57 protein-coding genes and 1 pseudogene (1 of these 58 cut by a window edge) are annotated in these 56,101 nt (G+C 71.6%); 16 read left to right on the top strand and 42 right to left on the bottom strand.

Features of this window, described 5'->3' with window-relative positions:
* Positions 1–2, bottom strand: partial view of a GNAT family N-acetyltransferase gene (locus tag FK530_RS19805; protein ID WP_205124227.1) — a 2-nt sliver only. Its footprint begins 556 nt before the window's first position; only 2 of the gene's 558 nt are visible here; only part of the start codon is in view: it crosses the left edge, with 2 bases visible at positions 1–2; its stop codon lies off the left edge, out of view.
* A 96-nt stretch (positions 3–98) separates the two neighbouring features.
* Positions 99–1,925, bottom strand: a complete 1,827-nt coding sequence (locus FK530_RS19800) for a penicillin-binding transpeptidase domain-containing protein (RefSeq protein WP_146488721.1) — start codon at positions 1,923–1,925, stop codon at positions 99–101.
* A 145-nt stretch (positions 1,926–2,070) separates the two neighbouring features.
* Here FK530_RS19800 and FK530_RS19795 point away from each other — a divergent pair, with 145 nt between their 5' ends.
* On the top strand, positions 2,071–3,363 hold the full coding sequence (locus FK530_RS19795) for an acetyl-CoA C-acyltransferase (protein WP_146488699.1): 1,293 nt from the start codon (positions 2,071–2,073) through the stop codon (positions 3,361–3,363).
* A gap of 34 nt (positions 3,364–3,397) precedes the next feature.
* Here the strand turns inward: FK530_RS19795 and FK530_RS19790 are convergent, their stop codons facing one another.
* The gene (locus FK530_RS19790) at positions 3,398–4,129 is read right to left on the bottom strand and encodes an SDR family NAD(P)-dependent oxidoreductase (RefSeq protein ID WP_146488698.1); all 732 of its coding nucleotides are present in this window, start codon (positions 4,127–4,129) and stop codon (positions 3,398–3,400) included.
* A gap of 39 nt (positions 4,130–4,168) precedes the next feature.
* Between FK530_RS19790 and FK530_RS19785 the strand changes: the two genes are divergently transcribed.
* A complete protein-coding gene (locus FK530_RS19785; protein ID WP_146488697.1) occupies positions 4,169–4,540 on the top strand; it encodes an ion channel in 372 nt (123 codons plus the stop codon).
* Here the strand turns inward: FK530_RS19785 and FK530_RS19780 are convergent.
* From FK530_RS19780 to dxr, 5 genes are read right to left on the bottom strand one after another with little or no spacing between them, the layout of a single operon-like run.
* Positions 4,537–5,013 (bottom strand): DUF456 domain-containing protein, encoded by a 477-nt coding sequence (locus FK530_RS19780; protein ID WP_146488696.1) that lies wholly within the window; start codon positions 5,011–5,013, stop codon positions 4,537–4,539. The genes FK530_RS19785 and FK530_RS19780 overlap by 4 nt on opposite strands.
* Before the next feature lie 6 nt (positions 5,014–5,019).
* Positions 5,020–5,853 (bottom strand): GNAT family N-acetyltransferase, encoded by an 834-nt coding sequence (locus tag FK530_RS19775; protein ID WP_146488695.1) that lies wholly within the window; start codon positions 5,851–5,853, stop codon positions 5,020–5,022.
* A 50-nt stretch (positions 5,854–5,903) separates the two neighbouring features.
* Positions 5,904–7,052 (bottom strand): flavodoxin-dependent (E)-4-hydroxy-3-methylbut-2-enyl-diphosphate synthase, encoded by a 1,149-nt coding sequence (ispG, locus tag FK530_RS19770; RefSeq protein ID WP_146488694.1) that lies wholly within the window; start codon positions 7,050–7,052, stop codon positions 5,904–5,906.
* Positions 7,053–7,069: 17 nt separating this feature from the next.
* The gene (locus FK530_RS19765; protein ID WP_146488693.1) at positions 7,070–8,314 is read right to left on the bottom strand and encodes a M50 family metallopeptidase; all 1,245 of its coding nucleotides are present in this window, start codon (positions 8,312–8,314) and stop codon (positions 7,070–7,072) included.
* 22 nt (positions 8,315–8,336) lie between these two features.
* Positions 8,337–9,479 (bottom strand): 1-deoxy-D-xylulose-5-phosphate reductoisomerase, encoded by a 1,143-nt coding sequence (dxr, locus tag FK530_RS19760; RefSeq protein WP_146488692.1) that lies wholly within the window; start codon positions 9,477–9,479, stop codon positions 8,337–8,339.
* A 105-nt stretch (positions 9,480–9,584) separates the two neighbouring features.
* On the opposite strand from dxr, the gene FK530_RS19755 reads away from it, so the two are divergent.
* Positions 9,585–11,414 carry a siderophore-interacting protein gene (locus tag FK530_RS19755; RefSeq protein ID WP_146488691.1) on the top strand — a complete coding sequence of 610 codons (1,830 nt, stop codon included), beginning with the start codon at positions 9,585–9,587 and terminating at the stop codon, positions 11,412–11,414.
* 37 nt (positions 11,415–11,451) lie between these two features.
* Here FK530_RS19755 and FK530_RS19750 read toward each other — a convergent pair whose 3' ends face one another.
* Entirely contained in the window at positions 11,452–11,769 is a 318-nt protein-coding gene (locus FK530_RS19750; protein WP_146488690.1) for a DUF952 domain-containing protein, read from the bottom strand.
* A 121-nt stretch (positions 11,770–11,890) separates the two neighbouring features.
* Here FK530_RS19750 and FK530_RS19745 point away from each other — a divergent pair, with 121 nt between their 5' ends.
* Positions 11,891–12,154 carry a DUF2631 domain-containing protein gene (locus FK530_RS19745; protein ID WP_146488689.1) on the top strand — a complete coding sequence of 88 codons (264 nt, stop codon included), beginning with the start codon at positions 11,891–11,893 and terminating at the stop codon, positions 12,152–12,154.
* Position 12,155: 1 nt separating this feature from the next.
* Here the strand turns inward: FK530_RS19745 and rlmN are convergent, their stop codons facing one another.
* On the bottom strand, positions 12,156–13,268 hold the full coding sequence (gene rlmN / locus FK530_RS19740; RefSeq protein WP_146488688.1) for a dual-specificity RNA methyltransferase RlmN: 1,113 nt from the start codon (positions 13,266–13,268) through the stop codon (positions 12,156–12,158).
* A gap of 103 nt (positions 13,269–13,371) precedes the next feature.
* Here rlmN and FK530_RS19735 point away from each other — a divergent pair, with 103 nt between their 5' ends.
* Together FK530_RS19735 and FK530_RS19730 are read left to right on the top strand one after the other, a co-directional pair.
* Positions 13,372–13,815 carry a LapA family protein gene (locus FK530_RS19735; RefSeq protein WP_146488687.1) on the top strand — a complete coding sequence of 148 codons (444 nt, stop codon included), beginning with the start codon at positions 13,372–13,374 and terminating at the stop codon, positions 13,813–13,815.
* A gap of 82 nt (positions 13,816–13,897) precedes the next feature.
* Positions 13,898–15,157 carry an MFS transporter gene (locus FK530_RS19730; RefSeq protein WP_146488686.1) on the top strand — a complete coding sequence of 420 codons (1,260 nt, stop codon included), beginning with the start codon at positions 13,898–13,900 and terminating at the stop codon, positions 15,155–15,157.
* A 14-nt stretch (positions 15,158–15,171) separates the two neighbouring features.
* Here the strand turns inward: FK530_RS19730 and FK530_RS19725 are convergent, their stop codons facing one another.
* From FK530_RS19725 to FK530_RS19680, 10 genes are all read right to left on the bottom strand, one after another.
* Complete coding sequence (locus tag FK530_RS19725) at positions 15,172–16,080, bottom strand: phosphatidate cytidylyltransferase (protein ID WP_191834126.1); 909 nt, start codon at positions 16,078–16,080, stop codon at positions 15,172–15,174.
* A 2-nt stretch (positions 16,081–16,082) separates the two neighbouring features.
* Positions 16,083–16,640: a ribosome recycling factor gene (gene frr / locus FK530_RS19720; RefSeq protein WP_126198995.1), complete on the bottom strand. Its 558-nt coding sequence runs from the start codon at positions 16,638–16,640 to the stop codon at positions 16,083–16,085.
* 46 nt (positions 16,641–16,686) lie between these two features.
* Complete coding sequence (gene pyrH / locus FK530_RS19715) at positions 16,687–17,457, bottom strand: UMP kinase (protein ID WP_146488685.1); 771 nt, start codon at positions 17,455–17,457, stop codon at positions 16,687–16,689.
* 1 nt (position 17,458) lies between these two features.
* Positions 17,459–18,382, bottom strand: a complete 924-nt coding sequence (locus FK530_RS19710) for an SGNH/GDSL hydrolase family protein (RefSeq protein ID WP_146488684.1) — start codon at positions 18,380–18,382, stop codon at positions 17,459–17,461.
* A 10-nt stretch (positions 18,383–18,392) separates the two neighbouring features.
* Positions 18,393–19,154: a helix-turn-helix domain-containing protein gene (locus FK530_RS19705; protein ID WP_231706719.1), complete on the bottom strand. Its 762-nt coding sequence runs from the start codon at positions 19,152–19,154 to the stop codon at positions 18,393–18,395.
* Positions 19,151–19,546, bottom strand: coding sequence for a VOC family protein (locus FK530_RS19700; RefSeq protein ID WP_146488682.1), 396 nt, complete (start codon positions 19,544–19,546; stop codon positions 19,151–19,153). The genes FK530_RS19705 and FK530_RS19700 overlap by 4 nt, the downstream gene beginning before the upstream one ends.
* A 118-nt stretch (positions 19,547–19,664) precedes the next feature.
* Positions 19,665–20,489 carry a translation elongation factor Ts gene (gene tsf, locus FK530_RS19695; protein ID WP_146488681.1) on the bottom strand — a complete coding sequence of 275 codons (825 nt, stop codon included), beginning with the start codon at positions 20,487–20,489 and terminating at the stop codon, positions 19,665–19,667.
* A 47-nt stretch (positions 20,490–20,536) separates the two neighbouring features.
* A complete protein-coding gene (rpsB, locus tag FK530_RS19690; RefSeq protein WP_146488680.1) occupies positions 20,537–21,382 on the bottom strand; it encodes a 30S ribosomal protein S2 in 846 nt (281 codons plus the stop codon).
* A 264-nt stretch (positions 21,383–21,646) separates the two neighbouring features.
* Positions 21,647–23,185 carry an alanine/glycine:cation symporter family protein gene (locus tag FK530_RS19685; protein ID WP_146488679.1) on the bottom strand — a complete coding sequence of 513 codons (1,539 nt, stop codon included), beginning with the start codon at positions 23,183–23,185 and terminating at the stop codon, positions 21,647–21,649.
* Between the two features lie 91 nt (positions 23,186–23,276).
* A complete protein-coding gene (locus FK530_RS19680) occupies positions 23,277–23,873 on the bottom strand; it encodes a TetR/AcrR family transcriptional regulator (RefSeq protein ID WP_146488678.1) in 597 nt (198 codons plus the stop codon).
* A 94-nt stretch (positions 23,874–23,967) separates the two neighbouring features.
* Between FK530_RS19680 and FK530_RS19675 the strand changes: the two genes are divergently transcribed.
* Positions 23,968–25,452, top strand: a complete 1,485-nt coding sequence (locus FK530_RS19675) for a carboxylesterase/lipase family protein (protein ID WP_146488677.1) — start codon at positions 23,968–23,970, stop codon at positions 25,450–25,452.
* Between the two features lie 18 nt (positions 25,453–25,470).
* A complete protein-coding gene (locus FK530_RS19670; RefSeq protein WP_205124226.1) occupies positions 25,471–25,737 on the top strand; it encodes a hypothetical protein in 267 nt (88 codons plus the stop codon).
* Here the strand turns inward: FK530_RS19670 and FK530_RS19665 are convergent.
* Positions 25,726–26,355 (bottom strand): TetR/AcrR family transcriptional regulator C-terminal domain-containing protein, encoded by a 630-nt coding sequence (locus FK530_RS19665; protein ID WP_146488676.1) that lies wholly within the window; start codon positions 26,353–26,355, stop codon positions 25,726–25,728. The two genes, FK530_RS19670 and FK530_RS19665, sit on opposite strands and share 12 nt — an antisense overlap.
* Positions 26,356–26,412: 57 nt before the next feature.
* Between FK530_RS19665 and FK530_RS19660 the strand changes: the two genes are divergently transcribed.
* A complete protein-coding gene (locus FK530_RS19660) occupies positions 26,413–27,318 on the top strand; it encodes a zinc-binding dehydrogenase (protein WP_146488675.1) in 906 nt (301 codons plus the stop codon).
* Here FK530_RS19660 and FK530_RS19655 read toward each other — a convergent pair.
* Complete coding sequence (locus tag FK530_RS19655; RefSeq protein ID WP_146488674.1) at positions 27,308–28,690, bottom strand: dicarboxylate/amino acid:cation symporter; 1,383 nt, start codon at positions 28,688–28,690, stop codon at positions 27,308–27,310. The genes FK530_RS19660 and FK530_RS19655 overlap by 11 nt on opposite strands.
* 225 nt (positions 28,691–28,915) lie before the next feature.
* Between FK530_RS19655 and FK530_RS19650 the strand changes: the two genes are divergently transcribed.
* The 6 genes from FK530_RS19650 (at position 28,916) to zwf (ending at position 35,777) form a co-directional block, all read left to right on the top strand.
* Positions 28,916–30,112: a multidrug effflux MFS transporter gene (locus FK530_RS19650; protein ID WP_231706718.1), complete on the top strand. Its 1,197-nt coding sequence runs from the start codon at positions 28,916–28,918 to the stop codon at positions 30,110–30,112.
* A 10-nt stretch (positions 30,113–30,122) separates the two neighbouring features.
* Positions 30,123–31,190 (top strand): M48 family metallopeptidase, encoded by a 1,068-nt coding sequence (locus tag FK530_RS19645; protein WP_146488672.1) that lies wholly within the window; start codon positions 30,123–30,125, stop codon positions 31,188–31,190.
* Positions 31,187–32,239, top strand: coding sequence for an SRPBCC family protein (locus FK530_RS19640; protein ID WP_146488671.1), 1,053 nt, complete (start codon positions 31,187–31,189; stop codon positions 32,237–32,239). The genes FK530_RS19645 and FK530_RS19640 overlap by 4 nt, the downstream gene beginning before the upstream one ends.
* A 1-nt stretch (position 32,240) precedes the next feature.
* Positions 32,241–33,548 carry a methyltransferase family protein gene (locus FK530_RS19635; RefSeq protein WP_146488670.1) on the top strand — a complete coding sequence of 436 codons (1,308 nt, stop codon included), beginning with the start codon at positions 32,241–32,243 and terminating at the stop codon, positions 33,546–33,548.
* Positions 33,549–33,650: 102 nt separating this feature from the next.
* Positions 33,651–34,157, top strand: a complete 507-nt coding sequence (locus tag FK530_RS19630; protein ID WP_146488669.1) for a M23 family metallopeptidase — start codon at positions 33,651–33,653, stop codon at positions 34,155–34,157.
* 60 nt (positions 34,158–34,217) lie between these two features.
* Positions 34,218–35,777, top strand: coding sequence for a glucose-6-phosphate dehydrogenase (gene zwf, locus FK530_RS19625; RefSeq protein ID WP_146488668.1), 1,560 nt, complete (start codon positions 34,218–34,220; stop codon positions 35,775–35,777).
* 4 nt (positions 35,778–35,781) lie between these two features.
* On the opposite strand, the gene FK530_RS19620 is transcribed toward zwf, so the two are convergent.
* The 5 genes from FK530_RS19620 to FK530_RS19600 all read right to left on the bottom strand — a co-directional run bounded on the left by FK530_RS19620 (position 35,782) and on the right by FK530_RS19600 (position 40,627).
* Positions 35,782–36,678: a tyrosine recombinase XerC gene (locus FK530_RS19620; protein ID WP_146488667.1), complete on the bottom strand. Its 897-nt coding sequence runs from the start codon at positions 36,676–36,678 to the stop codon at positions 35,782–35,784.
* Between the two features lie 74 nt (positions 36,679–36,752).
* Positions 36,753–38,039 (bottom strand): MFS transporter, encoded by a 1,287-nt coding sequence (locus tag FK530_RS19615; RefSeq protein ID WP_146488666.1) that lies wholly within the window; start codon positions 38,037–38,039, stop codon positions 36,753–36,755.
* Positions 38,032–38,718, bottom strand: coding sequence for a methionine ABC transporter permease (locus FK530_RS19610; RefSeq protein ID WP_146488665.1), 687 nt, complete (start codon positions 38,716–38,718; stop codon positions 38,032–38,034). The genes FK530_RS19615 and FK530_RS19610 overlap by 8 nt, the downstream gene beginning before the upstream one ends.
* Positions 38,715–39,761, bottom strand: a complete 1,047-nt coding sequence (locus FK530_RS19605; protein ID WP_146488664.1) for a methionine ABC transporter ATP-binding protein — start codon at positions 39,759–39,761, stop codon at positions 38,715–38,717. The genes FK530_RS19610 and FK530_RS19605 overlap by 4 nt, the downstream gene beginning before the upstream one ends.
* Entirely contained in the window at positions 39,758–40,627 is an 870-nt protein-coding gene (locus FK530_RS19600) for a MetQ/NlpA family ABC transporter substrate-binding protein (protein WP_223120396.1), read from the bottom strand. Before FK530_RS19600 ends, FK530_RS19605 begins: the two co-directional genes overlap by 4 nt.
* A gap of 285 nt (positions 40,628–40,912) precedes the next feature.
* Here FK530_RS19600 and FK530_RS19595 point away from each other — a divergent pair, with 285 nt between their 5' ends.
* Entirely contained in the window at positions 40,913–41,464 is a 552-nt protein-coding gene (locus tag FK530_RS19595; RefSeq protein WP_146488662.1) for a YdeI/OmpD-associated family protein, read from the top strand.
* 62 nt (positions 41,465–41,526) lie between these two features.
* On the opposite strand, the gene FK530_RS26970 is transcribed toward FK530_RS19595, so the two are convergent.
* From FK530_RS26970 to FK530_RS25950, 15 genes and pseudogenes are all read right to left on the bottom strand, one after another.
* Entirely contained in the window at positions 41,527–42,729 is a 1,203-nt protein-coding gene (locus FK530_RS26970; protein ID WP_146488661.1) for a mechanosensitive ion channel family protein, read from the bottom strand.
* A 293-nt stretch (positions 42,730–43,022) separates the two neighbouring features.
* On the bottom strand, positions 43,023–44,171 hold the full coding sequence (gene dprA, locus FK530_RS19585; protein ID WP_146488660.1) for a DNA-processing protein DprA: 1,149 nt from the start codon (positions 44,169–44,171) through the stop codon (positions 43,023–43,025).
* A 2-nt stretch (positions 44,172–44,173) separates the two neighbouring features.
* Positions 44,174–45,687: pseudogene (locus FK530_RS19580) on the bottom strand (YifB family Mg chelatase-like AAA ATPase).
* The gene (locus FK530_RS19575) at positions 45,687–46,055 is read right to left on the bottom strand and encodes a YraN family protein (protein WP_146488659.1); all 369 of its coding nucleotides are present in this window, start codon (positions 46,053–46,055) and stop codon (positions 45,687–45,689) included. Before FK530_RS19575 ends, FK530_RS19580 begins: the two are co-directional and overlap by 1 nt.
* Before the next feature lie 108 nt (positions 46,056–46,163).
* On the bottom strand, positions 46,164–46,736 hold the full coding sequence (locus FK530_RS19570; RefSeq protein ID WP_146488658.1) for a TetR/AcrR family transcriptional regulator: 573 nt from the start codon (positions 46,734–46,736) through the stop codon (positions 46,164–46,166).
* A gap of 52 nt (positions 46,737–46,788) precedes the next feature.
* Entirely contained in the window at positions 46,789–48,006 is a 1,218-nt protein-coding gene (locus tag FK530_RS19565) for an MFS transporter (protein ID WP_146488657.1), read from the bottom strand.
* 152 nt (positions 48,007–48,158) lie between these two features.
* The gene (locus FK530_RS19560; RefSeq protein WP_040768524.1) at positions 48,159–48,464 is read right to left on the bottom strand and encodes a DUF2469 domain-containing protein; all 306 of its coding nucleotides are present in this window, start codon (positions 48,462–48,464) and stop codon (positions 48,159–48,161) included.
* A 43-nt stretch (positions 48,465–48,507) separates the two neighbouring features.
* Positions 48,508–49,191, bottom strand: a complete 684-nt coding sequence (locus FK530_RS19555; protein WP_146488656.1) for a ribonuclease HII — start codon at positions 49,189–49,191, stop codon at positions 48,508–48,510.
* A gap of 6 nt (positions 49,192–49,197) precedes the next feature.
* Positions 49,198–50,115 carry a signal peptidase I gene (lepB, locus tag FK530_RS19550; protein WP_231706717.1) on the bottom strand — a complete coding sequence of 306 codons (918 nt, stop codon included), beginning with the start codon at positions 50,113–50,115 and terminating at the stop codon, positions 49,198–49,200.
* A 92-nt stretch (positions 50,116–50,207) separates the two neighbouring features.
* On the bottom strand, positions 50,208–50,831 hold the full coding sequence (locus FK530_RS26745; protein WP_231706716.1) for a hypothetical protein: 624 nt from the start codon (positions 50,829–50,831) through the stop codon (positions 50,208–50,210).
* Between the two features lie 133 nt (positions 50,832–50,964).
* Positions 50,965–51,306 carry a 50S ribosomal protein L19 gene (gene rplS, locus FK530_RS19545; RefSeq protein WP_146488654.1) on the bottom strand — a complete coding sequence of 114 codons (342 nt, stop codon included), beginning with the start codon at positions 51,304–51,306 and terminating at the stop codon, positions 50,965–50,967.
* Between the two features lie 61 nt (positions 51,307–51,367).
* Complete coding sequence (locus tag FK530_RS19540; protein ID WP_146488653.1) at positions 51,368–52,345, bottom strand: hypothetical protein; 978 nt, start codon at positions 52,343–52,345, stop codon at positions 51,368–51,370.
* A gap of 98 nt (positions 52,346–52,443) precedes the next feature.
* Positions 52,444–54,879: a Tex family protein gene (locus FK530_RS19535; RefSeq protein WP_146488652.1), complete on the bottom strand. Its 2,436-nt coding sequence runs from the start codon at positions 54,877–54,879 to the stop codon at positions 52,444–52,446.
* Between the two features lie 9 nt (positions 54,880–54,888).
* Positions 54,889–55,308, bottom strand: a complete 420-nt coding sequence (locus FK530_RS19530; protein ID WP_146488651.1) for a hypothetical protein — start codon at positions 55,306–55,308, stop codon at positions 54,889–54,891.
* Positions 55,292–56,101, bottom strand: an 810-nt coding sequence (locus FK530_RS25950) for a hypothetical protein (protein ID WP_158645154.1), incomplete at its 5' end; no start/stop codon positions are given. The genes FK530_RS19530 and FK530_RS25950, both read right to left, overlap by 17 nt.

Here is a 56,101-nt window from a genome sequence, read left to right as displayed (position 1 = left end):
ATGCGAACGAGGGTCCCGCGGGCTCACCTGCTCCGCAAACGAATTACCGACTCGCGTTTCGCCGTCCGTGTTCCCGCGGCCAACGCGGGCCGTCGGTCTCAGTTCGGGGTGGCCGAGACGGGCGCGTCGAAGCGGTCGAAGAACTCCTTGGTGACCGCGACGGCGTTGTCGGAGCTGCCACCCAGGACCACGAGGGTCGCGAAGGCCAGGTCACCGCGGTAGCCGACGAACCAGGCGTGCGAGCCACCGTCGACCTCCGCCTCACCGGTCTTGCCGAGGATGTCCCCGGAGCCCCGGATCAGCTCGGCCGTACCGGACGCGACCACCTCGCGCATCATGGCGCGCACCCCGTCGGCGGCCTTGGGGTCGAGCGAGGGCCGCTCCCCGTCGACCTTGGTGGGCTTGCCGAGGAGCAGCTGCGGCGTGACCGCCCCGCCGTGCGCGACGGAGGCGACGGCGAGCGCCATGGCGAACGGGCTCACCAGCACCTCGCCCTGGCCGAAGCTGTCCTCTACCTGGTTGACCATGGCCTTGGGCAGCGGGTACTGGCCGGACGAGACGGGCAACCCGGCGATCGCGTAGTCGGGCCCGATGCCGAGCTCGGCGGCGGCGGTGTTGAGCGCCTCGGGTTTCAACTTGGCGCCGAGGAAGGCGAAGCTGGTGTTGCAGGAGCGGGCGAAGGCGCGCTGCATGGTGACATCGCCCAGGGCGAAGCGGTTGTAGTTCGGTACCTCGCGCTCGCCGATCGTGAGCGTGCCGGGGCAGGGCACGATGGTCTCCGGCGTGGCGATTCCGGCCGAGATGGCCGCGGTCGCGGTGACGATCTTGCCGGTGGATCCCGGCGGATAGAGGCCGGAGGTGGCGAGCGAGCCGAGCTTGTCGGCCTCGGGATTCTGCGCGACGGCGAGCACGTTGCCCGTGGACGGCTGGATCACGACCATCATCGACTGCCGGTCGCGCCGGGTGTTCACGGCGGCCTGGGCCGCTGCCTGCGCGATCGGCGAGATGCTCACAGAGGCGGCCGGTGCCGTCTGCGGTGCGGTGGACGAGAGCGTGGAGACGCGGGCGCCGGTGTCGGCCTGCGCGATCACCTCCCAGCCGTCCTTGCCCGCCAGGTCGCCGGTGACGTTCTGCTTGATCGAGGACATGAGCGCCGGCGCGAAGGTCCGGTCGGTGGGTACCAGATCGGCCTGCTCGACGAGCGTGACACCCGGTAGCGAGGTCACGTCGCCCGCGAGCTTGCGCAGGTCGCCCTGGTTGACCGAGGCCACGGTGTACGGGGCACGCAGCGAGGTGGCCTGTTCGGTGATCTGCACCGGGTCGAGCGCGGGCAGGATCGGCTGCAGCGCGCGGGTCAGCTGGCCGGCGACGTCGAGCACCGTCGTGGGCGCCGCGACCTTGGCGGCCTCCAACCGGATCCGCGTGATCACGCCGGGCACGAGCACCGAACCGCCCGACGCCGAGTTCACCGGCGCCTTGTCCGCCGGGAGGGCGCGGAGCACCATCGTCTGGTTCGCGCCGAGCCGCGGGTGCAGCACCGACGGCGCCCACCGCACGCGCCACTGCCCGTTCTCCTGCACGCTGGTCAGCGCGCCCCGGTAGTCCCAGGAACGGTTGGAGCGGCCCTGCTCGGCGGGCAGGTCCCAGATGTACTCGTACTCCACCTCGCTGGTGGCGCCGACGGTCCGCACCTGCCCGACCTTGAGCTGCACGCCCCGGGCCTGCAGCCCGTCGAAGGCCGCCTGCAGCGCCTTCTTCGCGGTCTCGGGCGCCGTGGTGAGGGCGGCGGCGCCGTCGAGGTCCTTGTCGGCGAGCGCGGCGCCGAAGCGCACCGTGAGCGGCCCCGGGCCGTTGCTCTGGGCCGGCGCGCAGCCGCCGGTCGCGACCAGCGCCACGAGGGCGACGATCACGACGGCGCGGCGCATCGGCTTCTTCACCGGCCCAGCGTAGGACGGTGCGCCGACAGGTTCGGGTTGCCGCGCTGGGCTGTGACCGGTGAGGCGCAGGTGACGACTCCCGCGCCGTGACAGCGGCCACACCGCGAAACTGACTCGTGAGTAAGATCGCGACATGACCACTCCGCAGAGCCGCCGCGCCGTCATCGTCTCGGGCGCGCGCACACCCTTCGTCCGCGCCTTCGGCGATTACGTCCACCTCGACAGCATCGCGCTCGCCGACCAGGCCGTCCGCGGCCTGCTCGACCGGGTGCCCGAGGCGGCCGACCGCATCGAGGCCATCGTCTGGGGCGGGGTCATCCTGCCGGCGGGCGCGCCCAACATCGCCCGCGAGATCGCCCTCGACCTGGGCCTCGGGCACGGCGTCGAGGGCCACACCGTGACCCGCGCCTGCGCGTCCGGCCTGCAGGCCATCACCACCGCCGCCGCGGCGATCGAGCGCGGCGAGTACGACGTGATGATCGCGGGCGGCTCCGACTCCGTCTCCAACGCCGCGGTGAACCTGCCGCAGAAGCTGGTCCAGGCCGCCGCGCCCCTCGCCCTGGGCAAGCCCTCGCCCCGCGCCTACCTCGATGCGGCGATCGGCCTCGCGCCGTTCACCGGTCTCCTGCCGAGCCGCCCCCGGATCGAGGAGCGGACCACCGGCGAGGTGATGGGCAAATCGGCCGAGAAGATGGCGCGGATCCACGGCATCACCCGGGAGGCGCAGGACGAGTTCGCCGCCCGCTCGCACGCCCGCGCCGCCGCGGCGATCGCCTCGGGTCGGTTCGACCGCGAGGTCGTGCCGGTGACCACGCCCGACGGGACGACGGTGTCGCGCGACGGCCTCGTGCGCGAGGGCACCAGCGCCGAGAAGATGGCGGGCCTGAAGCCCGCCTTCGAGCGCGACGGCACGGTGACCGCGGGCAACGCGAGCCCGCTGACCGATGGGGCCGCCGCGGTCCTGCTCATGAGCGAGGAGAAGGCGCGGGAGCTGGGGCTGACGCCGCTCGCGGCGATCCGTTCGTGGAGCTACGTCAGCGTCGATCCGGCCGACGAGGTGCTCATCGGCCCGGCCGTCTCCATGCCGCGTGCGCTGGAGAAGGCGGGCCTGAAGCTGGAGGACGTCGACCTCGTCGACATCCACGAGGCCTTCGCCGCCCAGACGTTGTCCGTGCTCGACGCCCTCGCCAGCCCGGAGTGGGCCGCCGAGCGCCTCGGCCGCGACGAGGCCGTCGGCGAGGTGGACGTCGAGAAGCTCAACGTGCACGGCGGATCCGTGTCGATCGGGCACCCGTTCGGCGCCACCGGCGCCCGCATGGTGACCACGATGGCGAACGAACTGGCGCTCACGGGCAAGGACACCGCGCTTCTCGGCATCTGCGCCGCGGGCGGGCACGGCGCGAGCGTCGTGCTCGAGCGGGTGTAGTCGGAGAATCGGCCGATTCCTCCACGAAGCCGCGCTAGGTGACCGAGAGGCCACCGTCGACGCAGAGGTTCTGCCCCGTCACGAAGGCCGAGCCCGGCCCGGCCAGGAAGACGGCCGCGGCCGCGAAGTCCGACGGTGCGCCGAGCGTCCCGGTGTGCGCGCGGCGCCGGAAGTATTCGGCGCGTTCGGGATCGGCGAGCACGGCGGTGGTCATCGGGGTGGCGATGAGACCCGGGGTGAGCGAATTCGCGGTCACCCCGGACGGCGCCCACGCCTCGGACTGGGATCGGGTCAGGCCGGTGATGCCGGCCTTCGCCACGCCGTACGCGCCGCTGTCGCCGAAGGCGCGGTGGGCCTGCGTCGACGCGACGTTGATGATCCTGCCCCAGCCGCGGGCGGCCATCCGCGGCCCGTAGTGCTGCCCGAGCTGGAAGGGGGCGTCGAGGTTGACGGCGAGGATCTCACGGTAGAGCGCGTCGTCGATCTCGGCGAGCGGTGGTCGCGGGTTGGTGCCGGCGCAGTTGACCAGGATGTCGACGGTGTCGGTCCGGGCGTCGACCTGCTCGATCAGGTCGGCGGCTCCGCCGGCCAGGTCGGCGCTGATCCCGTCGGGCCCGAGCCGGTCGCGATCGCGCCCCGCTCGCAGCACGCGCGCCCCGGCGCCGTCGAGCGCCTCCGCGATCGCCGCCCCGATCCCCGAACTCGCACCGGTCACCAGCGCGGTGCGCCCGGTGAGGTCGAACAGTCCTGACACCGCGGATCGCATGGCGGCAACCCTACGCGGCGCCGCCGATAGGCTGGGGCCGTGTTGGGCCTGACACTGATGTTCAAGAGACTCGCCGACGCGATCCGCACGAGCTGGCGGGATCCTTCGATGCGCGGCGCGGTCCTCAGCCTCATCGTGATCGTCACCGCGGCGACGGTCTTCTACACCCTCACCGAGAGGTGGTCGGTGATCGATTCACTGTTCTACGCGGTCTCCGTGGGCCTGCCGATGGGCAACGGGGCGCTGAGCCCCACGCTCACGCTGTCGAAGATCTTCACCCTGGTGTACGCGATCCTCGTGGTCGGGCTGTTCGTGACCGTCGGCGGGTCGCTGGCGAGCTCGATCGTGCAGAACAACACCGACCGGGTGGCCCGGCTGGCGGAGAAGCGCGCCCGCGACGACGACCGCTAGGTCAGCACGGTCGCGAGCCAGATCGCGATGGCGCCGAGCGCGCCCGCCAGCTCGATGAGGATGAGCAGCCCCGCGGCCCTGGTGGCGGCGAGCGCGGCCCGCCAACCCGCTTGCGCGTCGCGCAGCCGGATCGCCTCGGCCGCGAAGGTGCCGCCGATGAAACCGATGACCAGGCCGATCACGGGAATGACGAAGAAGCCGATGATGCCGGCTATGCCGCCCACCACGAGGGACCACTTCCCCACCCCGGCCTTGGCCATCGTGCGCCCGCCGACGAGGTACTTGACGCCCCACGCGAGCACCATCACCGCCAGCGCGGCGGCGAACACCCACCAGGCGCTGCCGCCCGTGAAGATCGCCCAGATCAGGATGCCGAGCGCCACCAGCGACGATCCCGGCAGGACCGGGACGACGATCCCCAGCAGGCCGACCACCATCAGCGCGACGACGGCCGTGTACCCCCATGCGTTCATGAGGTACTAGGAAAGCAGAACCGTCGCGAAGGTCGCCACTTGGTGGAAGCCGACCCGCTCGTACGCGCGGCGGGCGGCGACGTTGAAGCTGTTGACGTACAGGCTCGGGAGCCGGCCCGAGCGGAGGACCGCGTTCGCGACCGCCGCGGTACCGGCGCCGCCGAGCCCCTGCCCGCGCAGATCGGGCCGGACCCACACGCCCTGGATCTGCCCGACGGTCCGCGACACCGCACCGACCTCCGCCTTGAAGGCGACCTCGATGCCGTCGAAAAGCACGTACGCGCGCCCCGCGAGGATGGTGTTGGCGACCCGGCGCCGGTAGGCGCGGCCTCCGTCGGCGCCCCGCGGGTCGATGCCGACCTCGGCGGTGAACATCGCGATCGCGGCGTCCAGGTAGCGATCCAGCTCCGCGAGCCGGGTCGGACGGACCCCGGCGTGCGCGAACCGGGAGGGCTCGGTCATCGTCATCAGCGGCTGCTCGGGACGGATCTCGCGGGCGGGGCCCCACGCGCCCTCGAGGCCCTCCCACAGCGGCAGGACCATCTCGGCGCGGCCGACCACCGACGCCGCGGCGCGGTGCGACCGGCCGGCCCGCCCCGCGAAGTAGCGCATGTCCTCCAGGTCGCCGCGCAGGGGCATCAGGTTCGCGCCGGAGAAGCACAGCGAGTCCGCGACGTCGCGGTGGGTCCACAGCTCGCCGCCGAGGCGGCCGGGCTCGGTACCGCATTCCTGGACCCGGCCGGCGATCATGCACGCTGCCACGGGGTCACCATCGAGGACGGACAGCACCTTCGGCAGGTCCCGCGGCGGGACCGGCCGTTCGTGCAGCATCCTCAGCACCAGCGGCTCCTCACCCCTGAATCGGTCCGCCGCACGCGACGGGCCGCGACCTACGACACCGTGACGACCGGTGTTCCGCTTTCACTATCCCCCGACTCCTCCGCGATGCGCAGGGCTTCCTCGATCAGCGTCTCGACGATCTTGGACTCCGGGACGGTCTTGATGACCTCACCCTTGACGAAGATCTGCCCCTTGCCGTTGCCCGAGGCCACGCCCAGGTCGGCCTCGCGGGCCTCACCGGGGCCGTTGACGACGCAGCCCATGACGGCGACGCGGAGCGGCACCTCCATGCCCTCGAGGCCGGCGGTGACCTCGTTGGCGAGCTTGTAGACGTCGACCTGCGCGCGGCCGCACGACGGGCAGGAGACGATCTCCAGCTTGCGGGGCCGCAGGTTCAGCGACTGCAGGATCGCGTCGCCCACCTTGATCTCCTCGGCCGGGGGCGCCGACAGGGAGACGCGGATGGTGTCGCCGATGCCGTCGGAGAGCAGCGAGCCGAAGGCCACCGCGCTCTTGATGGTGCCCTGGAACGACGGGCCGGCCTCGGTGACGCCGAGGTGCAGCGGGTAGTCGCACTGTGCGGCGAGCTGCCGGTAGGCCTCGACCATGATCACGGGGTCGTTGTGCTTGACGGAGATCTTGATGTCGCCGAAGCCGTGCTCCTCGAACAGCGACGCCTCCCAGAGCGCGGACTCGACCAGTGCCTCCGGGGTGGCCTTGCCGTACTTCTCCATGAGCCGCTTGTCGAGCGAGCCGGCGTTGACACCGATGCGGATCGGGATGCCCGCCGCGCCGGCCGCCCTCGCGACCTCGCCCACGCGGCCGTCGAACTCCTTGATGTTGCCGGGGTTCACGCGCACGGCGGCGCAGCCCGCATCGATCGCGGCGAAGATGTACTTCGGCTGGAAGTGGATGTCGGCGATGACCGGGATGTTCGCCTTCTTGGCGATGATCGGCAACGCGTCGGCGTCCTCCTGCCGGGGACAGGCGACCCGCACCATGTCGCAGCCCGAGGCAGTGAGCTCGGCGATCTGCTGCAGCGTGGCGTTCACGTCGTGCGTCTTGGTGGTGCACATGGACTGCACCGAAATGGGGCTGTCGCTGCCCACACCGACGCCGCCCACGTTGAGCTGGCGGGTCTTGCGGCGCGGGGCCAGAACGGGTGCCGGGGCTGCCGGCATTCCCAAACCTACGGACATGTGCTGCTTCTCCGGTTTCAGTTGAAGAGCTTGATCGGATTGACGATGTCGGCGGTGAGGACGAGCAACATGTACCCGCCCGCGAGCGCCAGCACCACGTACGTGAGCGGCGCGAGTTTCATGTAGTCGACGGGGCCGCCCTTGCGCCCGGTGACCAGGTCGCGGAGCTTCTCGAAGATCACCACCGCCATGTGACCGCCGTCGAAGGGCGGCACCGGCAGCAGGTTGATCAGGCCGAGCATGAGGTTGAGGCCGGCCAGGAGCAGGAAGAAGACGCTCCACATGTCGCGCTCGGCGACCTCGCCGCCGATCATCGACGCACCGACCAGCGACTGCGGGGTGTCGAGCCCGCGCTCCTCACCCTTGATCGCGTCGATGAGGGCGGGGATCTTCTGCGGCAGTTGCCCGATCGCGACGATCGTCTTGTGGCCGAGGTCCATCGTGAACGCGGCGGTGCCGCCGATCGCGGTGAAGGGGTTGTAATGCTCCGTCACGCCGAGGGTGCCGACGCTGATGCCGATCGTGGGGCCGGAGACCTCGACGAGATCCTTCCCGTCGGCCGATGGCCGCCACTTCTTGCTGGTCAGGGGGTCGACGGTGACCGTCCGTTGCTGCCCGTCCCGCTCGATTCCCAGCGCGATCGGGCCCGACGCGTTCTGCAGCGCGTCGAACACCGAGTCGGCGTCGACGGCCTTGCCGTTGACCGAGGCGATGACGTCGCCGCGCACCAGCCCCGCCGCGGCGGCCGGGCTCGGGCGGCACTCGCCGACGGGGCGGCTGGGCTGCTCCTTGGTGGGCTTGGTGGTCGCGTCGGCCACGCAGCCGGTGGCGGCGACGGCCGCGCGCGGCGTCGCGGTGGTCGACGGCAGGCCGGCGGTGACCGCGACGCCGTAGATCAGCAGCGCGCCGAGGACGAAGTTCATCCCGGGGCCGGCGAACAGCACGAACAGCCGCTTCCAGGCGGCCTGCTTGTACATCGCCTTCTGCTGCTCGACGGGCGTCTTGAGCTCGTCGAGCAGGGTCATCCCGGCGATGTCGCAGAAGCCGCCGAGTGGCAGCGCCTTGACGCCGTACTCGATGCCGTCGTCGCCCTCGGGCCCCTTCTGTCCCCGGGTCGACCACACGGTGGGTCCGAAGCCGACGAAGTACCGCCGGACCTTCATGCCCGTGGCCTGTGCCGCCCACATGTGCCCGCACTCGTGCCACGCGATCGACGCGAGGATGCACAGCGCGAACGCCGCGATACCCAGTGCGTACATCATGAGCTCCAGAATACCGGGCGGATCAGACCAGCCCCACCAGCTCGGACGCCCGGCGACGGGCCCACTCCTCCGCGGCGAGCACGTCCGCGACGTCGCGCGGCTCGGCCTGCCACTGCGCACCGTCGGCGACGACGCGCGCCACGGTGTCGACGATGGCGAGGAAGGACGTGCGGCCGTCGAGGAAGGCCTGCGCGACCACCTCGTTGGCGGCGTTGAAGACGGCGGTGAGGCTGCCGCCGCGGGTGCCGGCGTCTCTCGCGACGGCGATCGCGGGGAAGGCCTCGTCGTCGACGGGCGCGAAGGTCCAGGTGTGCGCCCGCGTGAAGTCGCAGGCAGTCGACGCGCCCGGGACGCGATCCGGCCAGCCCAGGGCCAGCGCGATCGGCAGCTTCATGGACGGCGGAGAAGCCTTGGCGATGGTCGCACCGTCAACGAAGGTGACCATCGAGTGCACGACGGACTGCCGGTGCACCGTGACGTCGATGCGGTCGTAGGGCACGCCGAACAGCAGGTGCGCCTCGATCACCTCCAGCGCCTTGTTGACCAGCGTCGCGGAGTTCAGCGTGATCATCGGCCCCATCGACCAGGTCGGGTGCTTGCCGGCCTGCTCGGGCGTGACTTCGGCGAGCTCGGCGCGGGTGCGCCCGAAGAAGGGGCCGCCCGAGGCGGTGAGGATCAGCCGGTCCACCTCGGCCGCCGTGCCGCCGCGCAGGCACTGGGCGATCGCGGAGTGCTCGGAGTCGACGGGGACGATCTGCCCCTCGGCCGCGCGCTTCAGCACGAGCGAACCGCCCGCGACCAGCGACTCCTTGTTCGCGAGCGCGAGCCGGGCACCGCTGTCGAGCGCGGCCAGGGTCGGGCCGAGGCCGAGGCTGCCGACCACGCCGTTGAGCACCACGTCGGCCTCGACGGTCTCGACGAGGCGGGTCATCGCTTCGGGGCCCGTGAGGGCGCCGTCGAAGCCCGCGGCGCGGGAGGGATCCGCGATGCCGATACGGGCACCGTCGACGCCCGTCGCGCGGGCCTGCTGCGCGAGGAGCTCGGGGTTGCCGCCGCCGGCGCCGAGGCCGACCACCTCGAACCGATCCGGGTTCTCGGCGATCACCTCCAGGGCCTGGGTGCCGATGGAGCCGGTGCTGCCGAGGATGAGGACACGGGTGGTCACGGGTTCAGACTATCGGCGCCCGTCCCCGTCCGACGGTCCGCCGTCGCCCTCCGCTCAGCAGGGCAGGCTAGCCTTGCACAGAAGCCGACGAAAGGGACGTCCACGATGGCCAGCACACTCCGCGACGGCGCGGTGTTCCCGATCTGCCTGCGCGAGTTCGACGTGCTGCGGGTGTCCGACGTGACGCCCGGGATGCGCCGGATCGTGGTCGGCGGCGACGCGATCGGGCCGCACGTCCGCGACGGTGTGGAACTCCCGCCCGTCCACAGCACCGGCTTCGACGACGACGTCAAGGTGCTGCTGCCGGACCTGCGGACCGGCGAGTTCCCCTTCGAGGTGCCGAAGAACACCGATCAGGGCCGGGTGGACTGGACCGACGGCTCCTTCGAGCACGCCCGCACCTACACCGTGCGCGAGTTCGACGCCGAGGCCGGCGAGATGACGCTCGACTTCGTGCTGCACGGCACGGGCCTCGCGGCCACCTGGGCGCGCCGCGTCGAGGTGGGCTCGAAGGTGCTCATCGCCGGACCCAAGCACTCGGCGGCGCTCCCCCGCGACGTCGACTGGCTGTTGCTGGCGGGAGACGAGACGGCACTGCCCGCGATCGGGCGCTGCGTCGAGATGCTGCCCGCGGGCTTCCGCGCGACCGCCGTGATCGAGGTCGCCGAGCCCGGCCACCACCAGGAGCTCGCGACCGAGGGCGACGTCGACTTCGTCTGGCTCTACCGCTCGGAGGCCGGCGGCGCCTCGCGGCTGGTCGAAGCCGTGCAGGGCGCCGCCTGGCGCGGCGAACGCCCGTTCCTGTGGGTGGCGGGCGAGACGCTGTCCATCAAGCCGCTGCGCCGCTGGGCGAAGAACGAGAAGGGCCTCGACAAGAACCGCGTCGAGATCACGGGCTACTGGCGCCACCGGGAGGTCGCGACCGTCGACGGCGACGCCGAGCTCGTCGACACGAGCCAGGACGAGAACGTCCTCTCCGAGATCCACGAGATGACGGAGCTGCTGCCGCCCTTCGCGGTGCGCGCCGCGGTCACGCTGGGCCTGTTCGCCGCCATCGACGACGGCGCGACGACCCCCGGCGCGATCGCGGAGGCGTGCGGCACCGACCCGCGCGCGACCGTGAAGCTGCTGCGGCACCTCGCGCTGATGGACTTCGTCGCGCTCGGCGAGAGCGGCGGCTACTCCCTCACCGCCCGGGGCGAACTGCTGACGGACCCCGACGAGCTGCTCGCCGGCAGCCTCCACCACGATCAGGTGCGCACCCGGCTCGACATGTCCTTCGTGCACCTCGTCGACGCCGTCCGGACGGGCACCGCGGTGGCCTTCGAGGGCTCGGACGTGCGCCGGGTCCGCGCCGACGACGAGAACCTGGCTGAGCAGTTGCACTCCGTCGCGAGCCGGTGGGCCACCTACCGCGCCCCCGCCCTGCCCGAGGCGGTGGACTTCGGTTCGGTCCGGTCCGTCGCGGTGTTCGGCGACGGCGCCGGCGTCTACGCCGACAACCTGACGCGCCTGCTGCCCGACGTGGCCGTCGCGATCGTGGGTATGCCCAGCACCGTCGAGCGGGAGATCGCGATCGTCGCGCCCGAACGGCGCGCGCGCGTGACGGCGGCTCCGGGCACGGTCTTCGCGCCCCTGCCGCAGCGCTACGACCTGGTCCTGGGCATCGACCTGCTACAGACCCTGCCGGACGCCGACGCCGAGCTCCTCGTCCGGTCCTTGCGCGGCAGCGCCGACCGCGTGGTCTTCGTCGGCAACGTCCTCGACCCCGCCACCACCGACGATCACGAGACCGAGGACGACCTCCGGCACCTGTGCCTGTACGGCGGCGGCCTGCGGACGGCCGACGAGCTCGCCGCGCTCGCGGGCGACGGCACGCACCGCATCGCCCCGCTCGGCTGGGGCACCTTCGTCGTCGAGTACGCCGGCGCCTGAGCGACCGCGCCTCGTCGATCGTCGGTCCGCCCCGAGATCACTGCGCTGACACGGCCTCGACGCCGACCACCGCGGAGACGGGAATCGGACCGTAGACGTGCGGGAACAGCTCCTCGACGCCAGGCGCGGGAGGCTCGTAGCGCACGTCCAGGCCCGCCGGGTCGACGGTCAGGAGGACGAGCTGCTCGACGGGGACGTCGGCGTAGAACCGCTCCCGCACGCCACGCCACTGCTCGGCCGTGGAGCAGTGGACGAAGCCGACGTCGGCGAGCGTCGCGCCGCGCGTCGACACCGCGTACTCCCCCGCCGCGCGGGCGGCGTCCCAGTCGGTCACGAGGGCCAGATGGAAGATCACCCGCGCCACGCTACTCAGTGAATCCCCGCCCCTCGTACGACGCACGGTCGTAGCGGGATAGGATTCATCCGTATCCCGGGCCCGGCCCGGTGCTCAGCGGAAGCGATGAAGGAGAACTCGAGTGGCAACCACCGACCTGGAGCGTCAGAGCACTTCGAAGGTCGACGTCGCCGACGTCCCGTCGCGCGACTGGGGCTGGAGCGGCATCGCCCCCAACGCCGCGCGGATCGCCGGCGTACTGTTCGCCGCTTTCCTGCTGCTCATGACGCACGGCAACCACCAGGGCAAGACCGAGGACATCTTCCTCGTCGGCTTCGCGGTCGCCATCCTGGGCATCATCCTGATCAACTGGATCAGCACCCGCCGCAAGAAGTGGAAGTACTGAGCTACTTCTCCTCGGCGGCCAGCTGACCGCAGGCCGCCGCGATCTCCTGGCCCCGGGTATCGCGCACCGTGCACGACACGCCCTGCGCGATGACCCGGCGTACGAACTCGTCCTGCCGGTCCTTCGGCGACGCGTCCCACTCGCTGCCCGGTGTCGGGTTCAGCGGGATCAGGTTGACGTGCGCGAACTGGCCCAGCTTCTTCCGCAGCTTCTCGCCCAGCATGTCGGCGCGCCAGGGCTGATCGTTCACGTCGCGGATCAGCGCGTACTCGATGGACACGCGGCGGCCGGTCGTGTCGGCGTAGTACCGCGCGGCCTCCAGCACCTCCTGCACGCTCCACCGGTTGTTCACCGGCACCAGCGTGTCGCGGAGTTCGTCGTCGGGGGTGTGCAGCGAGACGGCCAGCGTGACCGACAGCCCCTCATCGGCCAGCTTCCGGATGGCGGGCGCGAGCCCCACGGTGCTGACGGTGACGTGGCGCTGCGAGATCCCCAGCCCCTCGGGCGCGGGCGAGGTGATCCGGCGCACGGCCTGCACCACCCGCTTGTAGTTCGCGAGCGGCTCCCCCATGCCCATGAAGACCACGTTCGACAGCCGCCCGGGGCCGCCCGCGACGTCCCCGTCCTGCATGGCCTTCGCGGCGCTGCGGACCTGGTCGACGATCTCCGCAGTCGACAGGTTGCGGTCGAGGCCGCCCTGGCCCGTGGCGCAGAACGGGCAGGCCATGCCGCACCCCGCCTGGCTCGAGATGCACAGGGTCGCGCGGTCGGTGTACCGCATGAGCACGGATTCCAGCAGCGTGCCGTCGTGCAGGCGCCAGAGCGTCTTGCGCGTGGTGCCGCTGTCCGTGGCGATGTGCCGCACGGGCGTCATCAGTTCGGGCAGGAGCGCCTCGCCGACGGAGCCGCGCGCCGCGGCCGGCAGGTCCGTCATGGTGGCCGCGTCGGCCTCCAGCCGGCCGTAGTAGTGGCGGGCGAGCTGATTCGCGCGGAACTTGGGCAGCCCCAGGTCGACGACGGCCTGCTGCAGCTCGTCGTCGGTGAGGTCGGCCAGGTGACGCGGGGGCTTGCCGCGCTTGGGCGCGTCGAATACCAGGGGCAGGGAGGTGCTCATAACTCCTCCATTGTCCCACGTCGGCGGCGCGGCGCCGACCAGCGTGCTCCGGGCCACCGCGCGTCCCCCGTCGCGGCACGCCCGGAGGTGGCAGGATAGCGCCATGGCCAAGGACGAAGACCGCGTTCGAGACCGCGAAGAGGCGGCGGGAATCCCCCTCCCCGACGCCGAGGGGACCGACGCACCGAACCTCCCCGCCGAGCGGGACACCGTCGAACCGGGGACCGCGGGCGAGCAGGCAGGCCCCTCCGGCGGAGCGCCGAAGCGGCGGGTCGACACGCGCGACGCCTACGAGCAGGTCAAGCACACCCGCTCGGCGGCACTGTGGACCGGCCTCGTGGGCGGCGCGGTCGTGCTGCTGCTCCTGCTCGTCTTCATCGTGCAGAACCAGCAGAACACCGAGATCAACCTGATCTTCTGGACCGCGACGCTACCGCTCGGCGTCTCGCTGTTGATCGCCGCGATCGGCGGGGCGCTGCTGGTGGGCCTCGCCGGCGCGCTGCGGATCGTGCAGCTGCGCCGCGCGGCGAAGAAGCTGCAGGACTGATCCGGGCGGGCCGCCCGGCGCGGCCGTTGCGCATCGGCGGGCCGCGGTAGGTGTGGAACGCGGCCGGTGGAACGATGGACCCATGCGCGCATGGGTCGTCTGGTCGGTGGCGACTCTCGCCTACGTCGTCGGCGTTCTGCAGCGCACGTCGTTCGGCGTGTCCGGCACGGAGGCGGGTGAGCGGTACGGCGCGGCGCCCGCAACGCTGTCGGCGTTCGTGGTGCTGCAGCTGGTGGTGTACGCGGGCATGCAGATCCCCGCGGGGCTGCTGCTCGACCGCTTCGGCTCCCGGCGCCTGGTCTTCACCGGCGCGCTGATCATGGCGGCGGGGCAGATGACCCTCGCGCTCACGGAGACCCTCCCGGTCGCGATCGCCGGACGCGTCGCGGTCGGCATCGGCGACGCCCTGACCTTCGTCTCCGTACTGCGCCTGGTCCCCGCGTGGTTCCCCGTGCGACGGATCCCCCTGGTGACGCAACTGACGGGCATGACGGGCCAGCTCGGCCAGATCCTCTCGGCCGTACCGTTCCTCGCGCTGTTGCACGCCTCCGGGTGGACGCCGGCCTACGCCGCCGCCTCGAGTCTGGGCCTGGTCGCCGCCGTGGCGGTGCTGGTGGTGGTGCGCGATGCGCCGGCGGACCGGATTCCGCCGCGCGTGACCGTGCGCGTCGGCGACATCCCCGGCATCCTCCGCTCCACCTGGATGCATCCCGGCACCCGGCTCGGCTTCTTCACCCACATGGGCGCGATGTTCTCGGTGACTGCGTTCATGCTGATGTGGGGCGTGCCGTACCTGACGCTGGGCCAGGGGCTCTCGTCCGCGACGGCGGGCGCCATCGTGAGCTTCGGCGTGGCGGCGACGCTCGCCGCCGGGCCGGTGATCGGCTACCTCACGGGCCGGTTCCCGCTGCGCCGGTCCTGGATGGTCATCGCCATCATCCTCGGCAGCGCGACGGTGTGGACGGCGGTGCTGGTGCGCGACGAGCCCTCGCCGGTGTGGCTGCTCACGCTGCTGGTGCTGGTGATCGCCGTCGGTGGCCCCAGCTCCGCGATCGGCTTCGACTACGCCCGCTCGTTCAACACCACGCGGGTGCTCGGGACCGCGCAGGGCATGGTGAACATCGGCGGCTTCCTGGCGAGCCTCGTGCTCATCCAGGCGATGGGCTCGATCATGGGCTCCGGCGCCGGATTGACCTTCGACGGCTTCCGTGCCGCGTGGCTGGCGCAGTACCCGCTCTGGGCGATCGCCCTGATCGGCGTCGTCGTCACGCGGCGGAAGGCTCGGCGCCGCGAGGGCATCGTGCCGCGGCCCCTGCGGGAAGCCGTGCGTCGCCGGCGCTGACGGGTACCGGGCGGCTAGGACCCCATCAACGCGGTCAGCGCCGCCCAGACCACGACCGCGCTGGGCAGCAGCGAATCCAGGCGATCCATGATGCCGCCGTGTCCGGGCAGCAGCGTGCCCATGTCCTTGATCCCCAGGTCGCGCTTGACCTGCGATTCGAGCAGGTCGCCGAGCGTCGCAGTGATCACGACGACCGGCCCCAGGAGCAGGCCCCAGACGGGGTTCACGTCCAGCAGGAACTTCAGCACCAGCACGGCGCCCACCGCCCCGGCGACCATCGACCCCGCGAAGCCCTCCCAGGACTTCTTGGGGCTGATCGCGGGCACCATCGGGTGCTTGCCGAACAGCACGCCCGAGGCGTAGCCGCCCACGTCCGAGCACACCACGAGGATGATGAGCGCCGCGACGCGCTGCGGCCCGCGGTCCTCGGGGAGCACGAGCATGGCGCCGAAGGACGCGAACAGCGGCACCCAGGCGAGCACGAACACCGTCGTCGAGATGTCGCGCGTGAAGGAGTTGGGCTCCGCGGTGCTCTGGTGCCCCAGGAGGCGCCAGACGATGGCGACGAGCACGGTGGCCACGAACGCGGCGAGCACGCCCTCGGTCCCGAGCGGCCAGCTCAGCCAGATGATGGCCTGCCCGCCGATGAGCATCGGCCACAGCTCCAGGTTGGTGCCGGCGGCGCGGAACCGCTTGACCACCTCCCAGGTGGCGACGGCCATCGCGGCCGCCACCAGCGGCACCCACAGGTGCGGGGCGAAGTAGAGGATCGCGACGATGAGCGCGCCCAGGCTCACGCCCACGCCGATCGCGGCGGGGAGGTTCCGTCCCGCGCTGATCTTGCGCTTCCCGGACTCCTGATCCGCGTCGGGTGTTCCCGGTGTCGGAGCGTCGGAGCCGACCGGGTCGGGGGTTTCCGGCACGGCTAGACCTCCATCAGATCGGCTTCCTTGCGCGCCACGAGGTCCTCGATCTGGGCGACGTACTTGGCCGTCGTCTTGTCGAGCTCCTTCTCGGCGCGGGCCACCTCGTCCTCCCCGGCGTCACCGTCCTTGACGATCTTGGCGAGCTGGTCGTTGGCCTTGCGGCGCACGTTGCGGATGGAGACCTTGGCGTCCTCGCCCTTCCCCTTGACCTGCTTCACCAGCTCCTTGCGGCGCTCCTCGGTGAGCTGCGGGATGCCGACGCGGATCAGCTGGCCGTCGTTCGTGGGGTTCACGCCCAGGTCGGAGTTGCGGATCGCGGTCTCGATGTTGCCGAGCTGGTTCGCCTCGTAGGGCTTGATCACCACGAGCCGTGCCTCGGGCGTGGTGATCGAGCTGATCTGGGTGATCGGCGTCGGCGAGCCGTAGTAGTCCACGACCACCTTGGAGAACATCGCCGGATTCGCGCGACCGGTGCGGATCGACTGGAAGTCCTCCCGGGCCACCGAGACGGCCTTCTCCATCTTCTCCTCGGCGTCGAAGAGCGTTTCGTCGATCACTTGGGTCACACGTCCTTTACTACAGAGTGGGTGGGTCGGTCCGGCGTCACGGCCGGACGAGGGTGCCGATCTTCTCCCCCGCGACGGCGCGGGCGATGTTCCCCTCCTCCAGAAGATTGAACACCAGCATCGGCATCCTGTTGTCCATGCAGAGGCTGAAAGCGGTCGCGTCGGCCACTTTGAGGCCCTTCTCGAGCGCGGCGCGATGCGTGATCTCGTCGAAGAGCTTCGCGTCGGGGTTCGTGCGCGGGTCGCTGTCGTACACGCCGTCGACGGCCTTCGCCATGAGTACCACCTCGGCGCCGATCTCGAGGGCGCGCTGCGCGGCGGTGGTGTCGGTGGAGAAGTAGGGCATGCCCATACCGGCGCCGAAGATCACGACGCGGCCCTTCTCGAGGTGGCGCTTCGCCCGCAGCGGAAGATACGGCTCCGCGACCTGCCCCATGGTGATGGCGGTCTGCACGCGGGTATCGACGCCCTCCTTCTGCAGGAAGTCCTGCAGGGCCAGGCAGTTCATCACCGTGCCCAGCATGCCCATGTAGTCCGAGCGGGCGCGGTCCATGCCGCGGTTCTGCAGTTCGGCGCCGCGGAAGAAGTTACCGCCGCCGATGACCACCGCGATCTCGTGGCCGCTCCGCGCGACCTCGGCGATCTGCTGCGCCACCGTGGTCACCACATCGGGGTCGAGTCCCACTCCCCCGCCGCCGAACATCTCCCCGCCCAGCTTGAGCAGCACGCGCTTGTAGCCGTGCCGCACCTGTTGTTCCGTGTCCTGATCCGTCTGCTGTCCCTGGGCCGTGTCCGTCACGCCGACCATCCTATGCGGGCGGCGCCGATCCTCGGAGCCGGTCCTCGATCAGGTTGCCCAACGCACGCTGTCCGGCCACCGTCGGATGCAATCCGTTGGCCTGTGGCTCCTGCGCCTGGAGCTTGATCCCGCCGAGCCGCACGTAGGGGTCGGAGTCGCACGCGGTGCGGTTCATCGGCGGCTGGACGTACATGACCCGACGGTCCGCCGCCACCTCGCGGATGAGCCGGTCGACGCTGCGGTACCAGGTGCGCCAGTGTCCGACGTTCTCCTCGGGAATGCCCGCGCGGTCGAGGCAGGCACGGTCGGGCGGGCCGTCGAGGGGGAACAGCGGGAGGTAGCCGACCAGCACGATCCGCACGTCCGGCGCTGCCGCCTTCTTGATGGCGTCGACGGTCGCGGCGTACTGCGCGCGCACGAAGTTCCAGCCCTGCGAGCCGGGCAGGTCCTGGGTGGCCGCGGCGGCGCAGCGGTCGTCGGGGGCGCCCAGGCAGTGCACGACGATGTTGCCGAAGCCCAGCGAGTTCGCGCCGATGATGACGGTCACGAGCCGGGTGAACGGTCCCACGCCGTACAGCTGCGGGGAGGTGTTCGGCTTGGGCGAGGGCTGCGTCAGGTCGTCGAGCGTCGCGCCCGAGCAGGCGCGGTCGGTGAAGGAGTAGGGCTGGAGCCGCTGCGCCAGGACGTGCCCGAGGTCGTCGCCGTTGCGGGCGCAGAGGTCCATCGGCCGCACCTTGGCGTAGGAGCCGGACGCCGCGTAGCTGTCGCCCATCGAGACGTACTGGGCCCCGCCGGGCAGGTCGGGGATGTAGCTCACCCCGTTGGTCTGGTGGTGGACGTAGCCGCTGCCGCCGCCGATCGCCGTCGACGCCCCGATGGCGAGCACGAGGCACGCCACGAGGACGAATGCGATCGCACGCCGGACCCAGGACACCCCGGCGACACTACACAGGCGTGAACTCGCTCCTGCGTCGCGCGAGGTACTCCGACGGCGAATGCCCCAGGAAGGCGCGGACCTCGCGGCTCAGGTGCGCCTGGTCGGCGTAGCCCGTACGGGCGGCGACATCGGCGGCGCTCTCCCCCGCCTCGAGTGCGCGGCGCGCGGCGTCGAAGCGCATGAGCCGCGCCGCCTGTTTGATCCCCATGCCGAACTCGGCGGTGAACTTCATCGCCAGGTACCGGGCCGACCAGCCGGACCGCTCGACCAGGTCGGCCACCGTGACCCGCCCCTGATGCGCCGCGAGGTGGGCCCACGCCGCCGCGGCGTCGGGCTGCACCTCGCGGCCGGACGTCGCGCTCCGGGCCAGGACGGCGGCCGCGACGGCCTCGCGCTCGGCGACGGGCGCCGCCGCGACGCGGCCGTGGAGCTCGGCGGCGAGCCCGGGCCGGAGGGCGTCGAGTTCGACGGCCTCGCCCCCGAGCTCGGCCGCGGGGGCTCCGGTGAGGGCACGGACGAGGCTCGGCCTGATGTCCACCTGGACGCCGCGCTGCAGCCCGTCGTGGTGCACCAGATAGGGCGTCGGATGCATGCCCGAGATGCACAGCCGGAAGGTGGTGCGCCCGGGCAGGCCCGGCCCCGTCAGATCCAGGCCGTGCCCGAGGTCGATGATCATCGTGAGCGTCGGCGAGGGGACGGCGAGGTGGGTCCCCGGGATCGTGCCGGTGATCTCGTAGGCGGCGGTCCGGGCGATCCCGGGCGCCGTCACCCCGCGTAGGTACCGAAACTCCACGTGTTGCCCTCCGGGTCGGCGACGGAGAATCCCTTGGACCCATAGTCCTCCTCCGCCATGTCGCGCACCAGGCGGGCGCCGAGCTCGGTGGCGCGGACGTACACGGCGTCGGGGTCGGTGACGACCACGTAGACGCTGCCGCTGCCGGTGGGCGTGGAGAAGGTGGCGTCCTGCTTGCAGGTGGAATGGACCATGACCCGACCGCCGTCGGGCCAGAGCATCTCGGAGTGGACGACCTCGCCCTCCCCGTCGCCCTCGACGAGGATGCCCTCGTCGAAGCCGATCCTGCGCAGCCATTCCCGCGCGGCCAGCGCGTCGTCGTAGGTGAGTCCGGGCCAGATGTTCGTGTCGGTGCGTGTCGTGTTCATGCCTTCAAGACTGGCAGCCGACGGCGCGGGGGGCTTGAAGAAATCCGCACGCGGGCGCAGAGACGACGAGGCCCGCACCGACTTCATCGGTGCGGGCCTCGTGCGCGGGACGGGAGGACTACTCCTGGCCGACCTCGAAGCGGGTGAAGGCGAGAACCTTCACGCCGGCCTCGTCCAGCACCTGCTGGACGGACTTCTTGTTGTCGGTCACCGACGGCTGATCCGGGAGGACGGTGTCCTTGTAGTAGGCCACGGTCTTGCCCTCGACGATCTTCGACAGCGCCTGCTCCGGCTTGCCCTCGGCACGCGCGGTCTCCTCGGCGATGCGACGCTCGTTCTCGATGACGTCGGCCGGAACCTCGTCCCGGCTGGCGTACTTCGCCTTGAGCGCGGCGACCTGCATGCCGGCGCCGCGAGCGGCCTCGGCAGCGGCGTCGCCCTCGCCCGAGAACGAGACCAGCACGCCCACGGCGGGCGGCAGGTCCGAGCTGCGCTTGTGGAGGTAGACGGCGACGGGGCCGTCGTAGCGCGCGATGCGGCGCAGCACGAGCTTCTCGCCCAGCTTGGCCGATGCGGCCTCGATGCGCGACGCGACGGTCTCGCCCTCGAGCGGCAGCTCGAGCACGGCCTCGACGGTCGCGGCGTCCGACGCGGCAGCGGCGGCGACGATCGCGTCGGCGAGCTGCTGGAACTCCTCGTTCTTCGCAACGAAGTCGGTCTCGGAGTTGAGCTCGATGAGCACGCCGTCCTTGGCGGCCACGAGGCCCTCGGCGGTCGAACGGCCGGCGCGCTTGCCGACGTCCTTCGCACCCTTGATGCGCAGCACCTCGACGGCCTTGTCGAAATCGCCGTCGGTCTCGGTGAGCGCGTTCTTGCAGTCCATCATCCCCGACCCGGTGAGGTCGCGGAGACGCTTGACGTCAGCGGCGGTGTAGTTCGCCATGTATGCGGCTCCTATCTAAGAAGGGAAGGTCGTGCGACCGGAAACGATCAGGCTTCCGGGGTCTCGGTGGCGGGCGCCTCGGTCGCGACGGCCTCGGCCGCGGGGGCCTCGGCAGCGACGGTGGCGGACTCCAGCAGCTCCTGCTCCCACTCGGCGAGGGGCTCGCCGGCGCCGGCCTCGGGCTTGGCATCGCCGGTGGCGACGCCAGCGCGGGCCTGCACGCCCTCGGCCACAGCCGAAGCCACGACCTTGGTCAGCAGAGCGGCGGAGCGGATCGCGTCGTCGTTGCCCGGGATCGGGTAGTCGACGAGATCGGGATCGCAGTTGGTGTCGAGGATCGCGATGACCGGGATACCCAGCTTGCGGGCCTCGCCCACGGCGATGTGCTCCTTGTTGGTGTCCACGACCCAGATGGCCGAGGGGACCTTGGCCATGTCGCGGATGCCGCCGAGGGTGCGCTCGAGCTTGTTCTTCTCACGCGTGAGCATGAGGATTTCCTTCTTGGTGCGACCCTCGAAGCCACCGGTCTGCTCCATGGTCTCCAGCTCCTTCATGCGCTGAAGACGCTTGTGGACCGTCTGGAAGTTGGTGAGCATGCCGCCCAGCCAGCGCTGGTTCACGTAGGGCATGCCGACGCGGGTGGCCTCTTCGGCGATCGACTCCTGGGCCTGCTTCTTGGTGCCGACGAAGAGAACGGTGCCACCGTGGGCGACGGTCTCCTTGACGAACTCGTAGGCCTTGTCGATGTAGGTCAGCGTCTGCTGCAGATCGATGATGTAGATGCCGTTGCGGTCGGTGAAGATGAAACGCTTCATCTTCGGGTTCCACCGACGAGTCTGGTGACCGAAGTGCGCGCCGCTGTCCAGCAGCTGCTTCATGGTGACGACAGCCATGATGCCTCTTTCGTAGTTGCAGTTGTACACGCCGCGACGACCCTCGTTTCCGCTGGTCGGCGGACGAGAGGCGATGCGCGGTGTCCTGGTGTTCCGCCGCACTGCACTCCTTCGGGAAGGAGACCGCGCTGTACGGCACGCCATGGGCGCTGGGGAACACGCGTAGTCACTCCGCCATCCGGACGGAGCGCAAGGGCAAGTGTACGCCCGCGGCGCCGACCTGCGAAATCGCACCGTCACCGCAGGTCGACGGTGCCGAGCCGACTAGGCGTCGACGGGGTCGGCGCGGCGCGAGGCCGCGCGCTCCTCCCAGAAGGTGGCGTTGACGATGCCCAGCGGCGTCGGGTCGAACTGCGGGTCGATGCCCAGCTTCTGCTGCCGCTCGAAATCGCGCAGGGCCGCGAAGGCCGCGTTCTGCAGCACCAGGATGCCGATGATGTTGAGCCACGCCATGAGCCCGACCCCGAGGTCACCCATCGCCCAGGCGTCCTTCGCGGTGGACACCGCGCCGATCGCCACCGAGGCCAGGATCAGCATCTGCAGCAGCATCGTGAGGATACGGCCGAGCGGGGCGCTGAGGACGGGCACGATCGCGGTGGCCGCGCGGCCCAGGATGAACCGGAGGTTGGTCTCGGCCATGTAGTAGTAGGCGACGATCGTCGTGAAGCAGAAGAAGGCCAGTGAGATCGCGATGAAGCTGGCTCCGGAGCCGTTGAAGACGGTGTCGAAACCCTGCTGTGCGTACGCCGGCCCGACTTCGGGGTCGCCGACGAGCGCGCCGCCGTCGGCGAGCACACGGCCGGACGCGGAGTCTCCCTCGAAGACGCGGTAGGCACCGGTGCTGAGGATGATGAACGCGGTGGCTGAGCAGACGAACAGCGTGTCGACGTACACGGCGAAGGCCTGCGCGAGCCCCTGCTTCGCGGGGTGGCTGACCTCGGCGGCCGCGGCGGCGTGCGGGCCAGTGCCCTGCCCGGCCTCATTGGAGTAGACGCCGCGCTTGACGCCCCACATGACGGCGGTGCCGACGAGCGCGCCGAAGCCGGCCGAGAGGTCGAAGGCCTCGCGGACGATCAGCTCGAGGACGCCGGGGATAGCTCCGGCGTTGAAGGCCATGATGATCAGGGCCGCCAAAATGTAGAGGACCGCCATGAAGGGCACCACGATCGAGGCGAAGGTCGCGATCCGCTTCACGCCGCCGATGATCACGAAGGCCAGCACGATAACGGTGCCGAGGGCGACGATCCAGGGCTCGATCCCCCAGGCACCCTCCATGGCGACGGCCATCGAGTTCGCCTGCACCATCGGCATCAGCAGGCCGCAGGCCAGCACGGTGACCGCGGCGAAGAGCATGCCGTACACGTTGCCGACCACTGCGTACTTACCGTGGGCGAAGGCCCGGCGGAAGTAGTAGGCGGGTCCGCCGCGGTACTCGCCGGTGAGTTTGTCGCGCTCCTTGTAGATCTGCCCGAGCGTGCACTCCACGTAGGAGGTCGAGGCGCCGAGGAAGGCCATGACCCACATCCACAGCACCGCGCCCGGGCCGCCGAAGGCGATGGCGGTGGCGACGCCGGCGATGTTGCCGGTGCCCACGCGCCCCGCCAGCGACATGGCGAGGGCCTGGAAGGAGCTGACCCCCGAATCCGAGCTCTCACCCTTCTTCAACTGCCCCAGCATCGCCGGGATCTGCCGCACCTGCACCAGCCGGGAGCGGACGCTGAAGTAGATCCCCACCCCCAGGCAGAGGTAGATCAGCCCCTTACTCCACACGTACTCGTTCAGGGTCGCCAGCAGGTCGGACATGGAGCAACCTTAAAGGCCGCCCCATGACCGTGGAGCGGATCGGCGATCATCCGTCACGAACACGTAATACGATCGCAAAACTGCCGCGTGATCACCGCGCGAAGAGGTCGTCGAGATGCCGGTCGATCGCGGCGAGGGCGTCGGCCGGCTCGATCACCCGCAGCTCCAGCAGCGGTGTCAAGCCGGTGAGCGCGAGCACACGGTCCGTTTCGGTCGACGGCGCACGGCCGGCCGCGATGCGCCCGTCCGTGATCGCCTGCCGGATGAGCACCTCCACCTGCGCGCGACCCTGCCGCATCCCGCCTCCGACGCGGTCCCGCAGCGCCTCGTCGTGCAGCGCCTCGAGGACGTACGCGGCGTTCATGCGGCTCGTGACACGGGCGTCCTCGTGGAACGGCAGCATCTCGACGAGCGTCAGCCGCAGGACGTCGCGCGGATGCGGATCGGGCCCCAGATCGGCCAGCGCCTGCGCGACGCGCGCACCGGTCCGCTCGGCCGCGAAGTCCATGGCGAAGCCGAGCAGCTCCTGCCGGGACGCGAAGTAGTGCTGCAGCTGGCCGTGCGACATCCCCGCTTCCTTGGCGACCTCGCGCAGGCTCAGCTTGAGGACGCCCGAGGCGTCCACCACCCGCCAGAGGGCACGGGCGATCTCCTCGCGACGCTCCCGGTGATCAACCTGTTTCGGCACGGCAATCCCTCTCGATCTTTCCAATACACTTGCAATAATACAGCTGGCTGATAACGTCGGGGCGGGAGACACGCCGCAGGTGAAGGGAGCCGACATGCAGGAGCGATCGAGGGTCACGACGGCCGAGGGCGTCGTCGGAGGCGTGCGGGTCGAGGGCACCACCGTCTTCCGGGGAATCCCCTACGCGCAGCCGCCCGTGGGGCCGCTCCGCTTCGCCGCCCCGGAGCCCGTCCCCCACTGGGACGGCGTTCGGCCGGCGATCGACTTCGGTCCCCCGCCGCCGCAATCCGGGCCCGGACCGAAGGCGGAGGCGTCGGACGACGCGAACTGGCTCACCGTGAACGTGTGCACCCCGGATCCAGGACGATCGGGGTTGCCCGTCCTGGTGTGGATCTGCTGCGGCGGTTACATGGCGGGGACGGCGGCGGATCCCATGTTCGACCCGACCGCTCTCGCGACCGAGGGCCTCGTGGTCGTGGGCGTCCAGTGCCGGATGGGCGCGGAGGGCTTCGCCCTGCTCGACGGCGCACCGTCGAACCGGGGCCTGCTCGACCAGATCGCCGCGCTCGAGTGGGTCCGCCGGAACATCGCCGCGTTCGGCGGCGATCCGGATGCGGTGACGGTCGCCGGCACGTCCGGCGGCGCGGGCTCGGTCGCCGCACTGCTCGCGATATCCTCCGCCCGCTCACTGTTCCGCAGGGCCATCACGCACTCGGTCCCCGGCCTGCACATCACCCCGGCGCTGGCGGCGGAGGTCACCGCCGCGCTCGCGGAGCGCCTCGGCGTCGCACCGACCGCGGCCGGCTTCGCCGAGGTGGCGCCGCAGCGGCTGGCCGAAGAGGTGACGGCTCTCTGCGTGGACGCGCCGTCCCACCGTCAGCGGTGGGGCCGCCTCTCCCAGCTGGGGATCGTCGTCTGCCCGATCATCGACGGGGACCTGCTGCCGCAGACCCCGTGGCAGGCATTGACCGACGGGAACGCCGCGGGCATCGACCTGCTCGCCGGACACATGCGCGACGAGTTCCGCCTGTTCAGCGTCATGATGGGCGTCCGCGGCACCTTCACCGACGAGGACGCGGCCAGGGCGCTGGAGGCCTTCGCCCCCGGCGACCCCGCCGACTACCGCGCCGCGTACCCGGACGCGACCGCGGAACAGTTGATGGAGATCGTCTCCTCCGATGCCACCTTCCGGATGCCGACGGTGCTGCTCGCGGAGGCCAACACCGCGGCCGGCGGCGCCACGTACCTGTTCGAGATCCGCTGGGAGACCGACGTGTACGGCGCCTGCCACAGCATCGACGTCCCGCTCGCCTTCGGGACGCCGGACTGCCCGACGGGACGCATGTTCTTCGGCGACGATCCCGCGCCCGCGGTGCGCGCCTTGTCGGACGAACTGCTCGGCGCATGGGTCCGGTTCTGCACCACCGGCGATCCGGGCTGGTCGCGCTTCGACGCCGAACGCCGGAGCACGCGGCTCCTCGACGTCCCGTCGACGACGGCGCCGTACCCGGAGGAGCCCTCGCGCCGACTGTGGCACGGCCGTCCGCCCGCGCCCTTCGCGCCCGTCCCGTCGCACTGACGGCCCGGGGAGAGCGTCATGCGCGAGCGCCCGGTATGGGAGGCGGATCCCCCGCTGGCGCCCCTGGCCGCCGCGCCGTGGCCCGCGCTCGTCATCACCGGCACCTGGGACGACGCACCCGAGGAGTACCGGCGCTACGCGGGCGAGCCACTGCTGGCCTGCGCGAACGCGGTCGCGGAACGGATCGGCGCCCGGCGTCTGCGCGTCCCGGGGTACTACCCGCACACGCAGCACCCGGGCGCGGTGAACGCCGCGCTGCGCGCCCTGTGGGCCTCAGCCGGGTAGCCGCGCGGCGAGCCCGTCGAGGAGGAATCGGACGGCGTCGTCGAACCGCTCATCGGGCGAACCCCATGCGGTCGGTCCCGCCTGAGCCGCGAGCGGGTACTCGTGTGCACCGATGGCCGCGGCCCGCGCCTCCGGGTCGTAGCCCGGCAGGGGCGCACCGTCGGGCCCGAAGACCTCCTGCTCCTCGATGACGAAGCCGACCACCAGGTCGCGCAGGCTCGACATCGCGAGCGCCGCGTCGCGCAGCGGGAATCCCGCGTCGACGAGGACGCGCAGCGGGCGCTCGCTCGCCCGGACCACCGCGACGTCGGTGAACTTGGAGCCGCTGAAGACCCGCGCGCCGTCGGTATGGGCGCGCAGGACGGTCCGCAGGCGCCGGGCGCCGTCGAGGAGTTCGGCGCGCCAGTCCCCCGGGACCGGCCCCTTCGGGAGCGCGCGCCGCATGAGCTCGGTAGCCATCTCGTCCAGCAGGTCGCGCTTGGACGCGAAGTGCCAGTACAGCGCGGGCGCCTTCACCTCGAGGCGGTCGGCGATCCGGCGCAGCGTGAGGCTCTCGACGCCCACCTCGTCGAGCACGGCCAACGCCGCGATGACCACGTCCGCCCGGTTCAATCCCACGTTCCCACCTTAACGGTGTTAAGCTCGACAGCGATTTAACGTTGTTAAGGAGATGTCATGAAGGCAGCACTCGCCACCTACGCCGACGCCCCGACCTGGGCGGACACGACCGAACCCGCAACCGGCCCCGGCCTGGTCACCGTCGCCATGCGCGCGGTCGCGCTGCACAACCTCGCCCGCGGCGTCGCGGACGGACGGCACTACGCCTCCCCCGCGGACCCGGGATTCGTCATCGGGGTCGACGGTGTGGGCGTCACCGCGGAGGGTCGCCGCGTCTACGTCTCCGCGCCCGGCACCGCCGCCGAGACGATCGCGGTACCGGAGGCGGCGCTCGTCGACGTCCCGGACGCGCTCGACGACCTGCAGGCCGCGGCCGCGATGAACGCGGTCATGTCGTCGTGGATGGCGATGACGGTGCGCGCCCGCGTCCGGCCGGGGCAGACGGTGCTGGTGCTCGGCGCGACGGGCGGCTCGGGCCGGCCGGCGGTGGCGGTCGCCCGCCACCTGGGCGCGCGGGTGATCGCGGCGGGGCGGAACACGGGCGTGCTGGACGCCCTGGGCGCGGACGCCACCGTCGACCTGGGCGCCCCGGAGGCCGAGATCGCGGAGGCGCTGCGGGCCGAGAAGATCGACGTGGTGATCGACTACCTCTGGGGCCGCCCGGCGGAGCTGACGCTGGCCGCGCTGGAGAAGCGGGGTCCGGCCGAGTTCGTGCAGATCGGCACGATGGCGGGCGCAGAGATCGCGCTGCCCGGCGCGCTGCTGCGGTCGACCGACATCCGGCTCCTGGGCAGCGGTTTCGGGTCGTTCACGGCCGACGAGGTGATCGCGGCACGGCCGAACATCCTCGAGGCGGTCATGGAGTTGGGCATCGAGATCGACGTCACCGCCGTGCCCGCGGAGTCCGTCGCCGAGGTCTGGCGGGCGGACACCGCGGGCAGGCGGGTGGTGCTCACGCTGTAGCGGGAACCCGCTCGGTCGTGTCGACTGCCGGCTCGGCGGACTCGTCCGCGTAGACGTCCTTGCGCGGAGCGTTGTAGGCGTCCTCGTCGAGGATGCCCTCCTGCTTCGCGACGATCGTCGGGACCAGCGCCTGGCCGGTCACGTTGAGCGCGGTGCGGCCCATATCGACGATCGGCTCGACGGCCAGCAGCAGCCCGACACCCGCGAGCGGCAGCCCGAGGGTGGAGAGCGTGAGGGTCAGCATCACGGTGGCGCCGGTGGTGCCCGCGGTGGCGGCGGAGCCGATCACCGAGACGATCACGATGAGCAGGTAGTCGGTGAAATCGAGCGGCACGTGGAAGAACTGCGCCACGAAGATCGCCGCGATCGCCGGGTAGATCGCCGCGCAGCCGTCCATCTTCGTGGTCGCGCCGAGCGGCACCGCGAAGGACGCGTACTCGCGCGGCACGCCGAGATTCCGCTCGGTGACCCGCTCGGTCACGGGCAGGGTGCCGATCGAGCTGCGGGAGACGAAGCCGAGTTGCGCGGCCGGCCAGACGCCGCTGAAGAACTGCTTCACCGACAGCCCGTGCGCCTTGATGATCAGCGGATACACCACGAGCCCCACGATCAGCAGGCCCAGGTAGATCGCGCCCGTGAAGACGCCGAGGGAGCCGATCGCGTCCCAGCCGTAGGTCGCGACCGCGGTGCCGATGAGCGCGGCGGTGCCGATCGGCGCGAGGCGGATGATCCACCACAGCACCTTCTGGATGATGGCGAGCAGCGAGGCGTTGAAGGTGATGAAGGGCTCGGCCTTGTCACCGACCTTCAGCGCGGCGATGCCGATCGCGGCCGCCACCACGAGCACCTGCAGAACGTTGAAGCTGAGCGAGACGGAACCGTCGGAGGCCTTGGCCTGCAGGCCCAGGAAGTTCGACGGGACCAGGCCGGTCAGGAAGGCCCACCACGAACCCGTGCTCGACGGCGCCTTGCCGTCGCCGGTCACGGTGGTGTGCGCGCCGGGCTGCAGCACCAGGCCGAGGATGATCCCGATGATGACCGAGATGAACGCGGTGATCGCGAACCACAGCAGCGTCTTGCCCGCCAGCCGCGCCGCATTGGTGACGTTGCGCAGGTTGGCGATCGACGCGATGACCGCGGTCACCACGAGCGGCACGACGGCCACGGTCAGCAGCTTGACGTAGCTGGAACCGATCGTCTTGAGCGTGCCGACCAGCCAGTTGACGTTGCCGTCGGCGGCGGGCGGCATGCTGCGGGCGAGGAGCCCCAGGAGCACGCCGGCGATGAGGCCGACGATGATCTGGAAGCCGAAGTTCTTCAGCAGGGGCGGGATGCGGGAGGGCTTCTGCGCAGGGGTGACGGCAGAGGACATAGTCGTGTCCTTAGGAGATCGAGAGGCCCGGATGCGGGCGAGAAGGCGTGCGGGAACGGGACGGATCAGCGGCGACAGAGCGCGCTGGCCGTCTGCACCTGGTCGACGAACCGCCGACTCGTGAGGAGGCACTGCACCCGACGAATGCTACGCCCCGCCGCGGAACCGTCGAACCACGGCCCGGCCGGATTGTCGCCGGGCCGGCACCTGCGGTTGGATCGACCGGTGTCAGATTCTCGCGCGAACTCCCGGGGAGACCTGCGACTGGCCCTCATCCTGGGCTCGCTGTCGGCGTTCGGTCCGATCACGACCGATCTGTACCTCCCCGCCCTGCCCGCCGCCGCCGGAGATCTCGGTGCCTCCCAGCCCGCCATCCAGGCGACGCTCACCGCGTGCCTGATCGGACTCGCCGTCGGTCAGATCTTCGTGGGGCCGCTGTCGGATTCGATCGGCCGCCGCCGGCCGATGATCGCCGGCATGGCCCTGTTCATCGTCAGCTCGCTGCTGTGCGCGGCCGCGCCGTCGGTGTACCTGCTGGACGCCGCGCGCCTGCTGCAGGGCGCGGCGGGAGCCGCCGGGATCGTGCTGAGCCTGGCGATCGTCCGCGACCTGTTCGACGGGGTCGCGGCGGCCCGCATGATCTCCGCGCTCATGGCCGTCGGTGGCGTGGCTCCGATCGTCGCCCCGCTCGCGGGAGCGCAGCTGCTGCGGGTCACCGACTGGCGCGGGCTGTTCGTGGTGCTGGGCGTGCTCGGCGTGGCGCTGCTCGCGGTCGCGGTCGTCTCGGTACCGGAGACTCTCGCGGCGGCCGACCGTCGACCGGTCGGCTGGGGGTCCGTGGCGGGCGGTTTCGCCGCGCTGGCCCGGGATCGGCGCTTCGTCGCGCTGACGCTGACCGGCGGCCTGGCCTTCGCGGCGATGTTCGCCTACATCTCCACCTCGGCGTTCGTCTTCCAGAGCCACTACGGCTACTCCGAATCGGAGTTCAGCCTGGTCTTCGCCGTCAACGCGGTAGGACTTCTCTCGACGAACATCGTCGCCGGGCGGCTGGTGGGCCGCGTACCCGTGACCACGCTGGTCCGGATCGGCCTGGCCGGCATGACGATCGGCGCCGTCGCGTCGCTGGCCGCGCTCGCCGCTGCGCAACCTCCCCTCGTGATCGCGTCCCTGTTCGTGACGGTCTCGAGCCTCGGCCTCGTCATGCCCACGGTGTCTGCACTCGCTCTCGACGACCACGGCGACCTGGCCGGCACCGCCTCCGCGGCGCTGGGGGCGGCCCGGATGGTGCTGGGCGGCGTCGCGGCCCTGTTCGCGGGGATCGGCGGGAACCCCGTGGTGCTCGGCACGGTCATGGTGCTCTGCGCACTGGGCGCTGCTGCGTCCTTCGTGATCGCCAAGCGAACGCCAACCGCGAGCCGGTAACGTGACCCGCATGACCGATTCAGTGTCCAGAAGCTACCGTTCGCTACCTGGAATCAGCACCCGCGCGTGGGAGCACCCCGCGGACCGTGCCGCGCTCGTCGCGTTGCGCAGCCTCAAGGGCTTCGACACCGTGCTCAAGGCGATCTCGGCGCTGTTGCGCGAGCGCCAGCACCGACTTCTCTTCCTCGCCTCGGCGGTGCGCGTGGACGATCGGCAGTTCCGGGACCTGCACGAGATGCTCGCGGACTGCGCGCGCGTGCTCGACGCGGACACCGTTCCCGAGCTCTACGTGGTGCAGAGCCCCACCGTGAACGCCCTCACGATCGGCATGGACAGGCCCTTCATCGTGATCAACACCGGGCTGCTGGAGCTGTTGGACGCGGAGGAGCAGCGCTTCGTGATCGGCCATGAGCTCGGCCACGCGCTGTCCGGTCACGCCGTGTACCGCACCATGCTCATGCACCTGATGCGCCTCGCGGGGACGTTCGGGCTGATCCCGATCGGCGGCTGGGCCCTGCGCGCGCTCGTCGCGGCCCTGATGGAGTGGCAGCGCAAGTCCGAACTGTCGGGCGACCGCGCGGGGCTGCTGTGCGTGCAGGACCCCGACATCGCGATGCGCGTGCACATGAAGACCGCGGGCGGCACCCAGCTCGGCGAGATGGACACGCAGCGCTTCCTCGCCCAGGCCGCGGAGTACGAGCGCACCGGCGACCTGCGCGACGGTGTGCTCAAGCTGCTGAACCTGGAACTGCAGTCCCACCCGTTCTCCGTAATCCGCGCCGCCGACCTGAACCGCTGGGTGGAGCGCGGCGACTACGGACGCATCATCGGCGGCGACTACCCGCGGCGTGCCGACGACGACAAGGCGAGCACCGCCGACGAGTTCAGGACCGCCGCCCGCACCTACAAGGACGGCTTCGACGCCTCGGCCGACCCGCTCATCACCACGCTGCGCGACTTCGGAGCGTCGGCGGTGAACACGGTCGGGCAGGGTGTCACGGACGTGGCGACCGGGGTGGGCCGCAAGATCGACGAGTGGCGTCGTAACTCGGCCCGCAAGTACGACGAGGGCGAGTGAGTACTCCCCCTCCGCCGGATTCCCCGGGCGGGACCGAACCCGCGCCCGGGGCCGACGAGCCCACGCCGTCCGCCGACTCGTCGGACGGCGCCGCGGACGCGGAGATCGCGGACCGGGAGAACGCCGAGCCGGTGCCGTTGAGCCGACGGCCCGCGGTGCTCACGATGCTCGCGCTCATCGTGGTCTGCATCATCGGCAGCCTGCTGATGCGATCCATGAACGGCTGGCTCAACCAGACGTCGGTGTTCTACGTCGGGCTGCCCGCCCTGTTGGCCGCCCTGCTCGTGATCTCCCGACCGTCGACCAGTGCCTACGGCATCGTGCTCAAGGGCACCACGCTGTTCCTGCTGATCGCCGCGATCTTCGCCGGCGAGGGCGTGGTGTGCATCCTGTTCGCGGCGCCACTCGTCTACGCGGTCGCCCTGCTCGTCGCGGTCCTGGTCAAGGCGGCCCGCAACACCGCGCGGGGCGCACGGGCGGTCGTCGTGCCGGCGATCCTGCTGGCCGTCGCGTCGACGGAGGGCGCGGTCCCCGCCCTGACGCTGCCGGCCGAGAACACCGTCGTCGCCGAGCGGATCGTGGCCGCCCCGCCGGAGCAGGTCCGCGCCGCCGTCGCCGGGCCGCTGCGCTTCGTGGAGCCCACCGGTCTCCTGGCGCTCGGCTTCCCCCGCCCGCTCGAGGACCACTCGGAGGGCCTGGCGCCGGGCGACGCGCGGCACATCGTCTTCAGCGGGGCGCCGCGGCGCGCGGCGCCGCTGCACGGGCACCACTGGGGCACCGCCCCGTCGACCCTGACGCTCCGCGTGGCCGCGGCGGGCGACCGCTCCGTCGACTACGTCGCGGAACAGGACGACACCCCGATCGCGACCTGGCTCGCCTGGCGCGCCTCGACGGTGCGCTGGGCGTCCGCCGACGGCGGCACGCGCGTCACCTGGTCGCTGACCTTCGAGCGACGCCTCGCGCCCGCGGCGTACTGGACCCCGCTGGAGCGGACCGTCGCCCAGCGGGCGGCGGACTACCTCGTCGGCTCGCTCGCCCTCCCCGGCTGACGTGGGCACCGCACTGCCGCTGGAGGTGCTGCGGCCCGCCGTGGCCCTGGTCCCGTGGCTGCTCGCGGTGGCCGCGGCACTCACCGCCGATCGGCGACGCCGGGCCGGCGCTGCCCTCGGCGCGCTCTGGAACGCGGTGGCGCTGGTCGCCCTGAACGCCGTCGCGGTCCGGGCGGGCTGGTGGTCCTTCGGCAGCCCCGACCATCCGGTGGACGGATCGACCTGGTCGGGCGTGCCGATCGACGTCGTCCTCGGCTGGGCCGTCCTGTGGGGTGCGGTGCCGGTGCTGCTGGGCGCGGTGGTGCGGCCCGCGCTCACCGGAGCCGTCCTCATCGCCGCGGACCTGCTCGCCATGGCCTCCCTCGAGCCGCTCGTCGTACTCGGGCGCACCTGGCTGTGGGGCGAGGCGCTCGCCGTGGCGCTCGCGCTCGTCCCCGGGCTCGTGCTGGGCGAGCTGACGGCGCGCGGGCGGGCCGTGCGGGTGCGCTCGTGGCTGCAGACGGTGCTGTTCACGGCGATCCTCGCGTGGTGCCTCCCCTCGGTCGCACTGGCCGTCGCGGGCCGGACGTGGGGCGAGGCGCTCGCCGTGTGGCCCCGCCCGGTGCTGTCGTTGTGGGTGCAGGCCGGCGTGCTGCTCGCGATCGTCGCCCAGCGCGCGGTCGGGGAGTTCGCCGACCACGGCGGCACGCCGTTCCCCTGGGATCCCCCGCCGCGCCTGGTCCGGACGGGGCCGTACGCCTACGTCGCGAATCCAATGCAGGCCTGCGCCGCGGCGATCCTGCTCGTCGAGGCCGCGGCCCTGCTCGAGTGGCGGCTCGCCGCGGCCGCCCTGGTCGCGGTCGTGTTCTCCGCGGGTCTGGCGGCCCTGCACGAGGACGGCGAGTTACAGCGGCGATGCGGACCCGCGTGGGGCGACTACCGGCGCGGGGTACCCGCGTGGCGCCCGCGGCGGCGGCCCGTCGACGGCGACGGGGAGGCCGAGCTGTGGGTGTCCGCGACCTGCTCGGTCTGCGCGCCGGTCGGCGAGTGGTTCGCGCGGCGGGCTCCGGAGCAGCTGCGGATCCGCGCCGCGGAGGGCCATCCGGCCGGCCTGCGCCGCGTGCACTACACCCGCACCGCCGCGGACGGCACCCCCGCCGCGTCGGCGTCGGGGCTCGGCGCGATCGGTCGCGGCCTCGAACACCTCGGGCTGGGTTGGGCGGTCGTCGGCTGGGTGCTCCGGGCGCCCCTGATCGCCCCGATCCTGCAGGTCGCCGCCGACGCGCTCGGCGGCGGGCCGCGCCGGCTCCCCGGAGACACCCGCACGTAGCCCGGGACGGGCGGTGTCAAGCCCCTGTGGAAACGCGGGATCCGTCCACAGGAGGCACCGCGCGGCTCGTCCCCCACGGGACTGCTGCGGCACCGTCGGGACATGCGTACCGCCGTCCGTGCCGCCCTCGTCGCCCTCATCGTCGCGCGCGCCTGCGCGCCCGCTCCGGTGGCGGCGGGCGACTACGACTGGCCGCTGGACCCGCGGCCGGCGGTCGCCCGCCCCTTCGCGAATCCGGAGAAGCGCTGGCGACGGGGCCACCGCGGCGCCGACCTGGCCGCCGTCCCCGGCCAGACGGTCTACGCCGCGGGCGCCGGGCGGGTGCACCACGTGGGCCGCGTCGACGACCGCGTCGTGGTCTCGGTGCTCCACCCGAACGGCCTGCTCACCACGTACGAGCCGATCGCCGATCCGGTAGTCCGCGTGGGCGACGGAGTGGGGATCGGATCGCCACTGGGCCGCGTCGCCGCAGGGCACGAGGGCTGCCCGGCGGCGGCGTGCCTGCACTGGGGCCTGCGCCGCGGCGCGGGACACGCCGCCGAGTACTTCAACCCGTTGCTGCTCGTCGGCGCCGCACCGGTCCGGCTGCTGCCGGACGCAGCGGGATGAATCGGACCCGATCGCCGTGCCGTCGCGCGCGGACCGTCGGAGAATGCGACGATTCCTCCCGTGACGGACGCGAGCACGCCAGAATCGACCCAGGACGACGCGAAGGCGGAACGGCTTCAGGAGGCACAGACGATCGCGTACCCCAGCGGCTCCACGCGGCGCTCCCGCACGGCTCCGCAGGACGATCCCACGCTGGTGGTGCTGTTCGGCGCCACCGGCGATCTCGCGCGGCGCAAACTCCTGTGCGGGCTCGGATATCTCGCGGTCTCCGGCCTCGCGCCCGACATGCGCGTGATCGGCACCAGCCTCGACGACATGACCGACGACGAGTTCCGCGCCTTCGCCAAGAAGGCGATCGACGAGCTCGGCGCCCGCAAGCTCACCGCCGAGCAGTGGGAACTCTTCGCGCCCAAGCTCTCCTACGTCAACACCTCCGCCGGGCCCACCGCGCTCGCCGAAGCGGTCGCGACGAAGGAGCAGGAGCTGGCCGACGCGGACGCGCAGGGCGACCGCGAGCGGGTGCGCCGCCTCTACTACCTCAGCGTGCCGCCCAAGGCCGCGACCAAGGTGATCGAGACGCTCAACGCGGCGGGCCTCGTCGACCGCTCGCGGGTGATCATGGAGAAGCCCTTCGGCGAGGACCTGGAATCGGCGCTGGCCCTCAACGACGAGGTGCACAAGACCTTCAAAGAGAAGCAGATCTTCCGGATCGATCACTTCCTCGGCAAGGAGGCCGCCCAGAACATCCTGGCCTTCCGCTTCGCCAACGGCTTGTTCGAGCCGATCTGGAACCGCAACTTCATCGACCACGTGCAGATCGACATCCCCGAATCGCTGGGACTCGACGCGCGCGCGGCGTTCTACGAGCCCACCGGCGCGTACAAGGACATGGTGGTCACGCACCTGTTCCAGGTGATGGCCTTCGTCGCGATGGAGCCGCCGACCGCTCTCGAGCCGCGCGCGATCTCCGAGGAGAAGAACAAGGTCTTCCGCTCGCTGGAGCCGATCCGGCCCGACGACGTGATCCGCGGCCAGTACGCCGGTTACCGGCAGGAGAAGGGCGTCGACCCCGAATCCGACACCGAGACCTTCATCGCGCTGAAGGCACGGATCGACAACTGGCGCTGGGCCGGCGTCCCCTTCTACCTGCGCACCGGCAAGAAGCTCGCGCAGGGCATGCGGATCATCTCGATCGCCTTCAAGGAGGCGCCCAAGTCGATGTTCCCGGCGGGCTCGGGCATCGGGCAGCAGGGCCCGGACCATCTGACCTTCGACCTGGCCGACGAGTCCAAGGTCTCGCTGTCCTTCTACGGCAAGCGCCCGGGCCCCGGCATGCGGCTGTCGAAGCTGTCGATGCAGTTCTCCACCGAGGACACCGAGCAGGCCGACGACGTGCTCGAGGCGTACGAGCGGCTGATCCTCGACGCGATCAACGGCGATCACACACTGTTCACCACCGCCGAGGGCATCGAATCGCTGTGGGAGCGGTCCATCCCGCTGCTCGACGATCCGCCGCCGGTGCGGCAGTACGAGCCGGGTTCGTGGGGCCCGAACTCGATCCACCAGTTGATCGCGCCGAACGCCTGGCGGCTGCCCTTCGAACGGAGCTGGCGCGACTAGTCCGTCAGGCCCTCGGGTGCGCCTGCTCGTGGGCCGCCCGCAGTCGCGCGACGCTCACGTGCGTGTACAGCTGGGTGGTCGCCAGCGAGGAGTGGCCGAGGAGCTCCTGCACGACGCGCAGGTCCGCGCCACCGTCGAGCAGGTGCGTGGCGGCGGTGTGCCGCAGGCCGTGCGGCGCCACTTCCCGACCGCCCGGCACCGACCCTGTGACCTGATGCACGACGGTCCGCGCCTGCCGCGGGTCGAGCCGCCCGCCGCGCGCCCCGAGGAACAGGGCGCTGCCGGAGCGGTCGGTGACGAGCCCGGGGCGGGCCTCGTCGAGCCAGCGGCGCAGGGCGGCCCCGGCGGGCGCCCCGAAGGGCACGGTCCGCTCCTTGTCGCCCTTGCCGATCACGGTGAGCACGCGCCGGCCGTGGTCGACGGAGCCGAGGTCGAGCCCGCACAGCTCGCTCACGCGAATCCCCGTGGCGTACAGGGTCTCCGCGATCGCGAGGTCGCGGACGGCGATCGGGTCGCCCTCCGCGGCGCCGGATGCGGCGTTCCGCAGGGCCTGCCCGGCGTCGTCGGAGGAGAGGACCGCGGGGAGCGTGCGGTGGGCGCGGGGGGCCTTGAGCCGGACGCCCGGGTCGGCGTCCAGGTGCCCGCGGCGGGCGGCCCAGGCCGTGTAGGTGCGGGCCGACGAGGCCTGTCGCGCGAGGGTGGTCCGCGCGGCACCGGCGGCCGCCCGCTCCCCCAGCCAGGCGCGCAGGGTCGCCAGATCCAGACTGTCCGCCGCCACCCCGCGCTCCGCCGCGAAGGCGAGCAGGGCGGTCAGGTCGGCGAGGTAGGCGCGCACGGTGTGCTCGCTGCGGCCGCGCTCGAGCCGCAGGTACGTCTCGTACTCCGCCAGCGCATCGGTCATACCCTCACCCTAACCCCGGATCGACCACCGGTTCGGACCGGAAAGGCGCAGGTCGCGATGAACCGAAACGGTGTTCAATCCGGGAGCGGGGCGTGCGCGGTCTCGCGGCAGCGGAGCGCCACCGGCAGCGCGACGAGGTGCAGCACCACGAGGTAGATCGGGAACGCGAGGTCGAGCCCGCGCCCGTGCAGCGCGGTCCCGATGGCGGGGATCGTGCCCCCGAAGATCGCCGTCGCGAGGGCGAAGGAGGTTCCCGTGGCGAGCACGCGGATCCGCGCCGGGAACATCTCCGCGAGCGCGGTACCGAGGCTCGCCATCATGAGGGCCGTGATCCCCATGCCCACGCACTGCACGGCCAGTACCGTGCCGAAACCGTCGGAGAGGGCGAGGAACAGCGGGACCGTGGCCACGGCCCCGGCGACGAGGAAGGCGCACATCATCGGCTTGCGGCCGATCCGGTCGGAGAGCAGGCCGAGCGGGATCTGGACGAGGCCGTAGACGGCGAAGGCGATCGCCGAGATGATCACGGCACTCTCCTTGTTCAGCCCCTGGGTGAGGATCGCCCAGGTGGGCACGAAGGTGCTCCAGGCGTAGAAGACCGCGGCCGTGGTCGAGGCGAGGACGAAGGCGCGCGCGACATCGGCCCGGTGACCGGTGAGGATCTCGCGGTAGGGGCTCGCCCCCGTGGGCGTCCCCGCGTCGGAGAGGGTCTCGCTGGCGCTGCGCCGGATCCACCAGGCCACCACCGCGAGGACCGCTCCGGCGAGGAAGGGCACGCGCCACGCCCAGTCGGCCATCGCGTCCGCGCCGACCGCGCCGACCAGGAGCGTGATGGCGAACAGGCACAGCACCTTGCCGAGGCTGGAACCGACGTTGACGATGCTGCCGTAGGCACCGCGCCGGCCGGCGGGCGCGGATTCGACGAGGAAGGCGGTGGCGGTGGAGAGTTCGCCGCCGGTGGACAGCCCCTGGATCAGGCGCGCCACCACGAGGATGATCGGGGCGAGGACGCCCACCTGCGCGTAGGTCGGCGCCACGCCGATGACGAGACTGCCCAGCCCCATCATCGCGACCCCGACGGCCAGCGTCGGGCGGCGCCCGTACCGGTCGGCCATGCGGCCCATGACGATGCCGCCGACCGGCCGGGCGAGGAATCCGACGGCGAAGACCGTGAACGTCGCCAGTAGCGGCACCACCGATTCGGCATCGCCGGGGAAGAACTGGCGCGAGAAGTAGATCGCCAGGAACGAGTAGGCGCTCCAGTCGAAGTACTCGACGAGGTGCCCCACCGACCCGGTGAGGATCTGGGTGCGCCGGTTCGGTCCCGTCGCGGGCGACGCGACCGTGCCGGTCTCAGTCACGGTGCTGCAACCGGCGGCTGAGCCAGTTGCCGAAGAACTGCGCGATCTGCACCACCACGATGAGCACCACGATCACCACCAGCGTCAGTTGCCAGTTGTTCTGCTGGTAGCCGTACTGGCGCGCGAAGTCGCCCAGGCCGCCGCCGCCGACGTAGCCGGCCATGGCGGACATGTCGACCACCGCCACGAACATGAACGTGTAGCCCAGGGTGAGCGGCGCGAGGCCCTCGGGGATGACGACGGTGGCGAGTGTGCGGAACTTGCTCGCCCCCATCGACCGTGCGGCCTCGACGACGCCGGGATCGACGGTCACGAGGTTCTGCTCGACGACGCGCCCGATCACGAAGGTCGCCATCACGGTCATCGCGAAGGCGGCGGCCTCCACGCCGATCCGGGTGCCGATCACCTCCTTGGTGATCGGCGCGATCGCCGTGATGAAGATGATGAACGGGATCGGCCGGATGATGTTGACCAACACGTTGAGAACCGAGAAGACGGCGCGGTTCGCGAGCAAGTTGCCCGGGCGGGTGGCGTAGAGCAACGTGCCGTAGATCAGGCCGAGCAGGCCGCCGACGATCATGGTGATGCCGACGAGGCGGACCGTCTCGCCGATCGCGTCGACGAAGACGTCCTGCGTCCCGGGCGGGAAGACGTCGTCGAGGAAGGTCGGGTGGGTCATCGCGCGATCTCCTGACCGGTCTGCGGGTCTTTGACGTGCGCGAGGGAACCCAGCTGGGCGACCGCCGCGGCCACGGCCGCATCCTCACCCGTCACCGAGTAGGTCAGTGAGCCGAAGGGCCGGCCACCCACCTCGGCGACTCCGCCGTAGAGGACGCGGGCACCGGTGCCGTGCGCGGCAAAGACCTCCGCCGCGTCGAGGGCGTCGGGCTCGTCCCGCACGTCGACGGTGACGACGGTGCCGGGACGCGCGGCGTGCAGGCGCCGCAGGGTCTCCGGCGCCACGTCGTCGCCCACCGCCGCGTGGATGAGCGAGGTGGTGGCGGGCGAGGTGGGAGCGGCGAAGACGTCGTACACCGGCCCGTAGTCGACGAGCCTGCCGTGATCGAGGACCGCGACGGTGTCGCAGATCCGCCGGATCACGTCCATCTCGTGGGTGATCACCACGATGGTGGTGCCGAACTCGCGGTTCACCCGCAGCAGCAGGTCGAGGACCTCACTGGTGGTGCCGGGATCGAGCGCGCTGGTGGCCTCGTCCGCGAGCAGGATCTTCGGATTGCGGGCCAGCGCGCGGGCGATGCCGACGCGCTGGCTCTGTCCACCGGACAGCTTGTTCGGATACTGCTTCGCCTTGTCGCCGATGCCGACGAAGTCGAGCAGTTCCGCCACGCGCTTGCGCCGCTCGTCCTTCGACAGGTCGCCGAGCGTGAGCGGGTACTCGACGTTCCCGGCCACCGTGCGCGAGTTCATGAGGTTGAACCGCTGGAAGATCATGCCCACCTGGGCGCGCAGCTTCTGCAGGTCGCGTTCGCCGAGCGTGCCCACGACCGTGTCGAGTACGCGCACCTCGCCGGAGGTGGTCGATTCGAGCCCGTTGATGGTGCGGATCAGCGTCGACTTGCCGGCGCCGGACTGGCCGATCACTCCGGTGATCGACCCCTCGGGGATCGAGAAGCTGACCCCGTCGAGCGCCTTGGTCGTGCCGAAATCCCGGGTGGCCTCGCGGAACTCGATCGCCACCCGGGTGTCGGTCGCGCTACTCACTTGCCGTGAGCCTTGACCTGCTCCTGCAGCTTGACCGTGATCTGCTGCAGCTCGACGGCCGGCTTCTGGATGAGGATGAACGTATCGCCCTTGTCCTTGCGCAGCGCCTCGACGACCTTCTGGTCCTGGTAGAGCTTCGCCAGCTGCTGGTACTTGGGGTTGTCCTTGTCGGCCTCACGGACGACGAAGGCGTTGATGTACGGCTCCGACGCGGGGTTGGCCGGATCGTCCTTCGCGATGATCAGGTCCTTGCCGAGCTTGGCGTTCTCGGCCGGATCGTTGTTGACCACGGCGCCGTCGACGCTGTCGAGGCTCAGCGCGGTCTGGTTCGCGTCCACGGTCTTGACGGCGACCTTCGACGCGGCGGTGTCGATGTCGGCCGGCGTGACGAACGGGTTCTGCTCGACCTTGAACTTCACGAGGCCCGCCGAATACAGCACGAGCAGCGCGCGGGACAGGTTGGTCGGGTCGTCGGGGACCACGATCGTGCCGCCCTGCGGGATGTCGGCGACCGACTTGTGCTTCTTCGAGTACAGGGGCAGCGGGTAGATCGCGGTCGCGCCGATCGGCACCAGCTTGGTGTTGTTCTTGGCGTTGTAGTCGGCCAGGTACAGCAGGTGCTGGTACTCGTTGATGTTCAGGTCGCCGTCGTTGAGCGCGGCGTTGGGCTGCTTGTAGTCGCTGAAGTTCTTCAGCTCCACGTCGATGCCCTGGTCCTTGGCGAGGCCCTTGTAGACGTTCCAGAAGGCCTGGGCACCGTCGGTCACGCCGATGGTGATGGCATCACCATCGGAGCTCGAGCCGCACGCGGCGACGCCCGAGGCGAGGGCGATGGGCACGACCAGGGCGAGCGCGAAACGCTTCATCTTCACGGCTTGTGTTCTCCAACTCGACGGCACCGGGGATCTCCCAGCTGCGTGAACGATACCTACTGGTTAGTACATCGGTGGGACGAGTGCGGAGTTCGGCACGGCGCCCGGTTGCGTGACCAGGTTCGACGGTGCGCCGCCGGTTTCGCTCATGAGTGCACCGAATCATCGCTGGCCCGGAAACACCGCCGCCGGGCGGGATCGGTCACGAATCGAGAAGCCCGGCGCGCCGTCGGCTCGTAGTGTCGGTGACGAAGCAGAGAACACCGCGAGGAGACCACCATGACCACCCGCAGCGCCACCCCCGTCCGTTTCACCGCCGCCGCCGAACGGATCGGCGAGCGCGTCCTGGTCCGGCTGCCGGCCGCCGCGAGTGCGGCGCTCCCGTCGCGCGGCCAGGTGGCCGCCACCGGCACCCTCGACGGCGCCGCGTTCCGCACCGTCGTCGAGCCGGATGGACGCAAGGGGCACTGGATCGCCCTCGACGATGCGCCGGTGGCGCCCGGCGACGAGGTCGCCGTGGATCTCGCGCCCACCAAGGAGTGGCCGGAGCCGGAGGTGCCGGACGATCTGCGCGCGGCCCTCGAGGGAGCGCCCGACACCGCCGACGTGTGGACGGACATCACGCCGATGGCGCGGTGGGAGTGGGTGCGGTGGATCGGCGCCACGAAGAACCCCGCGACCAGGGCCAAGCGCGTGGACGTGACGATCTCCAAGATGCGCTCGGGCAAGCGGCGCCCGTGCTGTTTCGACCTCGCCTCCTGCACCGACCCGGAGCTCATGAAGAACGGCGAGCTGATCGCGCCCGAGGACGCCGCACCCCGCACGGCGTAGCACCCGACGACGCCGCGCCGGCCGGTCCACGCGGTGCGCGGGCCGGCCGGCGGGCGACGGGGTCAGTTCTGGTGCGGCGGGTACGGGCGGCCCGGCTCCTGCGGATCGGCGCCGGGCCAGCGCTCGGGATCGGGACCCGGCTGCCAGCCCTGCTGCCAGCTCTGCGGCTCCGCTCCGGGGTGGCCAGCGTGCTGCCCGGCCTGCGGAGTCTCTCCGGGCCACGCCTGTGGGTCGGCGGGCTGCTGCCGGTTCCAGGCGTCGGCACCGGGCTGCCGGCCCTGCGGGTGGCTCGGCGCGCTGTGCTGCGGCGCGCGGCCCCCGTACTGGTGCTGCCCCGGTTGGTGCTGCCCGGGCGCCTGCGCGGGGAGGCCGACGGTGGGCGGCTGCCCGCCCTGGCCGGAGCTCTCGCCGGGCGCGGGCATCGGCGCGGCCTGCGTCGACTGCGCGGACAGCGGCGCGTGCGGAGCCTGCGGCGGTAGCGGGGCCTGGTAGCTCTGGGCCTGCGGGGCCGCCTGCGCCGAGGGCTGCTCCCCCGCGGCCTGGCTGTGCCGCGCGGTCTCCTTCGCCGCCGCGTCACGCTCAGCACGTCGCGCCGGGATCTCGGCCTCGACCTTGCTCAGCCAGCCGTCCCAGCGCTGTTGCATGGGGCGCACCAGCCCGCCGCCGACGCCCACGACGATCACGCCGCCGATGGTGGCGAGCACCGCGACCAGGACGGGTGTGGTCACGGTGGTGGCGACGCCGATCTGGTTGAGCGCCGCGATGATTCCCGCGCCCCAGATGAACAGCGAGGCGATGGTGGCGAGCAGCGGGCCGTACGAGGCGCTGCCGAGCGCGCCGCCCACGATGTCCTTCACGGCCTTGGCGATGGCGGCGACGATCACGATGATGAGGATCGCGATGAACAGCTTGGGCAGCCAAGCGACGAAGCGGGACAGCAGATCCCCGACCGGATTCGGGCCGAACACACCGATCGCGAGTTGCAGTGTGATCAGCAGGACCGCGTAGTAGACCACCTTGGCGAGCAGGGTCGCGGCGTCGTAGTCGCTCTTGGCGAGGACGCGCTGCAGCCCGCTGCGCTCGGCGAGCCGGTCGAAGCCGACCTTGGCGAGGATCTTCGCGATGATCTTGGACAGGACCTTCGCGACGATCCAGCCGATGATCAGGATCGCCAGGAAGGCGGCCAGTTTGGGTACGAAGGTCGCGACGGAACTCCAGGCGTCGGAGAGCCCGGCCCCGTAGTCGATGGCGAGTTGGGAGGTCATGGATTCACCTCTCGATCAGCGATGCCTCCTCGCACCGACGGCGCGGAGGACATCGACGGGAAGGACTTGGGGACCACGCCGGTTGCTGGACACCGCCACCCTGCGGCCAACCCTAAGCACTCCGCGGGCGGTTCTCCCGTCAACACCCCCAACTGCCGCGACAACCGAACGCATTCACGACATTTCACCCCCGGGTCACCGTGATCGACTGACGCGGTTGCAAATTCCGACGGGGCGGAGTTCACGGGATCTACGTGCGAGTGCGCATGCGTTCCGCCGTGACCGCCGCGAGGTCAGCCGTCGAGCCTCCACAGCGCGCCATCGCGCCGCACGAGCCCCTTCGTCTCGAGGAGCGCGAGCCGCCCCATGACGGCGCGGGCGGGCAGCCCGGCGATCACGGCGATCTCCGAGACCGGCAGCGCCGATCGTGCCGGGAGCGCGCCGTGCACGCGGAGCGCCGTGCCGTCCAGGCCGTCCGTGGGCCGCGTCGGCACGGGGACTTCGGGCGCGAGTTCACCGATCCGCCCCACCTCCTCGATCACCTCGGCGCTCCGCGTGACCAGCACGGCTCCCTCACGAATCAGTTGGTGGCAGGTCACCGATGTCGCCGCCGTGACGGGCCCGGGCACCGCGCACACGGGCACCCCGCGGCGCCGCGCCCACGTCGCGGTGTTCCGGGTGCCCGAGCGGAAGCCCGCTTCCACGACGACGACGCCCCCGGTCACGCAGCCCACCAGGCGGTTGCGGTTGAGGAAGCGGTGCCGCGCGGGCACGCCGCCCGGTGGGTACTCGGAGACGAGGAGCCCCTCCTCGGCGATCCGTCGGAACAGGCCCGCGTGCCCAGCGGGGTACGGCCGGTCCAGTCCACCTGCGACGAAAGCGACCGTCGGCCCCTCCGCGGCGAGCACGGCGCGGTGCGCGGCACCGTCGATCCCGTACGCACCGCCGGAGACCACGGTGAAGCCCTCCGCCGCCAGGTCCCCGGCGAACTGATCGGCGACGCGCTCGCCGTAGCTCGACGGTGCGCGGGTCCCGACCATCGCCACCGAGCGCTCGAGTAACTCGTCGAGCCGACCCCGCCCGACCGCCCAGAGTGCGACCGGCCGCAGCTCGCGCATCTCGTCCTCGTGTTCGGTCTCCTCCGACGGCAGGCGCTCGGCGAGCCGCCGCAGAGCGTGCGCCGGCCACTCGTCGTCGTCCGGCGTCACGAGCCGACCGCCCAGATGCGCGATGTGGGCGAGGTCGGCCTCCGATCGATCCAGCTGCGCCCGCCCGACGGTGCCGTCGGCCGCGCCCTCGAAACCGTCGGCGAACTCCTGTCGGCGCACCATGTCCGCCGCGGCCGCGGGCCCCACCTCGTCGACCAGCGCGATCAGCGGTCCGCAGGGCGGCTCGGCGACCCGGCTCAGGTACGCCCACGCGCGTCGTACATCCCCGGTCATCCTCACTCCTTGTCCCGGAACTGCAAGGCCTGAATCACCTCGTCCTCACCCGGCCTGTCCAGGCCGAGCAGGTCGGCGAGGGTCCACGACAGCCGCAGGCAGCGGTCGGCGCCGCGGGCTGTGATCTCGCCGGACCGCAGGTACTGCTCGAGCGGTCGCAGGGCCTTCGCCGGGAGCCGGAACCGGCGGCGCAGCACCACTCCGGGGACCTCCGAGTTCGTGAGCCACCCCTCGGCGCCCCACCGCTCGGCGGGGCCTCCCGGGCGGTGCGCACCCGCGTCCGCACCGTCGCACTGGATTCCTCCGCGGCGCCGTCCTCGTGCAGCGCGCCGGTGCCGGGCGGTTCCATCCGCACCCACAGGTCCACGCGGTCGAGCAACGGCCCGGAGAGCCTACCGAGGTAGCGGCGGCGGACCGTCGCCGTGCACGTGCAGTCACTCTCGCGCGCGGGTGCGCACGGGCAGGGGTTCGCCGCCATCACGAGCAGGAAACGCGACGGGTACTTCACCACGCCGTCGCGCCGTGCGAGCCGGATCTGCCCCTCCTCCAAGGGGGTCCGCAGCGCCTCGAGCGAGCGCGGCCCCATCTCGGCGCACTCGTCGAGGAAGAGCACGCCGCGGTGCGCGAGGGAGACCGCCCCGGGCCGGGCGAGGCCGGTGCCGCCGCCGACCAGGGCGCTCACCGACGAGGTCTGGTGCGGCGCGACGAAGGGCGGCACCGTCATGAGGGGCCGGTCGGGCCGCAGGTTCCCGGCGATCGAGTGGATCGCGCTCACCTCGAGCGCCTCCCGCCGTCCCAACGCCGGCATGATCCCCGGCAGCCGGGACGCGAGCATCGTCTTCCCGATACCGGGTGGCCCCGTCATCATGATGTGGTGCGCTCCGGCGGCGGCGACCTCGAGCGCGTACTTCGCCTCCGGCTGCCCCACCACGTCCGCAAGGTCCGCCACCGCGGGATCGCACTCGCCCGCGACGAGCGGCCCCGGCGTCGCGAGGACGCCCTCCCCCGCGAGCCAGGCCACCACCTCAGACAGGTGCCCGGCACCGAGCACCTCGATGCCGTCGACGAGGCCCGCCTCATCGAGGTTGGCGAACGGCACCACCGCACGGATGAAGCCCGCCTCCTTCGCGGCGAGCACCGCGGGAAGGACACCGCGGACGCCCCGAACCCGACCGTCGAGGGCGAGCTCACCGAGCAGGACGGCGCCATCGACCCTGCCCGCGGCAACGCGTTCCGCCGCGAGGAGGATCGCGATCGCCAGGGGAAGGTCGTACACCGAGCCGACTTTCGGCAGCGTCGCGGGCGAGAGGGCCACCGTGACCCGGGTATCGGGGAACTTGATCCCGATGTTGACGATGGCCGCGCGGATCCGGTCGCGGGACTCCCGGAGCACCGTGTCCGGCAGGCCCACGAGGTGCACGGCGGGGAGCCCCGCGCCGATGCAGCCCTCGATCTCGACCACCGCGCCGTCCACCCCGGTGATGGCGACCGAGTGCACCTTGCTCAGCGCGGCCATCACGCGACCCCGGCCCGGTACTCCAGCGTCACCGGGCCTCCGGGCGGCGTGAAGACCGACGCCACGTCGATCCGCACCCGTGCGAAGGCGCCCTCGGTCTCGGCGAGCCAGCGGGAGGTGAGCGCCCGCAACTGGGCGACCTTGCGCGGCGTCACCGCGTCGAAGCCGGTGCCGAAGGCGGTGCCGGAGCGCGTCTTCACCTCCACGATCGCGAGCAGCCCGTCCGGTGCGCGGGCGATCACGTCGAGTTCGCCCCGCAGTCCGCCGCCCGAGTACCGCCAGTTCCGGGCCAGCACCGTCCACCCGCGGTCCGTCAGGAAGTCGCAGACCACGTCCTCGCCCGCCCGCCCCGTCTCGTTGTTCCCCATGGGCCGATCGTGCCGCCGGGACACCACGGGCACCGCCGGCGAGGGCGGTGCCTGTGGAGAAAAAACGTTATGTACGCAAAGTTGTGGAGAACGGGCCCCGGCCGGCGGTCATGGTCGGACGAAGCGTGCCGCGATCGCGGCCACGTCGGTCCGGTCGATCACGGCGCCCTGCACCAGGATCCGGAAGACGAGCGGCCCCACGAGCTCGGCGGCGGCGACCACGGGATCAGGATCACCGGCCCACCGTCCGGCCGCGCGATTGCGGTCGATGACGGCCCGCGCCGCATCGCCCAGCGGGTCGGCGCCCGCGATCAGGGCGGCGACCTTCGGATCGTGCTGGGCCTCGCCGATCAACGCCCGGTACGCCAGTCCCGCATCGGATTCCGTGAGGAACCGGACCACGGCGGCGAGGAACGCTTCGACGTCCTCGCGCGCCGTGGCGCGGGGTTCCACGGCGAGCTCGCCGGCGGCGTCCGCCGCACTCGCCTCGAGCAGGATCTCGGCCTTCGTCGACCACCAGCGGTAGACGGTCTGCCTGCCGACCCCGGCCCGCTCGGCGATGCCCTTCATCGTCATCGCGGCATAGCCCTCCTCGACGAGCATGTCGTCCACGGCCCGCAGCACCGCCGCGCGGGCCTCCTCGCTGCGGGGCCTCCCGACCGGGCGCTCGGTCTGCGTCATCGCGCCACCGTAACAGCCGCCCGACGGGCCGGGACGACCGCGGATCCGCTGGTCACACGCGCACCGCCAGGGAACGAGCCCGTGCCGCCGACCGTGCCTCCACGGCGCAGACGACCGCGGCGAGCGCCGCGACCAGGGCGCAGAAGACGAGGCCCGCCGCGCGCAGCCCGACCGCGACGGAGAGCGCGCCCACCCCGATCGCGGGGAAGGCCAGCATCACGTACAGGCCCGCGAAGAAGGACGAGGAGACCTCCGCACGGTGCACGGGCTCGACCTGCTCGACGGTCGTCGCGATGCCCGCATTCATGCAGAGTCCACCGAACAGGCCGAGCACCGCGGCGGAGAGCAGCAGCGCGACGAGGGACTCCGCCGCGAGCGCGACGGCCAGCAGCGCGGCGGCCGCCACGAGACCCGCGCAGCCGACCACGAGCGCCGTGCGCGGCACCATCCGGCGCGCGACGAGCTGTCCGACCGCCATGCCGGCGAAGGCGAGGAAGACGACGAAGCCGGCAAGAGTGTGACCAGGCAGGTGAAGGAACCTCGCCAGGAAGATCGCGGAGACGGCGGTGAGCACGCCGGTCACGGCGAACGCGGAGCCGGCGGCGAGCACGGCCCGCACGAACGCGCCGTGGATCTCACTCGGCACGCGCAGGCGCCGCGGGCGCACCCGCACGCGGCCCGCGACGGCGGTTCGGGGCGCGAACGCCCACAGTCCGGCGAAGGCGAGCAGGGAGAGCGCGAGGTGGACGACGAAGGGCACGACCAGCGGCGACGACGAGAGGTCGGCGACGGCCCCCGCGAGCAGCGTGCCGACGGCGAGGCCGCCGGTGTTCACGGCGACGGCGAGCGTGCCCGCGGCCGCCCGCTTCTCCGGGGCGAAGAGGTCGATGACCGCCGCGGTGCCGGTGCCGCTCATGAGCCCCGCTCCGAGACCCGACACGACGCGGGCCACCACGAGCAGAGGCAGCGACGGGGGCAGCAGGAAGAGAAGCGCGCTGAGAACCGCCAGCACCACCGCGACGAGGAGCACCGGGCGACGCCCGATCTCGTCCGAGAGGCGCCCGAAGACGGTGAGCGCGGCGACGACGCCGAGCGCGTAGACCGCGAACAGCACGGTGACGGTGAGCGAGTTGAACCCCAGCTGCGCGGAGTAGATCGAGTAGAGGGGCGTGGGGAGGGTGGTCCCCATCATGACCACTAAGAACGCGAAGGCCGTGCTCACCACGGCGGGTGCGACGCGGTACGGAACCGCGGTCCGATCAAGCAACATGAGCTATTCCTTCTATATCGAGACAATGTGACTCGTTTCAGAACGATAGCAGGTATTCGAGACACTGTGTACTGTTAATCTCGTGAGACGCCGCAGGCACCGTCCCCGTCGGGAACGGTGCCTGCGGCCGAGCCGATCAGCGCACGACGGAATTACTCCGGAAGGCGCAGCTCCGGCTTGTCGAGCTCCTCGATGTTGACGTCCTTGAACGTCACGACCCGCGCCTGCTTGAGGAAACGCGCCGGGCGGTACATGTCCCATACCCAGGCGTCGGTCATCCGCACCTCGAAATAGACCTCGCCGTCCGCGTTGCGCGGGATCAGGTCGACCCCGTTGGCGAGGTAGAAGCGGCGCTCCGTCTCCACCACGTAGGTGAACTGGCTCAGCACGTCCTTGTACTCGCGGTACATGGAGAGCTCCATCGCGGTCTCGTACTTCTCGAGATCCTCTGCGCTCACGTCGTCCTCCTCACCTGATGTCATCAGTCGTAACCGCTCCAGATTACCGCGCCGCTGCGGCGTTCCCCGACGACGCGGCCAGCGCGGCCCGCACGTTCTGGTAGCGCAGGCGGTGTTGGACGCTCGGCCCCAGCTCCCCCAGCGCTGTCATGTGCACCGCCGTCGAGTACCCCTTGTGCACCGCGAAGCCGTAACCGGGGAAGTCCGCGTCGAGCTCGGTCATCACCCGGTCACGGGTCACCTTGGCGAGGACGCTGGCCGCGGCGATGCACGACGCCGAGGCGTCGCCGCCGATCACCGGCAGCGAGGGCACCCCGAGCCCGGGCACGGTGAATCCGTCGATGAGCACGTATCCCGGCCGTACTTGCAGTCCGGCGACCGCGCGCCGCATCCCCATGATGTTCGCCACGTGCACCCCGATCCGGTCGATCTCGGGTGCCGGGATCGACACCACCGACCAGCTCACGGCCAGTTCGAGGATCTTCGGGTAGAGCTGCTCGCGCGCGTTCTCCGTCAGCTTCTTGGAGTCGTCGAGGCGTGCCAGCGACGGAGGAATCCGCGCCGGCAGGATGCAGGCCGCCACCGTCATCGGACCCGCGCAGGCGCCGCGCCCGGCCTCGTCGATGCCCGCGACCGGGCCCAGCCCCGCCCGGCCGAGCACGGTCTCGAGCGTGCTCAGGCCCGACGATGCCCGCACCACCGGCCGCGGGGGCCATCGGTCGCGCATCGGCCCCTAGCCCTGCTGCGGGTTGATCGAATCCACCGTCTGCCAGCGGCTGAACGGGAAGATGATCGCGACGACCTTGCCGCGGATGTCGGCCTTGGGGATCGTGCCCTGCAGTTCGTCCTCGATGTGGAAGCGCGAATCGCGCGACATGGTGCGGTTGTCGCCCATCGCGAAGACGTTCCCGTCGGGGATGGTGATCGGGCCGAAGGGCACGCCCCAACAGCCGTCCTGTTCGGCCTGCTGCTTCGCGACGTCGGCGAGGTAGGGCTCGACGAGCTTGCGGCCGTTCACCGTCACGCCGGTGTCGGGGCGGCACTGGATCGTCTGGCCGCCGACCGCGATCACGCGCTTGACGAGGTCGTTCTCGTTCGGCGGCTGCAGCCCGACGTAGGACAGCGCCTCCTGGACGCCGCGAATCACCGGGTTGTCCGAGCGCACCGGCGTCACCGGCGCCAGGCCCCAGGACTCGGTGGGCGCCCGGAAGACGATCACGTCGCCCGGCTTCGGATCACCGGTGAAGTAGCTGATCTTCTGCGTCACGATCCGGTCGCCGGTGCAGCCCTCGCACCCGATCAGGGTGGGTTCCATCGACTCGGACGGCACGTACCACTGGCGCCCGACGAAGGTCTGCAAGCAGAAGCTGAGCACCAGCGCGACCAGCACGATCGCGCCGACTTCGAGCGGCCAGTTGGTCTTCTTGTCCTTCTTCGCCTTCGCACGCCTCCCGGACCGGTCGCCCGTGGACGCATCGTCGTCGGCCGCGCCGCGCCCCTCGCCCGACGGTGCCGGGTCCGGTGCGGCGTGGCGGCCGCCCTTGCGGGCGGGCGCGGCGGGGCCCTCGGCCCCGGTGTTGCCGGGCCCCCCGGCCGGCGATGCGGGATCGCTGGGCTCGGGGGTCTCCGGGGAGTTCGTCTGCTCGGGCACGGAGTACACACTACCGAGCAGGCGGTGCGACCATCCGATCGCCGAGCCGCACGGCGACCAGACCGCGAGCGGGCGAGCGCCGGTGGCGGCCGTCAGATGTGCGCGTACACGATGCGCGGGCGCGGACCGATCGCACTCAGGAGTTCGGCTTCGAGCCCGGGCACGAGCGACAGGTCCGGCCAGTTCCAGAGCGAGACAGCGCAGTCGGTGAAGTAGGTTCCGCCCTCCCCCTGCCAATCGCCGATGAGGCCCGCGGTCCCACAGCTGCTGCACGTCACGGTCGGCTCGACGCGGCTGTCGAACCACTGCTGGCACCACTCGCCCATCAGAATCTCCGTGAAGTCCCGCGCGCATCCCGGGCACCGGGGGTCGTCCGTGGCCTCCACGGCGGTGACGCATCCGAAGTCCAGATCGACCTCCGGGCGCTGCGGGTACATCGATCGCCACCGGGCGGTGGCCAGCTCCTCCAGCGCGTCGGCGTCGTACACCCCGTCGCGGAAGTCGGGCGAGGCGTCGATGACGCCCCGATATGCGTGCCCGCACAACTCCATGTGCCGCGGGTCCGCTCGCGCATCGTCCAGGCACCATCGCGCGTCGGCGATCCTCAGCTCGGGCCCGCGGCGCTTCGCGATCTCGGCGACGGCCTCGGCGCGCGCCCGCCGGCCCGGATCACCCGGCGGCGCCAGCGAGATCACGTGGATACAACTATCGCTCATGGCTCCCCTCCCCGGGCGCGGCCCGGCTCCCATCGTAGGTGGGGACAGACGAGCGCCCCACGCGTCGGTAAGGACTCGTGGGGCGCTCGGGAGTGCTACGCGGCGGTCACGTGGACCGCCGGCGGCGCTGGTGTCAGCGCTTCTCCTTGATCTTGGCGGCCTTGCCGCGCAGGTCGCGCAGGTAGTACAGCTTCGCGCGACGCACGTCACCGCGGGTGAGGACGTCGATCATGGCGATGTTCGGGGAGTGCACGGGGAAGGTGCGCTCCACACCGACGCCGAAGGAAACCTTGCGCACGGTGAAGGTCTCGCGAACGCCGCCGCCCTGGCGGCGGATCACGACGCCCTTGAACACCTGGACGCGCTCCTTGCTGCCCTCGATGACCTTGACGTGCACGTCAAGGGTGTCGCCGGGGCGGAAGTCGGGCACATCGCTGCGCAGGGACTGCTGGTCAATGAAGTCGAGCGTGTTCATCGCTGGATCATCCGTTTCTTACATGTCTTCGCGAGCAGAGGACCCTGGCGGCCCGTCGCGACTACTGCCGCGGGGGTTCGACCGGTTCGTACTCCTGTCGTGCCGGCTGCTCCGCAGCCGGATACACCCGGGCAGCACGCAGCCCGGGCAACCTGTTGATTGTGCCAGATCTCCGACGGTTTCTCGAAATCGTCAGCCGGCGGGCCATCGACCGGGGCCGACGGGGTGGCGCCGGCGCGGGCACGACGGTGCGGTCCAGCTCCTTCTCCGTGTCCTCCCGCAGCTGCGGCAACAGATCCGGGCGGCCGGCCATCAGGTCCTGCACCGCGATCTTCGCGCGGATCAGCGGCCGGCGGAGCCGGCGCTCGCGGCGCAGGGCCCGGAGCATGCGCCGCGAGTCCTGGTCGTAGCGCCAGCGGGCCCACGGAGCGCCCGGGCGGGACAGCCGGATCGCACCGATCAGCAGCAGCGGGAAGAAGAACAACCCGATCAACCCGGTCCAGATCTTGCCCTTGAGCAGCACGATCGCGGCCGTAGCGAGACTGATCACGCCGAAGCCGATCTGCGCGGCCCGCTCGGGCGAGTCCCGGAAGCCGGCGAAGTCCACCAGGTCCAGGGGGCGCAGACCGAGGAGCAGCAGGCCGCTCATGGCGATCGCCACGAACACCGCGTCGACCGACGCGCGCCCCTCCTCCTGCCAGTACACGTCCCGCAAGTAGAGGATCAGCGCGAACTCGTCGAGGATCAGCGCCGCCCCCAGCCCGAAGACGCCCGCGAGCACCGCAGCGGTCGTCTGCGTCGCCTTGTCGAAGTTCGCGATGAGGCCGATCGCCGAGCCCAGGCACAGCACCACGCCGAACACCATGTGGTGCAGGTGCAGGCCGCCGGGCGTCACGTTGCCGAACCACCACCGCACCTTCGCCCGGATCAGCCGGACGCTGATCCGGATCCCCATGAAACCCACGATCAACCCGACGCAGAAGGAGAACAGCGGCAGACGTCCCCCCGCGACGATGTCGTTCGCGAACCAGGTGGACATACCTCCAACCTAGCGGCGCGCATCGTCACCCCAGGTCGGAACGCTGCCACGGGCGCATCTCCCGCGCACGCGACGCGTGCGCGGCGCGTGCGCGGGGACTACTTGCCGAAGCCGGCCTTGCGCAGCGCGTCGGCCATCGAGCCCGACGGTGCCGCCTGCCCGCCTCCGCGCGACGACCGGTTCTGGCCGCCGCCGCGCTGGCCGCGGTTCTGCCCGCCCTGCCCGCGCGGGCCGCCACCGGGCTGCCCACCGCGCACATCGCCGCGGGGCCCGCCGCCCCGCTGACCGCCGCGCTGCGCTCCCCCGCCGCGCGGGCCGCGCTCCTTCGGAGCTGCGTCATCGTTCAGTCGCAGGGACAGGCCGATGCGCTGGCGCTCGACGTCCACGTCGACGACCTTGACCTTGACCACCTGGCCGGACTTGACCACCTCGTGGGGGTCCGAGACGTACCGGTCCGACATGGCGGAGACGTGCACGAGGCCGTCCTGGTGCACGCCCACGTCGATGAAGGCGCCGAAGGCCGCGACGTTGGTGACCACTCCCTCCAGCACCATGCCGGGGGTGAGGTCGGAGACCTTCTCCACGCCGGCCGCGAAGGTCGCTGTCGCGAACGCCGGCCGCGGGTCACGGCCGGGCTTCTCCAGCTCGGCGAGGATGTCGGTCACCGTCGGGACGCCGAAACGCTCAGGCCCGAATTCACTGGCGAGCTCGGCCACGATATCGGCCGGGCGCAGCTTCGCGAGCGCGGCGCCGTTGCCGATGAGCTCGGCCAGCTCGAGCCCGGAGCGGTCCAGGATCTTCCGGACCACCGGGTAGGCCTCGGGGTGCACGCCGGAGGCGTCGAGCGGGTCGTCGCCGCCACGGATGCGGAGGAAGCCCGCACACTGCTCGAAGGCCTTGGGGCCGAGACGGGGTACGTCCAGCAGCCCCTTGCGGCTGCGGAAGGCGCCCGCGCCGTCGCGGTGCGCGACGATCGCGGCGGCCAGGTTCTCGGTGACACCGGAGACGCGCGCGAGCAGCGGCGCCGACGCGGTGTTCAGGTCGACGCCCACGGCGTTCACCGCGTCCTCGACGACCGCGTCGAGCGATTTCGCGAGGCTCGCCTGCGAGACGTCGTGCTGGTACTGGCCCACACCGATCGACTTGGGGTCGATCTTCACCAGCTCGGCCAGCGGGTCCTGCAGGCGGCGCGCGATGGAGACGGCGCCACGCAGCGAGACGTCCATGTCGGGCAGTTCCTGCGACGCGTACTCCGACGCGGAGTAGATCGATGCGCCGGCCTCACTCACGACCGCCTTCGCCGGCACCCGGGCGCCCGCCTTCTTGATCTCGCCTAGCAGCTCGGTGGTCAGCGCGTCGGTCTCGCGCGAGGCCGTGCCGTTGCCGATCGCGACCAGCTCCACGTCGTGCCGGGCGATGAGCGCCGCGAGCAGCGCCTTGCTCTTGTCCCACTGGTTCTGGGGCTGGTGCGGGTAGATGATCAGCGTGTCGAGCACCTTGCCGGTGCCGTCGACGACCGCGGTCTTGACGCCGTTGCGGAAGCCGGGGTCCAGGCCCAGCGTCGGCCGCGTGCCGGCGGGCGCGGCGAGCAGCAGGTCCTTGAGGTTGGTGGCGAAGACGTGCACGGCGTCGTCCTCGGCGCGCTGGCGCAGCCGGGTCCGGGCGTCGACGGTGGCGGAGACCATCAGCTTGGTGCGCCAGGCCCACCGCGCCACGGTGCCGAGCCACTTGTCCGCCGGGCGGCCCTGGTTCGAGATCCCCAGCGTCGCGGCGACCATCGACTCGTAGTCGGTGTCCTCGCCACCGTCGAACTGCAGCGTGAGCACCTCCTCCTTCTCCCCGCGCAGCACTGCCAGCACGCGATGCGACGGCATCTGATCCAGCGGCTCGGAGAACTCGAAGTAGTCGCGGAACTTCTGCGCCTTCTGCGGATCGGCGCCCTCGCGCACACCGGTGCGCAGGGTGGAGTCGGCCCAGAACTTCTCCCGCACGGTGCCGACGAGTTCCGCGTCCTCCGCGGCCCGCTCGACGAGGATGTGGCGCGCGCCCTCGAGCGCCGCCGCCGCGTCCGCGACGTTCTCGCCGAGGAACTCCGCCGCCAGCTCCTCGGGCACGAGCGACGGATCCTCGAGCAGCCGCTCGGCGAGGGGCTGCAGGCCGTTCTCCCGCGCGATCTGCGCCTTGGTGCGGCGCTTGACCTTGTACGGCAGGTAGATGTCCTCGACGCGGGCCTTGGTCTCGGCCGCGAGCAGCGCCTCGCGCAGCTGCGGGGTCAGCTTGCCCTGCTCCTCGATCGAAGCGATCACCGCGGCGCGCCGGTCGTCGAGCTCGCGCAGGTATCCGAGGCGCTCCTCGAGCTGCCGCAGCTGCGCGTCGTCGAGGCTGCCCGTGACCTCCTTGCGGTACCGGGCGATGAACGGCACCGTCGACCCCTCGTCCAGCAGCTGGACCGCCGCGGCCACCTGGTTCTCCCCCACCGAGAGTTCCTCGGCGATGCGGACGGATACGGATTTCACGGGCGCGCTCGAATTCACGCGGCCACCCTACCGGCGGGCACCGACGAGCTCCGCGATCACCGGCTCCGTGGCGCCCCACACCATGACGGCCTCGTACGCGACGTCGGTCAGCCCGGCGCCGCCGTCGCGGACCAGGAAATGCAGAGCCGCCATCACCCGGGCGGACTGGAAGCCCAGAATGTAGCCGGTGTGGTCGCCGTCGAGCCGCCGGGCGTGGGCGTCGCGATCGAACCGGTCGGCGGCGGCCGCGAGGGCATCGGCCGCGGACCGCCGGGAGCCGGGCGCGCGGCGCTCATCCAGCAGCACGTCGCCGGCCTCGTCCAGCGCCGGGTCCGCGGCGCGGTCCAATGCCCCGGCGATGAGGGCGACTCCCGCGGCGTGGCGTTGGTCCGCGGGCACGGCGGCCACGGCGTCCGCGAGGTCGGGCAGGCTAGTCGAGCGGTGCATCGGCGTCCTCCCAGCCCGCGGTCCCCGCGTCGGGCGACCACGTGGGCGTGAACCCGGCCGCGCGCAGGTAGTCGCACACGTCGGGCGGCGGTTCGATCGCGCCGACCACCGGTCCGGGCGCGAAACCGTGGGCCGCGCAGAAGGTGGCGATGGACAGCTCGGGCCAGGTCTCGTTGCCGGCGGCGAGCTCCCCGTCCCGCAGGATCACGCCGGGCCGCAGGTAGCCGTCGAGCTCCGTGGTGCCGATGAGCCGCCACGGCCGACCCGCCTCGTCGGCGACCTCGGCCACGGCCATCCGCACCCAGCCCCGCGCGGGCCCGGTCACCGCCCCGCACACCTCCCGCAGCCGCAGGTCGAGATCGGCGGGCGCGGAGACGGGTACGGCGTAGTGCGCCGCCCGGTGCGCACCGTCGGCGCCGAGCGACCGCCCGAGCATCCCGAGGCCCGTGAGGGGCGCGAAGGAGCCGACCGCGGCGCCGTGCCCGCCCGCGAGTTCGGCGGCCCGTCGCGCGGCCTCGGCCGCGGCGTCTTCGGTTTCGGCGCGGCCGCGGTCGTCCGCGAGATCGGCGGCCTGCTCGGCCCCCGGGTCGCCGGGCGGGTTCTGCCCCCTGGCTTCCAGGCGGGCGAGCGCGGTGCGCGCGGCGATGTCGGTCATCCGGGCGCGGGTGTCGCCGACGAGCCGCGCGTAGTCGGCGTGGAAGTCGGCACGCGCCGCATCCAGCCCGGCCGCGGCGGTGAGCGCGCCCGCCGGCGGGTCGAATCCGAGGCCCGCGGCGATGCGGCGGGCCGTGTC

This window comes from Tsukamurella conjunctivitidis (assembly GCF_007858475.1).
GTDB lineage: Bacteria > Actinomycetota > Actinomycetes > Mycobacteriales > Mycobacteriaceae > Tsukamurella > Tsukamurella conjunctivitidis.
The sequence above is the reverse complement of the archived record's forward strand: the minus strand, read 5'-3'. Positions and strand labels throughout refer to the sequence as shown.

Excerpts from the sequence above, each read along its gene's own strand:
- FK530_RS19755 (WP_146488691.1), top strand. The coding sequence starts at position 9,585 with ATGGCCAGCACACTCCGCGACGGCGCGGTGTTCCCGATCTGCCTGCGC.
- ispG (WP_146488694.1), bottom strand. The coding sequence starts at position 7,052 with ATGTCCGTAGGTTTGGGAATGCCGGCAGCCCCGGCACCCGTTCTGGCC.
- FK530_RS19730 (WP_146488686.1), top strand. The coding sequence starts at position 13,898 with ATGCGCGCATGGGTCGTCTGGTCGGTGGCGACTCTCGCCTACGTCGTC.
- rpsB (WP_146488680.1), bottom strand. The coding sequence starts at position 21,382 with ATGGCTGTCGTCACCATGAAGCAGCTGCTGGACAGCGGCGCGCACTTC.
- FK530_RS19620 (WP_146488667.1), bottom strand. The coding sequence starts at position 36,678 with ATGACCGATGCGCTGGCGGAGTACGAGACGTACCTGCGGCTCGAGCGC.
- FK530_RS19600 (WP_223120396.1), bottom strand. The coding sequence starts at position 40,627 with ATGAAGCGTTTCGCGCTCGCCCTGGTCGTGCCCATCGCCCTCGCCTCG.
- FK530_RS19555 (WP_146488656.1), bottom strand. The coding sequence starts at position 49,191 with ATGCGCGACCGATGGCCCCCGCGGCCGGTGGTGCGGGCATCGTCGGGC.
- FK530_RS26745 (WP_231706716.1), bottom strand. The coding sequence starts at position 50,831 with ATGAGCGATAGTTGTATCCACGTGATCTCGCTGGCGCCGCCGGGTGAT.
- FK530_RS19540 (WP_146488653.1), bottom strand. The coding sequence starts at position 52,345 with ATGTCCACCTGGTTCGCGAACGACATCGTCGCGGGGGGACGTCTGCCG.
- FK530_RS19610 (WP_146488665.1), bottom strand. The coding sequence starts at position 38,718 with ATGACCCACCCGACCTTCCTCGACGACGTCTTCCCGCCCGGGACGCAG.
- FK530_RS19660 (WP_146488675.1), top strand. The coding sequence starts at position 26,413 with ATGAAGGCAGCACTCGCCACCTACGCCGACGCCCCGACCTGGGCGGAC.
- FK530_RS19780 (WP_146488696.1), bottom strand. The coding sequence starts at position 5,013 with ATGAACGCATGGGGGTACACGGCCGTCGTCGCGCTGATGGTGGTCGGC.
- FK530_RS26970 (WP_146488661.1), bottom strand. The coding sequence starts at position 42,729 with ATGACCTCCCAACTCGCCATCGACTACGGGGCCGGGCTCTCCGACGCC.
- dprA (WP_146488660.1), bottom strand. The coding sequence starts at position 44,171 with ATGACCGGGGATGTACGACGCGCGTGGGCGTACCTGAGCCGGGTCGCC.
- FK530_RS19795 (WP_146488699.1), top strand. The coding sequence starts at position 2,071 with ATGACCACTCCGCAGAGCCGCCGCGCCGTCATCGTCTCGGGCGCGCGC.
- FK530_RS19800 (WP_146488721.1), bottom strand. The coding sequence starts at position 1,925 with ATGCGCCGCGCCGTCGTGATCGTCGCCCTCGTGGCGCTGGTCGCGACC.
- FK530_RS19735 (WP_146488687.1), top strand. The coding sequence starts at position 13,372 with ATGGCCAAGGACGAAGACCGCGTTCGAGACCGCGAAGAGGCGGCGGGA.
- FK530_RS19530 (WP_146488651.1), bottom strand. The coding sequence starts at position 55,308 with ATGCACCGCTCGACTAGCCTGCCCGACCTCGCGGACGCCGTGGCCGCC.
- FK530_RS19790 (WP_146488698.1), bottom strand. The coding sequence starts at position 4,129 with ATGCGATCCGCGGTGTCAGGACTGTTCGACCTCACCGGGCGCACCGCG.
- rlmN (WP_146488688.1), bottom strand. The coding sequence starts at position 13,268 with ATGAGCACCTCCCTGCCCCTGGTATTCGACGCGCCCAAGCGCGGCAAG.
- FK530_RS19565 (WP_146488657.1), bottom strand. The coding sequence starts at position 48,006 with ATGTTGCTTGATCGGACCGCGGTTCCGTACCGCGTCGCACCCGCCGTG.
- FK530_RS19675 (WP_146488677.1), top strand. The coding sequence starts at position 23,968 with ATGCAGGAGCGATCGAGGGTCACGACGGCCGAGGGCGTCGTCGGAGGC.
- FK530_RS19645 (WP_146488672.1), top strand. The coding sequence starts at position 30,123 with ATGACCGATTCAGTGTCCAGAAGCTACCGTTCGCTACCTGGAATCAGC.
- rplS (WP_146488654.1), bottom strand. The coding sequence starts at position 51,306 with ATGAACACGCTCGACTTCATTGACCAGCAGTCCCTGCGCAGCGATGTG.
- FK530_RS19595 (WP_146488662.1), top strand. The coding sequence starts at position 40,913 with ATGACCACCCGCAGCGCCACCCCCGTCCGTTTCACCGCCGCCGCCGAA.
- FK530_RS19670 (WP_205124226.1), top strand. The coding sequence starts at position 25,471 with ATGCGCGAGCGCCCGGTATGGGAGGCGGATCCCCCGCTGGCGCCCCTG.
- FK530_RS19630 (WP_146488669.1), top strand. The coding sequence starts at position 33,651 with ATGCGTACCGCCGTCCGTGCCGCCCTCGTCGCCCTCATCGTCGCGCGC.
- FK530_RS19570 (WP_146488658.1), bottom strand. The coding sequence starts at position 46,736 with ATGACGCAGACCGAGCGCCCGGTCGGGAGGCCCCGCAGCGAGGAGGCC.
- pyrH (WP_146488685.1), bottom strand. The coding sequence starts at position 17,457 with ATGGTCGGCGTGACGGACACGGCCCAGGGACAGCAGACGGATCAGGAC.
- FK530_RS19765 (WP_146488693.1), bottom strand. The coding sequence starts at position 8,314 with ATGATGTACGCACTGGGTATCGCGGCGTTCGCGCTGTGCATCCTCGCG.
- FK530_RS19685 (WP_146488679.1), bottom strand. The coding sequence starts at position 23,185 with ATGTCCGACCTGCTGGCGACCCTGAACGAGTACGTGTGGAGTAAGGGG.
- FK530_RS19575 (WP_146488659.1), bottom strand. The coding sequence starts at position 46,055 with ATGGGGAACAACGAGACGGGGCGGGCGGGCGAGGACGTGGTCTGCGAC.
- FK530_RS19655 (WP_146488674.1), bottom strand. The coding sequence starts at position 28,690 with ATGTCCTCTGCCGTCACCCCTGCGCAGAAGCCCTCCCGCATCCCGCCC.
- FK530_RS19700 (WP_146488682.1), bottom strand. The coding sequence starts at position 19,546 with ATGAACACGACACGCACCGACACGAACATCTGGCCCGGACTCACCTAC.
- tsf (WP_146488681.1), bottom strand. The coding sequence starts at position 20,489 with ATGGCGAACTACACCGCCGCTGACGTCAAGCGTCTCCGCGACCTCACC.